At 30.0% G+C, this 57,671-nt stretch carries 50 protein-coding genes, 1 tRNA gene and 1 riboswitch (1 of these 52 running past the window's edge); of the genes, 23 read left to right on the top strand and 28 right to left on the bottom strand.

The annotated features are described in order from the left end of the window. The 3 genes from Q0049_RS03780 to Q0049_RS03770 all read left to right on the top strand — a co-directional run. Nucleotides 1-397, top strand: partial view of a reprolysin-like metallopeptidase gene (locus tag Q0049_RS03780; RefSeq protein ID WP_298116723.1) — the 3' end only. The gene continues 2,813 nt to the left of window position 1, outside the view; the window shows 397 of its 3,210 coding nt (coding positions 2,814-3,210); the start codon falls outside the window, past its left edge; the stop codon is at nt 395-397. 89 nt (nt 398-486) lie between these two features. After that, a complete protein-coding gene (locus Q0049_RS03775; protein WP_298116721.1) occupies nt 487-2,400 on the top strand; it encodes a S9 family peptidase in 1,914 nt (637 codons plus the stop codon). Between the two features lie 59 nt (nt 2,401-2,459). Further along, the gene (locus Q0049_RS03770) at nt 2,460-2,867 is read left to right on the top strand and encodes a hypothetical protein (protein WP_298116719.1); all 408 of its coding nucleotides are present in this window, start codon (nt 2,460-2,462) and stop codon (nt 2,865-2,867) included. 51 nt (nt 2,868-2,918) lie between these two features. Here the strand turns inward: Q0049_RS03770 and Q0049_RS03765 are convergent, their stop codons facing one another. The 4 genes from Q0049_RS03765 to ahcY form a co-directional block, all read right to left on the bottom strand. After that, on the bottom strand, nt 2,919-3,230 hold the full coding sequence (locus Q0049_RS03765) for a helix-turn-helix transcriptional regulator (protein ID WP_298116717.1): 312 nt from the start codon (nt 3,228-3,230) through the stop codon (nt 2,919-2,921). Between the two features lie 15 nt (nt 3,231-3,245). Further along, nucleotides 3,246-3,428: a hypothetical protein gene (locus Q0049_RS03760; protein WP_298116715.1), complete on the bottom strand. Its 183-nt coding sequence runs from the start codon at nt 3,426-3,428 to the stop codon at nt 3,246-3,248. A 47-nt stretch (nt 3,429-3,475) separates the two neighbouring features. Then, complete coding sequence (locus Q0049_RS03755; RefSeq protein WP_298116713.1) at nt 3,476-3,994, bottom strand: hypothetical protein; 519 nt, start codon at nt 3,992-3,994, stop codon at nt 3,476-3,478. Between the two features lie 175 nt (nt 3,995-4,169). Beyond that, a complete protein-coding gene (gene ahcY, locus Q0049_RS03750; protein ID WP_298116711.1) occupies nt 4,170-5,486 on the bottom strand; it encodes an adenosylhomocysteinase in 1,317 nt (438 codons plus the stop codon). A 128-nt stretch (nt 5,487-5,614) separates the two neighbouring features. On the opposite strand from ahcY, the gene Q0049_RS03745 reads away from it, so the two are divergent. From Q0049_RS03745 to Q0049_RS03720, 6 genes are all read left to right on the top strand, one after another. Continuing rightward, complete coding sequence (locus Q0049_RS03745) at nt 5,615-6,280, top strand: 4'-phosphopantetheinyl transferase superfamily protein (protein WP_298116709.1); 666 nt, start codon at nt 5,615-5,617, stop codon at nt 6,278-6,280. 46 nt (nt 6,281-6,326) lie between these two features. Further along, entirely contained in the window at nt 6,327-7,043 is a 717-nt protein-coding gene (locus tag Q0049_RS03740) for a geranylgeranylglyceryl/heptaprenylglyceryl phosphate synthase (RefSeq protein ID WP_298116707.1), read from the top strand. Nucleotides 7,044-7,079: 36 nt separating this feature from the next. Next, nucleotides 7,080-7,697 (top strand): nicotinamide riboside transporter PnuC, encoded by a 618-nt coding sequence (pnuC, locus tag Q0049_RS03735; RefSeq protein ID WP_298116705.1) that lies wholly within the window; start codon nt 7,080-7,082, stop codon nt 7,695-7,697. Further along, nucleotides 7,661-9,778 (top strand): DUF4301 family protein, encoded by a 2,118-nt coding sequence (locus Q0049_RS03730; protein WP_298116703.1) that lies wholly within the window; start codon nt 7,661-7,663, stop codon nt 9,776-9,778. The genes pnuC and Q0049_RS03730 overlap by 37 nt, the downstream gene beginning before the upstream one ends. 130 nt (nt 9,779-9,908) lie before the next feature. Beyond that, nucleotides 9,909-10,310, top strand: coding sequence for an alternative ribosome rescue aminoacyl-tRNA hydrolase ArfB (gene arfB, locus Q0049_RS03725; protein ID WP_298116701.1), 402 nt, complete (start codon nt 9,909-9,911; stop codon nt 10,308-10,310). 139 nt (nt 10,311-10,449) lie between these two features. Then, nucleotides 10,450-10,546: riboswitch (TPP riboswitch) on the top strand. Nucleotides 10,547-10,632: 86 nt separating this feature from the next. After that, nucleotides 10,633-12,864: a TonB-dependent receptor gene (locus Q0049_RS03720; protein ID WP_298116699.1), complete on the top strand. Its 2,232-nt coding sequence runs from the start codon at nt 10,633-10,635 to the stop codon at nt 12,862-12,864. A 43-nt stretch (nt 12,865-12,907) separates the two neighbouring features. Here the strand turns inward: Q0049_RS03720 and Q0049_RS03715 are convergent, their stop codons facing one another. Continuing rightward, nucleotides 12,908-13,327 (bottom strand): hypothetical protein, encoded by a 420-nt coding sequence (locus Q0049_RS03715; protein WP_298116697.1) that lies wholly within the window; start codon nt 13,325-13,327, stop codon nt 12,908-12,910. 234 nt (nt 13,328-13,561) lie between these two features. On the opposite strand from Q0049_RS03715, the gene greA reads away from it, so the two are divergent. The 3 genes from greA (at nt 13,562) to Q0049_RS03700 (ending at nt 15,719) form a co-directional block, all read left to right on the top strand. Beyond that, nucleotides 13,562-14,038, top strand: coding sequence for a transcription elongation factor GreA (greA, locus tag Q0049_RS03710; protein ID WP_298116695.1), 477 nt, complete (start codon nt 13,562-13,564; stop codon nt 14,036-14,038). A gap of 68 nt (nt 14,039-14,106) precedes the next feature. Next, nucleotides 14,107-14,496 (top strand): HIT family protein, encoded by a 390-nt coding sequence (locus Q0049_RS03705; protein WP_298116693.1) that lies wholly within the window; start codon nt 14,107-14,109, stop codon nt 14,494-14,496. A 71-nt stretch (nt 14,497-14,567) separates the two neighbouring features. Then, nucleotides 14,568-15,719 (top strand): transglutaminase domain-containing protein, encoded by a 1,152-nt coding sequence (locus Q0049_RS03700; protein ID WP_298116691.1) that lies wholly within the window; start codon nt 14,568-14,570, stop codon nt 15,717-15,719. On the opposite strand, the gene Q0049_RS03695 is transcribed toward Q0049_RS03700, so the two are convergent. Next, nucleotides 15,720-16,865, bottom strand: coding sequence for a HAMP domain-containing sensor histidine kinase (locus Q0049_RS03695; protein ID WP_298116689.1), 1,146 nt, complete (start codon nt 16,863-16,865; stop codon nt 15,720-15,722). Nucleotides 16,866-17,034: 169 nt separating this feature from the next. Between Q0049_RS03695 and Q0049_RS03690 the strand changes: the two genes are divergently transcribed. The 3 genes from Q0049_RS03690 (at nt 17,035) to aat (ending at nt 19,035) form a co-directional block, all read left to right on the top strand. Beyond that, nucleotides 17,035-17,910 (top strand): flavin reductase family protein, encoded by an 876-nt coding sequence (locus Q0049_RS03690; RefSeq protein WP_298116687.1) that lies wholly within the window; start codon nt 17,035-17,037, stop codon nt 17,908-17,910. Between the two features lie 11 nt (nt 17,911-17,921). Beyond that, nucleotides 17,922-18,299 carry a DUF3127 domain-containing protein gene (locus tag Q0049_RS03685; protein WP_298116686.1) on the top strand — a complete coding sequence of 126 codons (378 nt, stop codon included), beginning with the start codon at nt 17,922-17,924 and terminating at the stop codon, nt 18,297-18,299. 100 nt (nt 18,300-18,399) lie between these two features. Then, nucleotides 18,400-19,035 carry a leucyl/phenylalanyl-tRNA--protein transferase gene (gene aat, locus Q0049_RS03680; protein WP_298116684.1) on the top strand — a complete coding sequence of 212 codons (636 nt, stop codon included), beginning with the start codon at nt 18,400-18,402 and terminating at the stop codon, nt 19,033-19,035. Here the strand turns inward: aat and Q0049_RS03675 are convergent. From Q0049_RS03675 to Q0049_RS03640, 8 genes are all read right to left on the bottom strand, one after another. After that, nucleotides 19,032-19,763: a YoaK family protein gene (locus Q0049_RS03675; RefSeq protein ID WP_298116682.1), complete on the bottom strand. Its 732-nt coding sequence runs from the start codon at nt 19,761-19,763 to the stop codon at nt 19,032-19,034. The genes aat and Q0049_RS03675 overlap by 4 nt on opposite strands. A gap of 63 nt (nt 19,764-19,826) precedes the next feature. After that, a complete protein-coding gene (locus tag Q0049_RS03670; protein ID WP_298116680.1) occupies nt 19,827-20,387 on the bottom strand; it encodes a DNA-3-methyladenine glycosylase I in 561 nt (186 codons plus the stop codon). After that, nucleotides 20,377-21,027 (bottom strand): queuosine precursor transporter, encoded by a 651-nt coding sequence (locus Q0049_RS03665; RefSeq protein WP_298116678.1) that lies wholly within the window; start codon nt 21,025-21,027, stop codon nt 20,377-20,379. Before Q0049_RS03665 ends, Q0049_RS03670 begins: the two co-directional genes overlap by 11 nt. 6 nt (nt 21,028-21,033) lie before the next feature. Continuing rightward, complete coding sequence (locus Q0049_RS03660) at nt 21,034-24,720, bottom strand: TraB/GumN family protein (RefSeq protein WP_298116677.1); 3,687 nt, start codon at nt 24,718-24,720, stop codon at nt 21,034-21,036. 203 nt (nt 24,721-24,923) lie between these two features. Next, the gene (locus tag Q0049_RS03655; RefSeq protein ID WP_298116675.1) at nt 24,924-25,409 is read right to left on the bottom strand and encodes a hypothetical protein; all 486 of its coding nucleotides are present in this window, start codon (nt 25,407-25,409) and stop codon (nt 24,924-24,926) included. A gap of 145 nt (nt 25,410-25,554) precedes the next feature. Beyond that, on the bottom strand, nt 25,555-26,301 hold the full coding sequence (locus tag Q0049_RS03650; protein WP_298116673.1) for a hypothetical protein: 747 nt from the start codon (nt 26,299-26,301) through the stop codon (nt 25,555-25,557). Beyond that, the gene (locus Q0049_RS03645) at nt 26,294-26,884 is read right to left on the bottom strand and encodes a hypothetical protein (RefSeq protein ID WP_298116671.1); all 591 of its coding nucleotides are present in this window, start codon (nt 26,882-26,884) and stop codon (nt 26,294-26,296) included. Before Q0049_RS03645 ends, Q0049_RS03650 begins: the two co-directional genes overlap by 8 nt. 4 nt (nt 26,885-26,888) lie before the next feature. Continuing rightward, nucleotides 26,889-28,490 (bottom strand): hypothetical protein, encoded by a 1,602-nt coding sequence (locus Q0049_RS03640; protein ID WP_298116669.1) that lies wholly within the window; start codon nt 28,488-28,490, stop codon nt 26,889-26,891. Nucleotides 28,491-28,873: 383 nt separating this feature from the next. Between Q0049_RS03640 and Q0049_RS03635 the strand changes: the two genes are divergently transcribed. Next, nucleotides 28,874-29,611, top strand: a complete 738-nt coding sequence (locus tag Q0049_RS03635) for a hypothetical protein (RefSeq protein WP_298116667.1) — start codon at nt 28,874-28,876, stop codon at nt 29,609-29,611. Between the two features lie 308 nt (nt 29,612-29,919). Here the strand turns inward: Q0049_RS03635 and tsf are convergent, their stop codons facing one another. From tsf to rplM, 4 genes are all read right to left on the bottom strand, one after another. Next, complete coding sequence (gene tsf, locus Q0049_RS03630) at nt 29,920-30,744, bottom strand: translation elongation factor Ts (protein ID WP_298116665.1); 825 nt, start codon at nt 30,742-30,744, stop codon at nt 29,920-29,922. A 105-nt stretch (nt 30,745-30,849) separates the two neighbouring features. Next, nucleotides 30,850-31,665 carry a 30S ribosomal protein S2 gene (rpsB, locus tag Q0049_RS03625; RefSeq protein ID WP_298116663.1) on the bottom strand — a complete coding sequence of 272 codons (816 nt, stop codon included), beginning with the start codon at nt 31,663-31,665 and terminating at the stop codon, nt 30,850-30,852. A gap of 177 nt (nt 31,666-31,842) precedes the next feature. Continuing rightward, nucleotides 31,843-32,229 carry a 30S ribosomal protein S9 gene (rpsI, locus tag Q0049_RS03620; RefSeq protein ID WP_298116661.1) on the bottom strand — a complete coding sequence of 129 codons (387 nt, stop codon included), beginning with the start codon at nt 32,227-32,229 and terminating at the stop codon, nt 31,843-31,845. Then, nucleotides 32,229-32,684, bottom strand: a complete 456-nt coding sequence (gene rplM, locus Q0049_RS03615) for a 50S ribosomal protein L13 (protein WP_298116659.1) — start codon at nt 32,682-32,684, stop codon at nt 32,229-32,231. Before rplM ends, rpsI begins: the two co-directional genes overlap by 1 nt. A 340-nt stretch (nt 32,685-33,024) precedes the next feature. Here rplM and Q0049_RS03610 point away from each other — a divergent pair, with 340 nt between their 5' ends. Together Q0049_RS03610 and Q0049_RS03605 are read left to right on the top strand one after the other, a co-directional pair. Beyond that, nucleotides 33,025-34,047 carry a LacI family DNA-binding transcriptional regulator gene (locus Q0049_RS03610; RefSeq protein WP_298116657.1) on the top strand — a complete coding sequence of 341 codons (1,023 nt, stop codon included), beginning with the start codon at nt 33,025-33,027 and terminating at the stop codon, nt 34,045-34,047. Between the two features lie 138 nt (nt 34,048-34,185). Then, complete coding sequence (locus Q0049_RS03605) at nt 34,186-36,819, top strand: DUF5916 domain-containing protein (protein ID WP_298116655.1); 2,634 nt, start codon at nt 34,186-34,188, stop codon at nt 36,817-36,819. Here the strand turns inward: Q0049_RS03605 and Q0049_RS03600 are convergent. The 3 genes from Q0049_RS03600 to polA all read right to left on the bottom strand — a co-directional run bounded on the left by Q0049_RS03600 (nt 36,811) and on the right by polA (nt 42,185). Then, on the bottom strand, nt 36,811-37,542 hold the full coding sequence (locus Q0049_RS03600) for a nicotinamide mononucleotide transporter family protein (RefSeq protein WP_298116653.1): 732 nt from the start codon (nt 37,540-37,542) through the stop codon (nt 36,811-36,813). The two genes, Q0049_RS03605 and Q0049_RS03600, sit on opposite strands and share 9 nt — an antisense overlap. Beyond that, entirely contained in the window at nt 37,543-38,856 is a 1,314-nt protein-coding gene (locus tag Q0049_RS03595; RefSeq protein ID WP_298116651.1) for a serine hydrolase, read from the bottom strand. Nucleotides 38,857-39,314: 458 nt separating this feature from the next. Continuing rightward, the gene (polA, locus tag Q0049_RS03590; protein ID WP_298116649.1) at nt 39,315-42,185 is read right to left on the bottom strand and encodes a DNA polymerase I; all 2,871 of its coding nucleotides are present in this window, start codon (nt 42,183-42,185) and stop codon (nt 39,315-39,317) included. A 381-nt stretch (nt 42,186-42,566) separates the two neighbouring features. Here polA and Q0049_RS03585 point away from each other — a divergent pair, with 381 nt between their 5' ends. Both Q0049_RS03585 and Q0049_RS03580 read left to right on the top strand, forming a co-directional pair. After that, nucleotides 42,567-45,443 carry a histidine kinase gene (locus Q0049_RS03585; protein WP_298116647.1) on the top strand — a complete coding sequence of 959 codons (2,877 nt, stop codon included), beginning with the start codon at nt 42,567-42,569 and terminating at the stop codon, nt 45,441-45,443. A gap of 3 nt (nt 45,444-45,446) precedes the next feature. Continuing rightward, nucleotides 45,447-46,187, top strand: a complete 741-nt coding sequence (locus tag Q0049_RS03580) for a LytTR family DNA-binding domain-containing protein (RefSeq protein WP_298116645.1) — start codon at nt 45,447-45,449, stop codon at nt 46,185-46,187. Between the two features lie 60 nt (nt 46,188-46,247). Here the strand turns inward: Q0049_RS03580 and Q0049_RS03575 are convergent, their stop codons facing one another. The 3 genes from Q0049_RS03575 to Q0049_RS03565 all read right to left on the bottom strand — a co-directional run bounded on the left by Q0049_RS03575 (nt 46,248) and on the right by Q0049_RS03565 (nt 49,363). Further along, a complete protein-coding gene (locus Q0049_RS03575) occupies nt 46,248-46,568 on the bottom strand; it encodes a hypothetical protein (protein WP_298116643.1) in 321 nt (106 codons plus the stop codon). 2 nt (nt 46,569-46,570) lie between these two features. After that, nucleotides 46,571-48,196, bottom strand: a complete 1,626-nt coding sequence (locus Q0049_RS03570) for a LamG-like jellyroll fold domain-containing protein (RefSeq protein ID WP_298116641.1) — start codon at nt 48,194-48,196, stop codon at nt 46,571-46,573. A gap of 270 nt (nt 48,197-48,466) precedes the next feature. Beyond that, nucleotides 48,467-49,363, bottom strand: coding sequence for a T9SS type A sorting domain-containing protein (locus Q0049_RS03565; protein WP_298116639.1), 897 nt, complete (start codon nt 49,361-49,363; stop codon nt 48,467-48,469). Between the two features lie 189 nt (nt 49,364-49,552). Between Q0049_RS03565 and Q0049_RS03560 the strand changes: the two genes are divergently transcribed. Next, nucleotides 49,553-50,785, top strand: a complete 1,233-nt coding sequence (locus Q0049_RS03560; RefSeq protein WP_298116636.1) for a metallophosphoesterase — start codon at nt 49,553-49,555, stop codon at nt 50,783-50,785. Between the two features lie 73 nt (nt 50,786-50,858). Beyond that, the gene (locus Q0049_RS03555) at nt 50,859-51,155 is read left to right on the top strand and encodes a co-chaperone YbbN (protein ID WP_298116634.1); all 297 of its coding nucleotides are present in this window, start codon (nt 50,859-50,861) and stop codon (nt 51,153-51,155) included. Here Q0049_RS03555 and Q0049_RS03550 read toward each other — a convergent pair. From Q0049_RS03550 to Q0049_RS03535, 4 genes are all read right to left on the bottom strand, one after another. Further along, nucleotides 51,152-51,784: a polysaccharide deacetylase family protein gene (locus Q0049_RS03550; protein ID WP_298116632.1), complete on the bottom strand. Its 633-nt coding sequence runs from the start codon at nt 51,782-51,784 to the stop codon at nt 51,152-51,154. The two genes, Q0049_RS03555 and Q0049_RS03550, sit on opposite strands and share 4 nt — an antisense overlap. 69 nt (nt 51,785-51,853) lie before the next feature. After that, the gene (locus Q0049_RS03545) at nt 51,854-55,057 is read right to left on the bottom strand and encodes a DUF2723 domain-containing protein (protein ID WP_298116630.1); all 3,204 of its coding nucleotides are present in this window, start codon (nt 55,055-55,057) and stop codon (nt 51,854-51,856) included. A gap of 113 nt (nt 55,058-55,170) precedes the next feature. Continuing rightward, on the bottom strand, nt 55,171-55,854 hold the full coding sequence (locus Q0049_RS03540) for a response regulator transcription factor (protein WP_298116628.1): 684 nt from the start codon (nt 55,852-55,854) through the stop codon (nt 55,171-55,173). Nucleotides 55,855-55,858: 4 nt separating this feature from the next. Continuing rightward, nucleotides 55,859-57,214: a HAMP domain-containing sensor histidine kinase gene (locus Q0049_RS03535; RefSeq protein ID WP_298116627.1), complete on the bottom strand. Its 1,356-nt coding sequence runs from the start codon at nt 57,212-57,214 to the stop codon at nt 55,859-55,861. 237 nt (nt 57,215-57,451) lie between these two features. Here Q0049_RS03535 and Q0049_RS03530 point away from each other — a divergent pair. Beyond that, nucleotides 57,452-57,522, top strand: a tRNA-Gln gene (locus Q0049_RS03530). Nucleotides 57,523-57,671: the final 149 nt, after the last annotated feature.

The raw sequence follows: 57,671 nt of genomic DNA, 5'->3' as shown, positions 1-57,671 counted from the left end.
AGGATCATTTACTGTTCCTGCTACTGCAACACTTGGTTCAACTAGAATGAGAGTTAAGATGACCTATAACGCAACTCCAACATCTTCTTGCGGTTCATTTACTTATGGTCAAGTAGAAGATTATACGGTAAATATTACTTCAACAGCTAGAGAAGATGTTTCTAATAACCAAATTTCTTTTAGCTTATATCCAAATCCAGTAAAAGGAGATGTTTTAAACATTTCTAATCTTGAGGCAGATTCTAATTATAGAATTTTCAACATGATGGGACAAGAATTAGGAAGAGGAAAAATTGAAAATGAAAGTATTAATGTTGCTAATTTATCAGTTGGAGCTTATTTAATCGAAGTTTCAAATGAAAATGGTTCAACGTCAAAACGTTTTATTAAACAATAATTTTTAGTAAGTTAATTTTAAAAGCCGTTGCGTTTATCGTGACGGCTTTTTTTATTACTTTTAACGAATCATTAAAATCATTCATCAAAATGAAGAAAATATTTTTTATAATCGTTAGTACAATGAGTATAGCAGCATCAGCGCAACAAGTTTTATCTCCAGAATTACTTTGGAAATTGGGAAGAGTTACAGTTTTAGGAATCTCTAAAGATAAAAAATCAATTGTTTATAAAGTGGCAACACCTTCAGTGGAAGAAAATAAATCGAATTCTAAATTTTATACCATTCCAATAAATGGCGGCAATGCAACCGAAGTAAAAGATACCAAAGATTTAGTTGCAGACAAAAACATTTCTCCTGATGGGAAATACATTTTGTCTTCTCAAGAAGTGAAAGTAAACAAAGTTTTAGGTAAAGATATTTATCCAAACCTTGATAAATCTAATGCTCAAGTTTATAACGTATTGGATTATCGTCATTGGGATACATGGAACGACGGAACAGTAAATCACGTTTTCTATGGTGGAATTCCTGCCGATAATGTGAGACTTGCTCCACCAGTTGACATCATGCCAAATGAACCTTATGATTCACCACAAAAACCTTTTGGTGGAGACGAAGACTACATTTGGTCTCCAAAATGTGAGAGCATTATTTATGTTTGCAAGAAAAAATTTGGAACAGAATATGCTGTTTCTACCAACACCGATTTATATGAGTATAATTTAGAAACTAAAGAAACTAAAAATCTAACAGAAAGTAATTTAGGTTATGATACTAATCCGCAGTTTTCTCCAACAGGAAATCTAACTTGGTTGCAAATGAAACGCGACGGATATGAAGCTGATAAAAATGACATTATAGTTCGTTTTAAAGGAATGGACATGAATCTTACTGCTAATTGGGATGGAAGTGTTGACGGATTTATGTGGAGCGAAGATGGTAAAAAAGTATATTTTACAGCTGCTGTTGATGGAACTAAACAATTATTTGAAGTAAATTTCCCTGGATTGACTAGAATTGCTATCACAGTAAGACAAATTACAAATGGCGATTTTGATGTGTCAGATATTGTTGGTTTTACAAAAGACAATATTATCGTTACAAGAACCGATATGAATCATGCTGCTGAGGTTTATTCCTATAATTTTAAGAAAAAAACATGGTTACAATTGACTAAAATCAATGATGAAACTTACAGCAAACTAGCTTTACCAAAATACGAAAGAAGATACGTTACCACAACTGACGGAAAGAAAATGTTGGTTTGGGTAATTTTGCCTCCAAATTTTGATAAAACTAAAAAATACCCAACACTTTTGTATTGCCAAGGTGGACCACAATCGCCATTGACACAAAGTTATTCTTTCCGTTGGAATTTTTCTTTGATGGCTTCACAAGGTTATGTTGTTGTTGCTCCAAACCGTCGTGGAATGTACGGTCACGGACAAGAATGGAACGAACAAATATCTAAAGATTGGGGTGGACAAGTTATGGACGATTACCTTTCTGCAATTGATGATGTGGCTAAAGAAAGTTATGTTGATAAAGCAAGACTTGGTGCCGTTGGAGCAAGTTATGGTGGTTATTCAGTTTTTTACTTAGCAGGAATTCACAACAACCGATTTAAAACATTTATTTCACATTGTGGTGTTTTCAATTTAGAAAGTATGTACGGCACAACCGAAGAAGTATTCTTCAACAATTGGGATCATGGTGGCGCATATTGGGAAAAAGACAACGCTGTAGCACAAAAAACGTATTCTAAATTCAACCCAATCAATATGGTTGACAAATGGAACACACCAATTTTAATCATCCAAGGAGGAAAAGACTACCGTGTTCCAATAGGACAAGGACAAGAAGCATTCCAAGCAGCTCAATTACGCGGAATTAAAAGTAGATTTTTATTATTTCCAGACGAAAACCATTGGGTACTAAAACCTCAAAATGCTCAAGTGTGGCAAAGTGAGTTTTATAAATGGTTGAAAGAGACGTTATAAAATGAACTTCCTAGCTTATTTATAAATTAATGAGACTTTTTTTTAACATTTTTTCGATTTTGATATTTATTTGTTGTATTTCTTGTGATACACCTTATATTTTGTTTGTTGAAAACAATACAAATAATGATGTTGAAGTATTTGTAAAATCTAAAGTAAAAATCAACTTTGATTCATTACGTTACAGTGAAAATAAAATCTCAAAAAACGATGTTAGAATTTTTAATTTAAGAAGAACAGAATCCAATAATTTTATCTACAAAAGAAAAATTAATACAATCGATAGTCTTTCTTATTCTATTGTTATAAAATCTGGAACAACTTCATTTATTGGTCCAAATCCATTGGTATCACGATTTGAAACATTATTTTATAATAATTCAAAAAAGAAAATCTATTTTTCAAGTAGTAAAAGTGATTCAAGTGAAATTTTATATCCTAATAGAACGATATTAAAAATAAAGTAAGTTTCTACAAAAACAAAAACCCCGACTTCAATTTGAAATCGGGGTTTTGTTTTAGTTTATTAGTTCTTGTTGTTCAGTTCCAAAAACTTTTACTAAAAAATCTTTTATTGAAGGAGCAAGCATTTTATATAACTCAACTTTATCTTCGGGAACATCTTTTTCAGATATTGTTAAGAAATAAACAATTGCTTTAGGAACTTCTAATGCTTCACAAATTTTATCCAATGTTTCAGGATTTGGGTCGTAAACACCATTAATTATTTGTGATAAAGCTGTTGTACTTTTACCAATTTTTTTAGCAAGTTCTGTTTGAGTAATTCCTTTTTTCTTAATTATTGAATTAATTACTTCTCCTATTTTCATTTGTTTTAATTTTTACTAGAAGAAATCTGTGATAATTTTTATTAGTAAAGTGATAATTTTTAAAATTTCTAATTCAGATTTGTTTTCTGATTTAGCATTTAATAACTCTTCTTTTATCTCTAATAATAATTTTTTATTTTCTTCTGATGTTTTATCCGAAGCAACGGCTTCATCTATTTTTTTTAATATTTTTTCCATTTTGTAATTATATTTAATTTCTGTTGAAGCTCTCTGCCTCAACAATTCTAATTAAATATAATTGTAGCGTGAGTATCGTCTAAATTTTTAAAAAAGAAACAATAAATTTTTCTAAAAATATCTCTTTTGTTTTGGATTTTTATTTTACTATTATTATTCAATAACTTAAGCATTTTTTTAAGTTTTCGAATAATTTTTTCAAGCCATAAAGCAAACCTTTTTTTGTTGATTAAGGATAAAATCTTTCTAAACTCAATTTGACAACAACTATAAGTAGAAAGTTTAGCTAAAAGTTCATCAAAGTCCAAATCTTCAAGTTTTTTATTGTAAGAAGATTGTAAATTGAAGAAATCTTGATTCATATATGTCTGACTTCCAAGAATTGAAAAATCATCATTGACTTTGTTTAAAAAGTTTGAAGGATTTCCTATACTTCTTTTAAAAATATCTGAAGTAAGTCTGTCATTGATGTTTTCAGATTTTACTTCATCAAGAACAGATTCCAAAGATTTTAAATATTCTAGAATTCTTTTGTTGTTAATTTTAAAATGGTTTGTTTTTGACATTAGTTAATATTTAATTTGAAACAAATTTAAGTAAAACTTAAATATAAAAGAAATTATTTTAATAAAACTTTTATTTTGTCTGATTTTATCCTAGACAAAAAACCCCGACTTCAATTGAAATCGGGGTTTTATATTTTAAAACTTCGTACTTTTTATTTCGTACTTCGTACTTTGACTAGTATCTGTAATACTCTGGTTTGAATGGTCCAGTAACTTCAACACCAATATATTCTGCTTGGTCTTGACGTAACGTTTCTAATTCAACTCCTAATTTAGCTAAGTGTAAAGCAGCAACTTTTTCATCTAAATGTTTAGGTAACATATAAACTTCATTTTTGTATGCTGCGCTGTTAGTCCATAATTCAATTTGAGCTAACGTTTGGTTTGTGAATGAATTACTCATTACAAAACTTGGGTGACCAGTAGCACAACCTAAGTTCACTAAACGACCTTCAGCTAAGATAAGAATATCTTTTCCGTTGATAGTATATTTATCAACTTGTGGTTTGATTTCAACTTTAGACGCACCGTGGTTTTTGTTTAACCAAGCCATATCAATTTCGTTATCGAAGTGACCAATGTTACAAACGATAGTTTTGTCTTTCATTTGCTCAAAGTGCTCACCAAGAACGATATCTTTATTTCCAGTTGTTGTGATAACGATATCAGCATTAGCAATAACAGTGTTTAATTTTTTAACTTCAAATCCGTCCATTGCAGCTTGTAAAGCACAAATTGGATCAATTTCAGTTACTGTAACAATAGAACCAGCACCACGGAAAGAGGCCGCAGTTCCTTTTCCAACGTCACCATATCCACAAACAACAACTCTTTTTCCTGCTAACATAATATCTGTTGCTCTTCTTACAGCATCAACAGCCGATTCTTTACAACCGTATTTGTTATCAAATTTCGATTTAGTAACCGAATCATTTACATTAATTGCTGGCATGAATAAAGTTCCGTTTTTCATTCTTTCATACAAACGGTGAACACCAGTTGTAGTTTCTTCTGATAAACCTTTAATTCCAGGAATTAATTCTGGGTAACGGTCAAAAACCATGTTAGTTAAATCGCCACCATCATCAAGAATCATATTCAATGGTTTTCTATCTTCACCAAAGAATAAAGTTTGCTCAATACACCAGTCAAAAGACTCTTCGTCAAGACCTTTCCAAGCATAAACTTGAATTCCAGCAGCAGCAATCGCAGCAGCAGCTTGATCTTGAGTTGAGAAAATGTTACAAGATGACCAAGTAACTTCTGCACCAAGAGCAATTAAAGTTTCAATTAAAACAGCAGTTTGAATAGTCATGTGAAGACATCCTGCAATTCTTGCACCTTTTAAAGGTTGAGTTGCTCCATATTCAGCTCTCAAAGCCATTAATCCTGGCATTTCAGCTTCAGCCAATTCAATTTCTTTTCTTCCCCAAGCTGCAAGGTTAATGTCCTTAACTTTGTAAGCTACAAATGGTAATGTTTGTGTACTCATCTATTATGTATATTTGTATTTTTAAAATTTGGTGCAAAATTACAACATAGGTTTTGATTTTAATAATTTATTTTAAAATTTGTGAAATGTTTAAATGTTTAATCTTTTGAAAAACAACAAAATACTAAATGCCATTACATAAAGTAGTCTATTTGTCTAACAACACCAAACTGTATCTTTGGAAGATAACAGAAGATTTTGACACGCTTTTCAGTCAAGTAAAATTGAAAGATTCCTCTTTAGCACGATTGGAAACTATGAAATCTGAAAGTCATCAAAAAGGATTTTTGGCCGTTCGAATGTTGTTGCAACACAATGATTATTCAGATTTTGATTTGTTTTATGACGAATTTGGAAAACCGCATTTGAAACCTCAAGGTTGCAGTATTAAAGATGTTGAAGTATCGATTTCTCATTCAAATGATTTTTCTGCTATAGCAATTAGTGATTCAAAAGTGGGTTTAGATTTAGAACAACTGAAAGAAAAAACACTCCGAATTGCTCCAAGATTTATGAACGTTTCGCATTTAGAAAATTTATCCGAAGAAGAAAAAATTAAGAAAGCAACCGTCGTTTGGGGAATTAAAGAAAGTATTTTCAAAATCAAAAATGAAAAAGGAATCAGTTTTCCAAACCATATTTTTGAAGACGATTTTTCTTTTGATGATAAAAAAGCAACCGCAACATTAAAATTAAATGATAATCCCGAAGTTTCGGGAGAAAAGTTCCAAATTCAATTTGATTCCGTAGAAGATTATATATTTGTTTGCGCCTTTCAATCAATTAATAATTAAAAATCGGCGAATATCAGTTAAATCCGCGTCATCTGCGTTCAAAAAAATGTCAATATACCAACAAATATTAAATTCAAAAACCAAAGGTGAAAAACTTCTTGCCATTCTTCTCGATCCAGATAAGTTGGCTTTAGAAAATCTTTCTAATTTGATTCAGAAAATAAACCAATCACCAGCAACACATATTTTTGTTGGTGGAAGTTCCTTTAATGGAACACATTTAGATGAATTGATAACCGAACTAAAATCGAAAATCAATTTACCATTTCTATTGTTTCCAGGAAATCCATCTCAAATTTCTGCTAAAGCTGATGGAATTTTATTTTTAACTTTATTATCAGGCAGAAATCCAGATTATTTAATTGAACACCAAGTAAATGCTGTTCCAATTATAAAAAAGACCAATTTAGAAGTCATTTCAACTGGATATATTTTGATAGAAAGTGGCAATGAAACGGCTGTTGAAAGAGTAAGTCAAACTAAACCATTAGATAGAACTAACATCGAATATGCATTGCAAACCGCACAAGCAGGCGAATTCATCGGAAATAAATTAATTTATCTCGAAGCTGGAAGTGGAGCAAAATTATCCGTTCCCAAAGAAATGATTACATTAGTTTCACAAAATATAGGTATTCCATTAATTGTTGGCGGAGGAATTCGTTCTAAACAAGAAATCGAAAACGCATACAAAGCTGGAGCAGATTTAGTTGTAATCGGAACCGCATTTGAAAATAACACTGATTTTTTTAATATAACCTGACAGGTTTCCAAAACTTGTTAGGTATAACAATATGCTATGTTAGATTTTCTGATATCACAATACAAAAACGCCACAACACTTCAAATTATATTGGAGTTATTAGCATTTATTTTCGGAATTTTGAGTGTTTATTTTGCCAAAAAAGAAAATATTTGGGTTTATCCTACGGGATTAATCTCGACAATAATAACCGTTTATTTGTTGTATCAAGCAAAATATTTTGGCGATATGACCATGAATTTTTATTATTCAATAATGAGTATTTATGGTTGGTATAAGTGGACTTCAAGCTCCAATCAACCCGAATTAGAAATCACTAGAACTTCAAGAAAAGAGAAATTAATAGGTATAGGATTATTCATTTTAACAATGATAATTACTTATTTAGTATATCTTTTTTTCGATTATAAACTTGAAATTCCTAATTATATTGATATTTTTACATCAGGAATATTTTTTACAGCTATGTGGTACATGGCATTAAAAAAAATTGAGAATTGGACCTTGTGGATTATTGGTGATTTGATAGCCGTCCCTTTATTTGCCCATAGAGGTTTAGGAATGTTATCTTTGCAATATCTAATTTTCACAATTTTAGCCATTTTAGCCCTAATCGAATGGAAGAAAATCTTAAACAACAAGATACACAAATAATTAAAATTGCAATGTTTGGTCCTGAATCTACAGGAAAAACTACATTAGCAAGTCAATTAGCACAAGAATTCAATACTATTTGGATTCCTGAGTTTGCACGCAATTATTTACAAGATAAATGGGATTTAAAGCAAGAAATTTGTTCGCAAGATGATTTGATTCCTATTGCAATTGGGCAAACTAAACTTGAAAATGAGGCACTTTCAAAAGCAAATAAATTTCTCTTTTGTGATACTAATTCTCTAGTAACAAAAGTATTTTCAGATATTTATTATAATAATTGCGATCCAATTCTTGAAAAAGCAGCTAAGGAACATAATTATGATTTAATTTTTCTTACAGATGTTGACGTGGCATGGGAAGCAGATGATTTGAGAGATAAACCAGATGATAGAGAAATTACTTTTGCTACGTTTGAAAAATCTCTAATTGATTTCAAAAAGCCTTACATAAAACTTTCAGGAAATAAGGAAGAACGCCTTGCAAAAGCGACTAAAATCATCAATGATTTAGTCAAAGCAAGGCAATTAGGTTTTAACTCAATTGATTTTGTTGAAATTTATAAAAGAAAAATAAATTTAGAATCAGTTGAATTTCAGTTTGCTATCTTAAGAAATGGAATCCCAAAGATTAATCTTGATAGAACTGCAACAATAAACGATGGAATTATTTCTATTACAAAAGATGAAGCCACTTATTTTTCAAATTATTTTGATCAGAAAAAGGAAAATCTAAAACTTAAAAAATTTGTTCCAGCATCAGGTGCAGCCAGTAGAATGTTTAAATTTTTAAATGAGTTTTTAAATGAATTTAAGCACGGCGAAGAAACTATAAATGCATATATCAATAGAAAAAAAGATAAAAATCTTCCCATTTTTCTTGTTGCAAAAGAGAAGTTTCCTTTTTACAATCAGGTATTAGAAACTGCAAAAAAATCCATTCCCGAATTTAATTCTTTTGAAAAAGATACCCGTGATTATTGGTTTATAAAAACAATGTTGTCACCTTCATTTTATGATTTTGCCAATAAACCAAAAGGAATCTTACCTTTTCATCAGTATGAATCATACACCGCAACTGCCATTGAAGAACATTTGAACGAATGTCTTTTTTATGCATCAACTAAAAATAAATCAAATTTACATTTCACGGTTTCAGAGGAACACAAGAGTTGTTTTGAAGACATTATTAATGAAGTTAAACCTAAGTTGGAAAACAGTTCTAATGTTAAGATTGATGTCAAATATTCGTTTCAAAATAAATCTACCGATGTTATTGCTTTAAATATCGAAGGAAAACCTTTTAGAGACGAAAATAACGAAATTCTTTTTCGACCTGGTGGACATGGAGCTTTGATTGAAAATTTAAATAATTTGAATGCCGATATTATTTTCATTAAGAATATAGATAACGTGATTCAAAATCATATTGATACGATTGCTTTATATAAAAAAGCTTTGGCAGGAATTTTAATTCAATATCAAGAAGTGATTTATAAATTCATGAAAACATTGAATTCCGAAACTATTTCTAATGATGAAATTGCCGAAGTAGTAGATTATATCAAATCAAAACTAAATATTTCTATTAAACCCGATTTTGTAAAATATACTAAAGAAAGTAAAGTAGAACATCTCTTAACCATTTTAAACCGACCAATTAGAGTTTGCGGAATGGTAAAAAATGAAGGCGAACCTGGTGGTGGACCTTTTTGGGTAATCGATAAAAAAGGTAAAACTTTTTTGCAAATTATAGAGTCTTCTCAAATTGATACTAAAGATGAAAATCAGATAAAAATATTTGAAAGTGGTACCCATTTTAATCCTGTAGATTTGGTTTGTGGCATTAAAGATTACAACGGACAAAAATTTGATTTAACAAAATATATTGATGCCAATTCAGGTTTTGTTGTAGAAAAAAACAAAAACGGAAAACCATACAAAGCTTTTGAACTTCCTGGACTTTGGAATGGAGCAATGGCAAAATGGATGACAGTATTTGTTGAAGTTCCATTAATAACTTTCAACCCTGTAAAAACCGTAAATGATTTATTAAAACCTGCACACCAATCGTCAAAATAAAATTTCAATAGCAAAATCAATTGTCATTCTAAACTTGTGAATGTACAACTTCAAAAAATATAATTAAAAAGTAAATTAATTTTTTGCCTTAGTGACTTCGTGGCAAATAAAAATTGGAGTCTTACTGAATATGGATAAAGAAAAAATCATTTCCGAATTAAATTTCAAAGCAGTTAGAAGTTCTGGTGCTGGAGGACAAAATGTAAATAAAGTTTCGTCTAAAGTGGTTTTATCTTTTGATTTAGTCAATTCTCAATCACTTTCAGAGGAAGAAAAAGAAAGATCTCAAAGGAAATTAAAATCCAAATTAACACTTGATGGAATTTTAATTTTAAATTGTGATGAAGACCGAAGCCAACTTAAAAACAAAGAAATTGTAACTAAAAGATTTCTTGAAATGATCGAAAAGTCATTAGTTATTCCAAAAGAGAGAAAAGCTACAAGAATTCCTAAATCAGTCATCGAAAAAAGATTAAAGGACAAATCTTCAAATTCTGAAATAAAACAGAATCGTAAAAAACCAGAGTTGTAAATTACAATTTCAAAAATCAAATTCAATTTCAAGTTAATCTGTCATCCTAATCGCAGTCTAGGGAAAACTAAAACAAAACCATTTTTTTATTTTTGCCATTGATTTTTGGAATTGTCATTGCTATTGAACTATCTTTGCATTGTCTCAAAAGGGGTGCTCTAAATTACGAGCTGAGATTATACCCAATGAACCTAGAACAGGTAATGCTGTTTAGGGAAAAGTGACAAAACAGAGTGCACGCTGAACTTTGTCACAGGAAACAAACATTTTATTTTTAACCAAGAATAATTACCTCTTTTTATTCGTATAATTTATTTTACGAATGGAAATTTTATTCAAAACATTTTGCCACAAAGGCAAAAAAGCACAAAGCCAATTTTTATTTTATGTCACACTGAGCTTGTCGAAGTGTTTACTAAGGTGGACTAGGGTTAAACTTGCAACGTCAGTAAGTCTTTTCTCTATATTATTTTTTCTATTTTCTTCTCTATCTTACAGTCAGGAAAAAGACACAATTAAAGTTCATCAAATTGATGAGGTTTTAATTTCGGCAGTTCGTGTCAATAAAAAAACACCGGTTACCTTCAGTAATTTAGACAAAAAAGAAATTGCAACAAGAAACTTAGGTCAAGACATTCCTATTTTAATGAATTTTTTACCTTCAGTTGTTACCACTTCCGATGCTGGAAATGGTTTTGGTTACACCGGAATTCGTGTTCGAGGCAGTGATGCAACTCGAGTAAACGTTACCATCAATGGAATTCCATACAATGATTCTGAAAGCCACGGAACTTTTTGGGTAAACATGCCCGATTTTGCTTCGTCTGTAGAAAGTCTTCAATTACAACGTGGTGTTGGAACATCAACTAACGGTTCTGGAGCTTTTGGTGCAAGTTTAAACATGCTGACCGATTCTTATTCAAAAGAAAGTTCAGGCGAAATTTCTAATGCTTTTGGGAGTTTTAATTCAAGAAAACATACGGTGAAATTTAGTTCAGGATTGATGAATACTGAAATGAATGCAGCACAAGGATTTGAACTAGCAGGAAGATTGTCTAATTTAAAATCAGATGGTTATATTGACCGAGCTTCTTCCGATTTAAAATCGTATTTCCTTCAAGGAACATTTGTTGGAAAAACAACCTTAATCAAAGCATTAGCATTTGGTGGAACTGAAAAAACATATCAATCATGGAACGGAATTGATGCAGTTACTTTAAACGATGATAGAACGTTCAACTCGGCAGGAATTTTCACGGATGAATTTGGAGTTACACGTTTCTATGATAATGAAACAGATAATTATCAACAAGACCATTATCAATTGCATTGGAATGAAAAAATTGCTACTAATTGGAATACAAATTTTGCAATTCATTACACAAAAGGAAAAGGATATTATGAAAATTATAAAGAAGATGCTGATTTTTCTGATTATAATTTAACTCCTGTTGCAACCGAAACATCAACCGATTTAATTCGTCAAAAATGGTTGGATAATGATTTTTTTGGGACAACATTTTCTGCAAACTATAAAAAAGATAAACTAGATTTCATTTTTGGTGGAAGTTGGAACAAATATCAAGGTGATCATTTTGGAAAAGTAATTTGGGCACGATTTGCATCCACAAGTGAACTTGGCGATAGATATTATGATGATTATGCAAATAAAACGGATGCTACTTTTTTTGCAAAAGCAAATTATCAAGTTTCAAATAAAATTTCACTTTTTGGCGATTTACAATATCGAAATGTGAATTATGAAGCTAATGGAGTTCAACCTAATTTAGTGAATGATACGTTCAATTTTTTCAATCCAAAAGCTGGTTTGAATTATGATTTTGTAAAAAATAGTACACTTTATTTTTCAGTTGCGGTTGCAAATCGTGAACCAAACAGAACTGATTATGAAAGTGGAAATACAAAATCAGAACAGTTAACTGACTACGAATTAGGATGGAGATTTGAAAATGAAAAGGTAAAATTCAATTCAAATATTTACTACATGGCATACAAAAATCAATTGATTTTAACCGGAAATCTTGATGATGTTGGAAATCCAATTCGTTCTAATAGTGAAAAAAGTTACCGATTAGGATTAGAGATTGATGCTACTGTTGCACTTTCTAAAAAAGTTTTTCTTCGTCCAAACGTTACCCTAAGCGCAAACAAAAATGTTGATTTGAATGTTCTTGGAACAAATGTTGGCAACAAACAAATTGCTTATTCTCCAAGTTTTGTTGCAGGAAATATCCTTGTTTACAAGCCTTTAAAAGAGTTTACTATTTCGCTTTTGTCAAAATTTGTAGGCGAACAATACATGAATAATATTGAATCGAAGGAAGCAAAACTAAACGATTACTTTGTTAATGATTTAAACGTTTCTTACGAAATAAATCCAAAATCTGTATTTAAATCAATAGTTTTTAATGGATTAGTAAACAACATTTTAGATAAAAAATATATTTCTAACGGATACATGTATGATGTTTATCCTTATTATTATCCACAGGCAGGAATTAATTTTTTAATTGGGATGAATTTGAATTTCTAAACAAAAAAGCCAAGTTAATTTTTTAAAAACTTGGCTTTTTCATTTAATTATAAACTCTAATATTTTGTCCGTTAATTTCAACTCGATATTGTTTTAACGGATATTTTTTTCCTGCGGCTTGACCTGTAAATAAACTGTAGGATGCATCATCACATGGACAAGTAGCATTAATTCCGCTTAATGTAAGTATAGAACAAGAACTTAAATCTTGATTTGGGCAACCACCATCAAAAGCATTATAAGCACTTCCTGTGTTAAAAACAATTACACCGCTTGAAGGTCCATTTGAAGGATAAATTTTAATGTAGTTGCTGGCAAATTGTAAGTTGCTGTAAGCAGGCAAGTTGGTATTTATGTCAAAGGAAAAATTATAGTTTGGTAAATAAGGATTTCGGTTATTGAAACCACTATCATCACAACTAACAATCAAAGTAAAAACGAGTAAAAAAAGAAGCTTTCTCATAAAAATTTATTAATATATTCATCTAATCAAAATATATTTGACTAACTTTGTATAACATTATTAAGCAAAATTAGCGATTTAATAATCAAAAAATATATCTTTGGAAAAAGAAATCCCGTTCCGATGGGATTTTTTCTATTTTATAACAACGATAGAAAAGATTTTTTATTAGAATTTATGAAAAAAATAACAACTTTTAAGAAACGTAGAAGTTAAGAATAAAGAAAAGGAATTATGAGCACAGTATCGTATTACACAGCAGAAGGGCTAAAAAAATTAAAAGAAGAATTAGATCATTTAAAAAGTATAGAAAGACCAAAAGCTTCACAAGCAATTGCAGAAGCAAGAGATAAAGGCGATTTGTCTGAAAATGCAGAATATGACGCAGCAAAAGAAGCGCAAGGAATGCTAGAAATGCGTATTGCTAAATTAGAAGAAGTATATTCAAATGCGAGATTAATTGACGAAAGCAACCTTGATTTGTCTAAAGTTTTGGTTCTATCAAAAGTAAAAATCAAAAATCAGTCTAACGGAATGGAACTAAATTATACTTTAGTTGCAGAAAGTGAAGCCGATTTGAAAACTGGAAAAATCTCAGTAACTTCTCCAATTGGTAAAGGTTTGCTTGGTAAATCTGTTGGTGAAATTGCTGAAATTACGGTTCCAAATGGAACTTTAAAATTTGAAATTCTAGAAATTTCACGCGATTAAGTAACTAGGTTGTCACACTGTCACGAAACTTCGGGAGTTCGAAGTGTTTTAATTTAACAATTGTTATTATGAGTTCAATTTTTACCAAAATAATAAACGGAGAAATTCCTTGTTATAAAATTGCCGAAGATGATAATTTCTTAGCTTTTTTAGATGTAAATCCTAATGCAAAAGGACATACTTTGTGCATCCCTAAACAGGAAATCAATAAAATTTTTGATATTGAAGATGATTTGTATCTTGGGTTGATGGCTTTTTCAAAGAAAATTGCTGTTGCTTTAGAAAAAACAGTTCCTTGTAAAAGAATTGGAATGGCAGTCATTGGGCTTGAAGTTCCGCATGCTCATGTTCATTTAATTCCGTTGAATGAAATGTACGAAATGCGTTTTCAAAACAAAGTTACTTTGAATAAAGAAGAATTTGAAGATTTAGCCAGAGCTATTCAAAATAATTTATAAAATAAATTTTCATACTAAATAATTAACCTGTTACGTTTTTAACTAACAGGTTTTTTTTAATTTCCTTGATTATGAAGTTTTTATCTCAAATATTGTTGTTGTTTTTGTGTCAAATTTCTTTAGCACAGCAAGCAAATCCTTTTTTAGCTATTGATAAAAAAATGGATGAAATTCCATTAGAAAAAACAATTTCTACAACTGAAATTGCGAATTATATTACGTCTAATTTCAAATCTGAATCAGAAAAAGTTAGAGCCGTTTTCTATTGGACAGCATCAAATATTAGTTATGATGTAGTTAATATGAACGAACCAAATTTTGTGTATTCATCAGAAGAGAAAATTGCAAATGCATTAAAAAACAAAACAGGAGTTTGTATTCATTATGCTGAAGTTTTTAATGAAATTGCAAATAAAATTGGGTTAAAAACCTTTATAATTCATGGATATACAAAACAAAATGGAGTTATAGCTTCAACTTCTCATGCTTGGAATGCTTCTAGAATTGATGGAAAATGGTTTTTATTTGACCCAACTTGGGGTTCAGGTTATGTTCACAATGAAAAGTTTTATAAAAAATTAAATAATAATTACTTTAAAGTGTTACCTTCAAAAATGATTCAATCTCACATGCCTTTTGATTATTTATGGCAGTTTTTGAGTAATCCAATAACAAATGGCGAATTTTATAGCGGTAAAGTTTCTAATGAACGATGGATTTCTAATTATGATTTTGAAAAAGAAATGGCTATTTATGAAAAATTATCTACCGAAGAAAAAGCTTTTGAAACATCAAAAAGAATCGAGAAAATTGTCATTTTACCAGGTTTGATTAATGATTATTTTTTGCACAAAAAAGAAGAGTTTACCGTTTTAAGGCAAAATAGAAACGTTGAAAAGTTCAATAACATTGTAACAGAATATAATGAAGCAATTAGTGCAATGAATGATTTTATATTGTACAGAAATAAAAAATTCAAACCCGTTTTTTCAGATGACATTATAAGTGATATGATTAAAATTCCTTATGAGAAACTAAAAAAATGTAAAATGGAAATTAATAATTTAGGTTCTATGGGTAAAGAAAATCAATCAGGTTTAAATAAATTATTGATGGAAGTTTCACAAAATGTAAAAATAGCTGAAGAACACTACAAGTTTGTTGAAGATTATTTAGGCAAAAATAAAATTGGTAGAAAATTAATGTTTACAAATCTGAGGTAATTATTTTACGATTTTATAAATAATTTGCATTGTAGTTCCTTTATCAATCTCAGAATTGGCTACTTTTATTTTGCCGTTATGATATTCTTCAACGATTCTTTTTGTTAGCGATAGACCTAAACCCCAACCTCTTTTTTTGGTAGTAAAACCAGGTTCAAAAACACGTCTGTATTGGTTTTTTGGAATTCCTTTTCCCGAGTCAATGACGTTTATTTTTATATTTTGACCATCTTTTTCAATCATAATTTTCAACTTTCCGCGACCTTTCATGGCGTCGATAGCATTTTTCATCAAATTTTCTATGGTCCAACTATGTAAAGCAGGATTTATAGAAGCCATTAAAGGATTTTTTGGTGCAGCAAAACTAAACTCAACTTGTTTTGAAAAACGTGATTTTAAATAGTCAAATGAATTTCTAGTTTCTTCAACAATATCTTTAGTTTCCAATACCGGTTCGGAACCAATTTTAGAAAATCTTTCAGTAATAGTTTGCAATCTATTAATGTCTTTTTCAATTTCTGAAACCGTAGTTTCGTCAACATTATCAGCTTTCATGATTTCGAGCCAACCAATTAATGATGATAATGGAGTTCCTATTTGGTGCGCTGTTTCTTTTGCCATTCCTGCCCAAAGTTTATTTTGGGTTGCCATTTTAGTGCTTTTGTAAAAGTTGTAAACAACAGCTCCAAACAAGAAAATGATTAACAATAATGCAACAGGATAGTATTTTAATTTGTTAAGTAATGATGAATCTCCATAGTATAAATTATGAGTAATACCATCGGATATTTTCATAGTTATTGGTTCATTTTGATTTTTGAGTCGTTCAAGAACATCATTCAATTTTTTTTTATCTTTTGATATTTCGGGTTCAATGTTCAAATGATTTATTATCGAATCGTTTTGAGTTACAATAATTGGAATATTAGCCGTTTGAATAATTTGAAGTGGCAATTCTAAATCGGCATTTAAATCATCTGTATTAATTTTTTTTTGAGATAACGCCCAATGTTGCATTTTTACACGCTCTTCTTGCTTAAAAATTTGGAAAAAAGAATAAGTGTTCCACAAAATAAGAGAAACAATCACAAATGAGGTGATGATTATAATCCAACGAATCGTATTTCTTCTTTCTGAAAATTGCATCTATAAAATTTGTTTAAAAGTAATGATTTTTTTCAAATTGAAATTGATTTTTGTACTTTGCTTCGACAAACTCAGCACAAGCTAGCTCTGCGTGACAATTGACTTTTGAAGTTGAAATTTGCCATTGCCATTGCCATTGAATTCTTATCTTTGTAAAAATTCCAATTTTATGCTCACAATTGATCCAAAAGAACTTTCTCCAATGAAATTGCAAGGCTATTTGCAAAGTGCTATTGCGCCAAGACCAATTGCTTTTGCAAGTACCATTGACAAGAACGGAAAACCCAATTTATCACCGTTTAGTTTTTTCAATATTTTTAGTTCTAATCCTCCAATTTTAGTTTTTTCTCCAGCTCGAAGAGTTAGAAATAATACAACGAAGCATACTTTAATTAATTGTGAAGAAACACGACAAGTTGTAATAAATGTTGTAAATTTTGATATTGTACAACAAATGTCTTTATCCAGTACAGAATATCCTGATGGTGTCAATGAGTTTTTAAAATCGGGTTTAACACCAATTCCATCAGAAATAGTAAAACCATATCGTGTTGCCGAAAGTCCGGTGCAATTTGAATGTAAAGTCAATCAAATTATTCCTCTTGGAACTGAAGGTGGCGCTGGAAATATGATTATTTGTGAAGTGGTTAAGATGCATATTAATGAAGCTGTTTTAGATGCAGAAGGTCAAATTGATCCAATGAAAATTGACTTGGTTTCAAGATTAGGTGGCAATTGGTATTCACGAGCTAATCAAGGACTTTTTGAAGTAGAAAAGCCATTGGCAACTTTAGGAATAGGAGTAGATGTAATTCCAGAATTTGTAAAAGAAAGTCCTGTTTTTAATGGAAATGATTTAGGTAAATTAGGAAATGTAGAAGCATTGCCAACCGAAGAAGAAATTACTATATTTGTAAAACAAAATTTTGAGGTTAAAGGAGTTTTAAGTGCTGATGATGAGGTTAAAAAACACCAATTAGCCAAAGAATATTTAGATAAAAACGAAGTACTAACCGCTTGGAAAGTGCTTTTAGCAAAACAATAAACAATAATATTATGGAAGTTTCAGGAAAAGTAAAAGTAGTTAGCGCAGAAATTCAAGTTAGTGCTACTTTCAGAAAAAGAGAATTAGTGGTAACAACTGATGAGCAGTATCCACAACACATTATGATTGAATTTACTCAAGATAAAAGTGATTTATTAAATAATGTTGCTGTTGGTGATGCGGTAAAAGTTTCTATTAATTTAGGCGGAAGAGAATGGGTGAATCCACAAGGAGAAACTAAATATTTTAACTCAATAAGAGGTTGGAGAATTGAAAAAACGCAAACTGAAGCTCCAGCAGCACAACAAATGCCTCCAATGCCAGCAGCAGAAGCATTTGCTCCAGCAACAGATTTTAAAGAAGAAGAACACGACGATTTACCTTTTTAAAAAGTTAGAAGTCAGAAGATGGAAGTCAGAAGTTTAAGTAATACTTGAATTTCTGACTTTTTCATTGAAATTGTTATTGATTTTTGAAATTGCTATTGAAATGTATTTCCTAACCAAAGAACTTTATTTTCCTCCAGTTGAAGAAGCATCCTATGAAGGCATTCTTGCCGTTGGAGGTGATTTGTCTATTGAGCGATTAATGTTGGCTTACAAAAATGGAATTTTTCCATGGTTTGATGCCGATGAACCCATTCTTTGGTGGGCACCAAGTGAGCGAATGGTTGTAAATCCAAATGATTATAAAGTTTCTAAAAGCATGCGAAATATTCTAAATAGGAATATTTTTGAAGTTACTATCAATAAAGATTTTGAATCGGTTATAAAAAGTTGTCAACAAATTGAAAGAAGAGATCAAGATGGAACTTGGATTTCAGATGCAATTATTAAATCGTACACCGAATTACATCAGTTAGGCAAAGCAAAATCATTTGAAGTTTGGCAAAATAATGAACTTGTAGGCGGATTGTATGGTGTCGATTTAGGGCATGTTTTTTGCGGTGAAAGTATGTTTTCAAAAGTGCCAAATGCGAGTAAAGTAGCTTTCATAAAATTGATAGAGTATTTGAAACAAAACAACTACAAACTTTTAGATTGCCAAGTTCACAACGACCATTTAGAAAAATTAGGCGCTTTTGAAATTTCAAGAGATTTATTTATGATGATTTTGAAGAGTTAGTTCTCTTCATCGTGAAAACTAGATTTTATTTTTCTTTTTGTAAGATGATAATATATTACAATATTGTCGAATATTAGCGCAATTATTAGTGAGAGTGCCGCAAAAAGAAGAATTTTCAATTTATATTTTTCGTAGAAAATTCCTCCAAGAACACCTCCAAGAAAAAAACATAAAATAATTGAAAGTCTAAGAAAAATACTTCTTCGTAATCGCGATTTTTCAACAGGTTTTCTGTAAAATAAAATTTGTGACAATTCAATTCCTAAGTCAGTAAATAATCCTGTAAGGTGTGTAGTTCTTACTACAGATTGTGATATTTGAGTAACTAAAGCATTTTGAATTCCCATTGAAAAAAGCAATAGATAAGCAATATATTCTTGATGTTTTACAAATCCTAATCCGATGATTACCAAAATAATAATTTCAATTATCATTGGAAACGCATGGGCAATTCTAGGTTTCTTTAATGAGGTAATTTCGATTAATGAGCTACAAGTAAAAGCTCCAACTAAAAATGATAAAATAAATAGGAGGAAAGTAATTGCTTTTGAATAGTTTTTCAGAGAAATTTCTTCTGCAAAAAAAGCAAAATGACCGGTTACATTAGTTGTTAAAGTGGCCACAGAAAGTACACCTGCAATATTTACAATTCCAGCAATAAATGATAAATTTGAAGCAAGTCGTAAATTGTGTAAAAACGTCCTTCTACTTCCTTTATGGCGAAACATGATTATTTTGTTTTACTAAAGGTAGTGATTTTAATTTTTAAAAAACTAAAATTGTAAAGCAAACTATATTTGTGTCCAACAATCAACAACATGATCGTTCACCATTCCTGTAGCTTGCATGTGCGCATAAACAACGGTTGAACCTACAAATTTAAATCCTCGTTTTTTCAAGTCTTTGCTAATTTTATCAGAAAGAGGTGTAGTAGCTGGCACTTCTTTTAAAGATTTTCTGTTGTTTTCAATAGGTTTTTCGTCTGTGAAATTCCAAATGTATTTTGAAAAACTTCCAAATTCCTTTTGCACTTCCATAAAAGCAATAGCATTAGAAATGGTTCCTCTTACTTTTAATTTGTTTCTAATAATTCCAGCATCTTGAAGTAATTCTTGCACTTTTTCTTCATCATAATTTGCTACTTTTTTGTAATCAAAATTATCAAATGCTTTTCTGAAATTATCTCTTTTTTTCAAAATGGTATACCAACTCAATCCTGCTTGAAAAGTTTCTAAAACAAGAAATTCAAATAATTTATCGTCATCATAAACAGGTTTTCCCCATTCGTTATCATGATAATCTCTATATAAATCGTCTTTTTCGCACCAAGCGCAACGAAATTTATTCTCCATCTTTTGCTAAATATTTTTCAATTAAATAATGTCCTAAATAAATCATTGGAGTCATCAAAATGGCAATTACTAATTTTACAGAATATCCAGTGAATCCTGAAACAATATAGGTTTTTCCATCCATAATTCCAGGTAAATAAAAAGCAATTCCAAGCACAATAAAGCTGTCAAATAATTGTGAAATCATCGTAGAACCAGTACTTCGCAACCAAATCATTTTGTTACCTGTTCTGTTTTTTACAAAATGAAAAATGGTAACATCAATTAATTGTGAAACTAAAAATGCAGCAATACTTCCAATAATTATCAATTGGCTTTGACCAAAAACGGCTTTAAATTGATCTGTCGAAACGGAACTAATTCCTGTTGACGGAATTTTGATTGCAAATGACAAAATAATAAAAGTATACACTATCAATCCAGCAGTGATTAACGAAAGTTTTTTTACACCTTTTTCACCAAAATATTCATTGATTAAATCAGTAGTGATGAAAACTATAGGCCATGGTAAAATTCCAATACTCATTGGAACACCAAAAACATCTATTAATTTTCCGCCAGTTAATTCTGCAACAATGGCATTTGTAATAAAAATACCTGCTAGAATTACATAAACAATATCTTTTCTTCTTTGAAACATGTTGTGTTAATATTGGTCAAAAAACAAAGGGTTTTCAAATGGTTTTTCCTTTTCAAAGCTTGCTCTAAAATGCTTTTCGTTTAATGCTTTTTGAATAATTGTATCAATCTTTTTAGTTATATCATCTTCTTCTTCAAGAATTTCAGCACTGTAATTTTTATATGCTAATGGATTTATTTTGCTGTTTTCTATTACAAAAGCAATAGGGTAGATTTTCTTTTCAGCAACTTCCTCTTCTTTTACATCTTCTTCAACTTGATAAAAATAAATTACCGTTTGCTTTTTACTTTGTTCAACAATTCTTTTTTCAATTAAATTAATACTGTCTTTTTCATCAAAATCATTAAAATTTATTAAAGCAGATTTTGCTATTTCATCATCGGATAATTTTATTAATTCGCCTTTATTTTTATTTAAAAGTAAATTGATAGTAAAAAATTGATTTTTTGAATCTTGTAAAGCTTCCTGAATTTCTTCATTGCTTAATTTATTATTCACAATTCCAAGTCGAAGCAACTCCAAGTTTAATTCAGGAATATCTAATTGCTTTGATTTTTCGAATAACTCTGTAATTGAATTGTCTTTTGGGAAGTTATATAGTAAACCAATATAGTTGGCTAAATCTTGTGTTGGTGCAACATTATAATCTTCATAATCAACAACTTCTTCAGCTTCTTCATCTTCTTCATCAACATTATTTTTTTCTTTCCAACTTGCTACTCTTTTATATTCAAGTTTTGCATTAGTTAAAATCATTTTCTTAAAAGAACTTATTTTCTTAACAGAAATTAAATCATTGTCTAATAATGAATTACAAAAATCTATAACGGGTTTATTGTATTCAGGAATACTATAAAACTGAAATATTTTAGGGAAAAGTTCTTTACTATGTTCTAAATCTCTTTCGAAGAAATTGAACATTCCCGTTATATCATAATCATTATCAGTTATAGGCAAATCATACTCTAACAATTCAATGATTTTTTTATAAGCATTTTTTGATTCTTGATATGCAAGTGCTTTAATAACACTTAGTTGAACATCTGTTTTAGTACCTTCCTTTTTATAGTAACCTTCTAAAAAAGGAATAATTTTTTCATTATTAAGTTCACCAAGTTTCAATAATAATGAATTAATTGCATCAGTTTCACTATCTTTAAACTCAAAGGTTTCAAGGAAATTTTTAACAGCATCAATATCCTTTTCTTCAAGATTTATTTCATACAAAGAATTCATTGCAGAATATCTAATTGTATCACTTTCGCTTTTAGCATCTTCAGTAAATAATCTAAATTTATCATCAAAATCCGATTGATTATCTTTTATAATTCTTTCAAACGGTTCAATAGATTTAAATGATTTTTCTACAAAAGCATCGTCGTTTTTATAGTTTCTATCTACTAAAGTTTTGAGCATATAATAGCCATCATCTTTAAAAACTGCTTTATATTTTATTGCTTGACTTGACTGTGGTCTTGAAACTAGCGCATTAAAAGTGTAATCATTTTTGCCATTACTATTTTCTACAGATTCAGAAATCATTTCATAAGTATCTTTTTCTTCTTTGATAAACTCACTCCACAACGATTTTGAAATTCCCTTTTTTTTGTTTGAAGCATAACTTATAACTGAATTCAAATTTGAATATTCATAATCAACATCAATGTAGTCATCTTTTTCCTCTTCTTCTTGTCTCAAAAAGTATTTTTTAAAGCTTACTTTCATTGAATCAAGATCTTTTATACTTTCATATTTTGAATATTTATAGTATAGCATATTAATTGTTCTTCCTGTTTCAGACAAAAAATTATAATATTTAGTTTTGCTTTCAAACATGTTTTTTGATTCTTCATCATTTTTCTCAATGTTTAAAAACAATTTTTCGTTTAATTTTTCTGGGATATCAATTTTAAATTTAGCAATGGTGTCTTTATACACAGCTGTTTTTGAAATATAGTTAGGAGCATTTAAAGAAAATGAATTGAAAAAACGTAACGAATTCTTGTCAGATGCATTTACAGTTCCTAAAAGGTAATATTTATTTCCATTGATAAATGATTTCAAATGAATGTTTTTTTCTCCAATTTTAGAAGTTGATTCATATGATTTTTTGGCTTTATCATAGTTAGAAGTTGCAACTACTGAATCATGTTGTAGGTAAAATTCATAGTGAATTTGCTTTTGTTCATATTCAGAATCTTCTAACGTTTCAAACTCGTTTAATGTTTTTTCAGTTAGAAAATAATATCCTTTTTCAGAACTATCGTAAGCCTGAATTTCTATGTTTGACAATTCTTCTGAAGCGTCTCCATGGCTTGTATAAAATGAAGGTGTTTCAACTGTAAAACCACCTTTTTTTGGTGTTATTTTTTCCCAATTTGAATCGAATGATTTGATTTTGATGTTGTCAAAGATTTCATTTTCAAATTGGCGCACATAGTTTCCAACACCTGTCATGGAAATCCCAATGATTTCTAATGGTGTAATGTAGAATTTATATCGTTGATTGTTTCCAGTTTTTGTGGTATTTTTTATGTCATAACCAACAATATTATCATTTTCAAAATATTTTTTATCAATAATATTTCCAGGAATTTTTTCAAAAAACAAGCTATCGAGCGATTTCGGATTATAGTTTTCCGATTCTTTTTTTATGAAATAATTGAGAGGTATTCGCTTGATATTGATTACACCACCATTAGTAAAATCTGGCGAACCAAGATTCTTATTTTCTTCAATTATATTTTTTGTAAGTGGCATTTGAACCATCATGTCATTCGTACTCGCCATTTTAAAACCAGGATTTGGGAAAAAATCCTCAATAGTTTTTTTCTGTGTTTGACCATTTTCAGAAAAAGTATCAAATATTGGAGTAACAGTATATCCTTTTTTTCTTAAAAGCTCTATGATTCCTGCTTTTCCTGCTAAATGTGCTGCGCCAACTGCAGAAAACAGACTTCCTTTTTTTGCTAATGAGTCAATACTGTTCGCCATAGTTTCATTTCTGACAGAGATTAAGGCATCATGTGCCTTTTTTGAAAGCATTAACTTATAGATAGAATCAAGCATAACCACATCTTTTTCACGATAGTATTGCTTTAAAACTTCATTGAAATTTCTATTTTTCAATAACTTTATAAGAAGTAATTTATTTTCTTCCTTTGGTTTTACATCTTCTTCTTTCAGTTTTAAAAGCGGAATTATAGAACCTTTTGCTTCTTCAAGCCCAACAATTTGTTTTTTGTATTTTCTTCCTGTTTGATAAATAAACATATCTAAAACAGTGTTTTCTTGAAAGTCAGATGTGTCACCACCAATGGCAGATAACATATTATTGAAATAACTATTATTGGTATCAAAAACGGTTTTGATTTCGTCTTTTTTAGCAGGATTTTTATAAAACTCTGAATAAAATTTATAAGAAGATGTTATTTCATTTTGTTTTACTAAATCAGCAATATCAATCCACGTTTCAGGATCACTTTCATTACCAACCATGTCAGAAGCAAGAAGGTTTTTAAAAAAAGCATCAGATAAATGATAGGAAACTTTATCATTAACGTGCATTGTTCCATATAAATAGGATTTTTTTGTTAATCCATTTCCAGAAATTTCCCAAAATAATGTTTTATCATTTTGTGCAAAACAAGTAAAACAAAAAAGTAAAAGTGTGGTATAAAGAATATTTTTCAAGACAGCAATTTTTATGTGAGTAACAAATATATACAGAAAAACGGCATTTCTTTTAGGAAATGCCGTTTTTAGATGAAAAATATTTTTATTGAAGAGTTAATTTTTAGTGTATAAATCTTTGTCATAGAATTTTTCTTCTTTGATAAAAGCAATAGTTCCAGAGGCTGGAACTATTACTTTGTTTTGAGAAAAAGTAATATTTTTTATTCATATTTAACAAAAAATTCACAACCCTTATCAATCCAACTTTCACCTTCTTTTATTGGAATCATTTCAACATCAACATCTTTGCCTTTATAACCAAAACCCATTAAATATTCGTTGCCCAAAAATGTGTCTAATTCTTCATCAATATTAGGTTCAAATTTGTTTTTAACAATGAATGCAGCTAAAAGAACATTGGATTTCAAATTTTCAGAATTTTTATCGGCAAATATAATTTTCCCTAATGCTTCATACATTGATATTTGATCAAATAAATGAAAATCATCTACTTGTATTGTGTCTCTCGTTTCAATATTACATGGATATTTTGGTAAACTATAATGTTCAGAAATCTTATGAAATGCTATTAAAGCTTTTTCTTTTTCAGATTTTGCTATAATTTCAATTTCATCAAGAATTTGTAATAATTCAATATCTTCATTTATCCATTTTTGCAAAGGATTATTTTCATTATATTTTGCCATAAATCTTTTCTCTTTCACGATTAAGTTTACTCCACTCGTTATAACATAATGCAATAGGTTGAAATTCTATATATCCGCAACAAACATCTTTAATTTCTTTTAAATGGTAGGATAGAATTAATCAGCAAATATTTTTATTGAAGAGTTATTTTTTTAGTGAATAAATTGTTTTCATTCCTTTTATTTCCTCTGAATATTCAATGATTTCAAGGGGATAATATTTATCAAGAATCTCGGGTATTTGAATTATTGGATGCATAGGAACTCTTATCTTTTCAGTTACCCATAATTCCTTATGCTGATTTAGATCATTTTTAAAACTGTCAAAATCATTATCGTCAAAAATTTCTTTATATTTAAAATCAACCTTGTAGCATAAATAACCTTCAATTAATTTGGTTTCATTTTTAAACTCTCTTACTTCCAAAATCTTTAATACTGGGAATTGGAAAACATTATTTTCTTTCAAATGTTTATCAAGAAAAGTAATATCATAAGTTATTGTATCAGATTGCAATTCATTATTTAATGTGTAATAATAGTCTACTTTATCTTTATGAAAGGTATTATAAAATCTATAAGTTCCATAATCATCACCGTACAATTCCAAATATAAGTTTCCTTTAGTCTCTCTTTTAATTTCTGAAATAATTTCATTAATAGCAATGCTATCAACTTCAGTATTTTGTTTTATTTCATTTTCTTTTATTGAATTTCGAAGTGAATTAAATATTTTTTCTGATAATTGTTCAGTAGATTTTTTAAAGGCAACGGTATCTGTAATTACCTGATCTTTCCTAAAAGCAATAGTTCCAGATTTTGGAACTATTGCTATTTCTTGACTAAAACAATTAATATTAAGAATTAAAAAAAATGCAAATAATTTATTCATATAGACTGAAGTTTTCTCCTCTAAAAAAAGCATTAAAAAAAGTAAAGTCTCCTTCTCTAATATCACTGTGACTTACATTAGGAATAACAAATTTGAGATATTTCTCTTGAAATAAATCATATTGAAATACTTTTTTTACAATATTAGCGATTAATTCAATTTCTTGGACAAATTTTATAGACTCAAGTTCTCTTTTCCTTACGGGTAATGTTAATTGCTTGTATGGTTTAAGTTGAACCTTGCTTTGTAATGCATATATAAAAAAATAAGGTATTAAAATGCTAATTACAAGCCTAATCTTAAAAGCTACTTTTGTCGATTCATCAAGAATATCTAATTCAAAAGTTAAGCATCTGTCAAAATCTAATGCCGATAAATCTTGAATATTCTTGGTTAATGGATGTAGCCTAAACTCATCATTTAATAAATTTATTTTTTTTTCATTGACCTTATAAAACTGATTGACAGCAAATAGTAGCTTTTTAAATTCTTTCGAATTATTATATTCTTCTCTTTGCTTTATACTATCAATTCCTATTGGATAATATTCGTATGCTGTATATTTTAATTCTGTTTCATTCATAATATTACTGGCAATCACCTATACCAGATGCATTTGTTTGATACTGAGTTGGTGTAGGATAACTTTGAGGATGAAGATTAAGTCTAGCTCCTGGTATTCCTATTTCAAAATTATGTTTTAACCTACTTTCAAAATATCGTTCAACGATCATATAAGAAACATTTTTATTTCCATATTTGTTTACTGTTTCTTTTATAGCTTTGTTTAATGCCGCAGCACTCAGAGTCGCAGCTAGACCTGGTGATATATTGGTGTTTCCTACAGCAAGATTTTTTGGCATACCAAACAAAATAGGAGTTGGATATTCAATAACATGATTGACAAAAACGCCACTTGGAGTTCCCACCAAAACTGTGAAATGAATATTTACTACGGCAGATTGTTGCCAATTTATCGTTGAACTCGGAGATGTAAAATTAAAACTTGCACAATCTGGTGGAAGAGTTGTACCATCATCATTAGAGTCAGCATTATCATCATTATTTAAAACACTATCAATAAAATCGTCTATTAAATTTTGATTTTCAACTGTATTTCCATATTCCAAAATAAAATTAATACTTGCGTCTATACAATCTTCTACATACTCTTGGCTTTCCTCAGAAAAATCATTTTGAGTTAAATATTCAATAACACTATCAGCAGTTGAATTATCATTTTGTGATAAATTGTTTAAATCAATATCTGGAAATAAAAAATCACGTTGCTCGTCAGTTAGTGACTTTATAAATGCTTTAACTTGTGAATCTTCAAGACTTACTGTTGGTGCGCTAACAAAAACGTTGCTTGAGTTGGTTCCGCCACCAGGTTGATTTGAACCATTAGGATTGTTACCTGTAGGGAAACTTCCAACACCACCATTACCTTCATTGAAATTAGGAGTGTATCCTGATGGATTGTAACCTGTACCTGTATTTCCTTGATTTGTGTCAGTACTTCCTTCACCACCACCACCGCATGCTCCAGGAGGACATGTTGCTCCTTCTGTACCACAAGGAACGGGAACAATAGCATAATAACTCTCGGTTACTTGACCTAAATTATTAAAAGAAAATGGATTAGAGACAACTAGATTACATGGACCGTCATTAAATTGAGCTATTTTTGATTCGTCTAGTGCTTCAATTTCTAAACCGTCAGTAACATCTACATAACCATTATTTGATAAAATTTGTTTTTCTAGTTCAGTTACATTGTATTTAGTAATATAAGTTTTGTAGGTTGTGTTGTTTTTAGAGTTTATAACAAGGTTTTCTAATTTTGCATTTTCTTCTGGGCGATGAATTTGAAATGTGTAGGATTTAAAATCATCAATTTCAATAACAACAATTTTATCTGTATCTATAAAAAAGTCATATTCTTTATTATATAAAATTCTTTGCTGTTCATTTCCTTTTTTTGCTTCTCTATTAGTTTTTTGCTTTTCTTTTACCTTTTCAAAAGTAAATCTTGCCTGTTGGTCATTATTAAATTCTTTAACACTGATTTCATATTTTTTATAGTTTTTTGAACTCGATACAACTTCCTCTTGCGTTTCACAACCTAAAAAAAGTAATGAAATAAAGATAAATAGGGCTTTAAATAAATAATTGAATTTGTTTTTCATGTGTGTATATTTTAAATGAATAATTTAAAAAATAAAAAAGCGTGGTACTTAAATTTACCGGAGTTGAGGCACTGACAATGCCTAAGACAAGATAAACCAAGCCCACGCCAAGCGCGGGCATTAGCTCATTCTTCTCGTCTTTATGGTTTTAAATGTCAGTTTTCAACTCCGAGAAAAGCAAATGCTTTTATATTTTTCGTTAATGTAAGAACGTATTAGTTATAACTATCACGAATGTAAACAAAAAATGATTAGTTGCAAATATTTTCCATTCATTTTTTTTTCATTGATCATTTAATATTAACAAAAGTTTAGTTTTTTGATTTATACTATAGTAAATATTAATCCGTTAAAATTTTAATTAACAATTAAAAAAATATATTATGAGTGCAAGCATTTCAGAAACAGGTCATGCAAAAAACATTGCAAATTTTCAGGACTTAATTTCTTTTTGTCAAGGTTATGGTACAATTTACAATCCTACAAAAGAACTTTTAAAAATTCCTCAACTTCAACTGCTTTATCAAACTTCTCTAAACAGTTTAAATACAGCAAAAACAGGTAAAACAAATTTTGATAACGCTACAAATGAAAGAAGAAATTCTTTCTCAAATTTAAAACCACTATCAACAAAAGTTATAAACTCTTTTGCGGTTTCTGGAGTAGATAACTTAACGTTGTTAGATGCTAAAACGATTAATAAAAAACTTCAAGGTACGAGAAAGAAGAGTGATGAAGAAGCAACTTCAACTAATGCTACTCCTACTACAAGAATTTCAACATCACAACAATCTTACGATAGATTAATAGATCATTTCTCTAGTCTAATTTTTTTATTAGAGCAAAATTTGGTTTATAATCCAAATGAGGAAGATTTAAAGGTTACTTCTTTACAGGCAAAATTAAATGATTTGCAATCAAAAAACACAAACTTGATTAACGCTTACACATCATATAGTAATTCTTTAATCAATAGAAATTTTGAGTTGTACAATTCTCCTGCAAGTTTAGTAAAAGTTAGCAAGGAAGTTAAACAATACGTTAAAAGTATTTTTGGAGCTAAAAGCCCACAATATAAACAAGTAAGTAGTTTAGAATTTAAAGTTATAAAAGCAGAATAATTTTTTATAACGTCAAATTATTTTTTAAGGACTTTGGTAATGATTTAAGCAATTTCTTTCTTAATATGCTAATAGGTAATTGAATTGTTTGTTACTTAATATTTAATTCTAGTTACTGCATATTATATTTTCATTATTGCTTTTTATTTTTTTAGAGGTACGGTTTATATTTTAGCTACTTAATTTGTACTTTTTTATACTGCGTTCTATAATGTAGCGTATTCAATAAAGTTTAAATAAAAAACCTCGATTCAATTAAGAACCGAGGTTTGATATTTAAAATCTAATATCTAAAATTTGATATTGAATTATCCTAAAGCTACTCTTCTAAATCCTGTAACAGTTAAACCACCATCAACAGATTTAATATAAGAAGCAACGCTCATAGAACCATCTTTGATATAATCTTGATTTACTAAAGTGTTGTCTTTGTAGAAACGTTGGATTTTTCCTTTAGCAATATTGTCTAACATAGCTTCTGGTTTTCCTTCTTGACGTAATTGATCTTTAGCGATTTCAATTTCTTTTTCGATGATTGATGCATCAACACCAGCTTCATCTAAAGCAATTGGGTTCATTGCAGCAGCTTGCATAGCAACGTTTCTTGCAGCTTCATCAGCACCTTCAACATTAGCAGATAATGCAGTTAAAACAGCAATTTTGTTTCCAGCATGAATGTAAGAACCAACGAAAGCTCCGCTTAATCTTTCGAAAGAAGCGATTTCAATTTTTTCTCCAATTACACCAGTTTGCTCAATTAATTTGTCAGCAACTGTAATACCGTTAAAATCTGAAGCTAAAAACGCTTCTTTAGTATCATAGTTTAATGCTTGGTTAGCTAAATCAGTAGCTAATTTTACGAAACCTTCATTTTTTCCAACGAAGTCAGTTTCGCAATTTAATGTGATCACAACACCAGATGTTTTGTCAGCATTAACAACTGCAATAGCAGCACCTTCAGTAGATTCTCTGTCTGATCTGTTAGCAGCAACTTTTTGACCTTTTTTTCTAAGGTTTTCGATTGCTAAATCAAAATCTCCATCAGCTTCTACTAATGCTTTTTTGCAGTCCATCATACCTGCACCTGTGATTGTTCTTAATTTATTTACGTCTGCAGCAGTAATTGTTGCCATAATATTTTAAAATTAAAAGTTTTTAAAAAGTAAATTACGAATTACGAATTAGAAATTACGCTAAAACAACGTAATTCGAAATTCATAATTCGTAATTATTTTGTTTTATTCTTCAGTACTAGTTTCAGTAGTTTCTACTTCTGGAGCAGCAGTTTCAACAACAGCAGCTTCTGGAGCAGCAACAGCTTCTACAGTTTCTACTTCAGTAGCATCATCAGCTTCTTTATCAGAAGTTCTGTTTGCTAATCCGTCTTTAACTGCATCAGTTACTAAAGTTAAAATTTTATCAATTGATTTAGAAGCATCATCATTTGCAGGGATAACATAATCTACCTCACGTGGGTCAGAGTTTGTATCAACCATTGCGAAAACTGGAATGTTTAATTTTTGTGCTTCTTTTATTGCGATGTGTTCAGCTTTGATATCTACTACGAAAAGTGCAGCAGGTAATCTAGACATATCAGCGATAGAACCTAAGTTCTTCTCTAATTTTGCACGAAGACGATCAACTTGAAGTCTTTCTTTTTTAGAAAGTGTCATGAATGTTCCGTCTTTTTTCATTCTATCGATAGAAGCCATTTTTTTAACAGCTTTACGAATAGTAACGAAATTTGTTAACATACCTCCAGGCCATCTTTCAGTGATGTAAGGCATGTTACAAGCTGCTGCTTTATCAGCAACGATGTCTTTAGCTTGTTTTTTGGTAGCTACGAAAAGTATTTTTCTACCTGATGCTGCAATTTTTTTCATAGCTTCGTTAGCTTCTTCAATTTTTGCAGCAGTTTTATATAGGTTAATGATGTGAATACCATTACGCTCCATATAAATGTAAGGAGCCATGTTTGGATCCCATTTACGAGTCATGTGTCCGAAATGTACACCTGCTTCTAATAATTCTTTAACGTCAATTTTGTTTGCCATTGTGTAATAGTTTACGTTCCGTGATTAGCAATTTTCAAGTAGTCACTTTCGATATGTCTTGAAAATTTAGATGCTAAACTAATTCCTTTTTTAATGAGGAATATCGACAACTTTGTTTTAAATTCAATTTTAATAGTAAAAATGTATCTGAAAAAATATTCTGATAAATATCGAATATTAACGTTTCGAGAATTGGAATCTCTTACGTGCTTTTTTCTGACCGAATTTTTTACGTTCTACCATTCTTGGATCTCTTGTTAATAATCCTTCTGGTTTTAGGATAGATCTGTTTTCATCTCCAACCTCACACATTGCTCTAGCAATAGCCATTCTTACAGCTTCTGCTTGACCAGTTGAACCACCACCATATACATTTACTTTTACATCAAAGTTGTTTACATTTTCTGTCAATGACATTGGTTGTAATACTTTGTACTGTAAAGTAGCTGTTGGGAAGTAAGTTGCAAATTCTTTTTTGTTTACAGTGATTTTTCCTGTACCTTCGGTAACATAAACACGTGCAACAGCACATTTTCTTCTACCGATTTTGTGAATAACTCCCATTACTTTAAATCGTTAAGGTTTACGGTTTTTGGTTGTTGAGCAGTATGTTTGTGCTCAGAACCAACATTTACATTCAAATTGCGGAATAACTCAGCACCTAATTTATTTTTAGGTAGCATTCCTTTTACAGCTTTTTCTACTAATAATGCAGGATTTTTTTGTTGCATTACTTTAGCAGTTAAACTTCTTTGTCCTCCTGGATAACCTGTGTGTCTGATGTACGTTTTGTCATCTAACTTGTTTCCAGTAAGGTTGATTTTTTCTGCGTTGATAACAATTACGTTATCTCCACAATCAACGTGCGGTGTATAACTTGGTTTGTATTTACCTCTTAAAAGCATCGCAACTTTAGAAGCAAAACGACCTAAGTTATGACCTTCAGCATCTACAACAATCCACTGCTTATCTGCTGTGGCTTTGTTTGCTGAAACTGTCTTGTAGCTTAATGTGTTCACAATAATTTATTTTAATTAAACATTCCATTCCCTCCCGAAGCTTCGGGATAAGGGAGTGCAAAAGTACAATTATTTATTATATATGCAAAAATGATTTTCAATTTTAATTATTATTTTGAATTATAACGATTTACAGAAGCTATAAAGATTGCTAGTTAGCCCTGATTAACTCACAAAATATTTATCAAAATATGGAGTTCGGTGAAACATGTTTGAAGTAAAAATCTCTGTCTTTTTTGACAAGATTGGAATATAAAGCATGAAAATGATATACAAAAATGCGCAAACCATTCGCTTCTATGCATAATTTTCATAAATTTACACCTTATATATAGGTAATATGAAATCAAAAGCCACTTTAAAGCAAATAGCAAAAGAACTTGGTGTATCTGTTTCGACAGTTTCTAAGGCATTGAACGATAGTCCGGAAATTAGTGAACCAACCAAAATTCGTGTTCAAGAATACGCAAAGTTGAAAAATTATAAGCCAAATGTTATTGGGTTGAACCTTAAAAATCGTTCTACCAAAACAATAGGTGTAATCATACCAAACATTTTAAATCAGTTTTTTGCCAAAGTTTTTACGGGAATTGAAAAAGTTGCCGATGAAAAAGGTTATAAAGTGATTACATGTATTTCTAACGAATCGATTGAAAAAGAAATTAGTGCTCTAGAAATGTTAAGTAATGGAACGATTGATGGATTTATTTTGTCTATATCGGAAGAAGCTCAAAAATTGCAACAATTTGGTCATTTCAAATCGATTATAAATGAAGGTACACCAATAGTAATGTTTGACAGAATTGCTGATGAAGTAAATTGTGATAAGGTTATTGTTGACGATTTAGATTCTGCCGTTAATGCTACGGAGCATTTAATAAATACGGGATGCAAAAAGATTGCATTATTCTCGTCAATTGATAATTTAAGTGTCGGAAAATTACGTGCTCAAGGATTTTATAAGGCATTAGAAAATAATGGTATTAAAATTGATGAAAGTTTAGTTGTTTTAACTGAAACTTCTGAAGATTTTGATGTTAAATCAGCAAATTTCTTTGATACTCATAAAGTAGATGCAGTATTCGCTTTAGACGAACATGCTTCTGTCATGGCCATGAAAATGGGAATTAAAAAAGGATTAAAAATTCCAGATGAACTTTCTGTTATTGGTTTTGCTGATGGTGTATGGTCAAGAAGATTAACACCAAGTTTATCAACTGTAAGTCAGCATGGTCCAGAAATAGGTGAAGTGGCTACTAAAATGCTGATAGAAAAATTAGAAAGCAAAGAGGAAGTTTACAGTCATAAAACTACAATTGTAAAAACGGAATTACGTCAAAGAGAATCGACCAAAAAATTATAGTTTTTTAAAGAGTATAAATAAGACCATCATTTGAAGTGATGGTTTTTTTATGTCTAATTGTTAAAGTTTTAAATAAGTGTAACAATTGTTAAAACTTGATGTCTATTTATATAATCATCAATCAAAAAACGAACAATCATGCACTTACGCAAACTATTACCAATACTTTTTGGTGCTTTATTCTTTTGTAGTTCTTATGCTCAAGAGAAGGAAAGTATCACTAAAAAAAGTTATACAACAAAATTCCTAAACGAAAATGATGCTCCAACCATTGATGGATTGATAGATGAAAAAAGTTGGGATATTGTAGATTGGACCGGTGATTATATTGAAAATGAACCAGATGAAAATACACCACCATCAGAGCAAACGAAATTTAAAGTTGTTTATGATAAAAACTACTTGTATTTTGCTTTCAAATGCTACGATAAAGATCCAAAAGGAATTGTAAAACGATTGTCTCGACGTGATGGTTTTGAAGGTGACTGGGTTGAAATAAACATTGATAGTTATAACGACAAACGAACTGGTTTTTCGTTTACAATTTCAGCATCTGGTGTGAAAGGTGACGAATTTATTTCTGACAACGGAGACAATTGGGATGGAAGTTGGAACCCAATTTGGTATGTAAAAACAAATGTTGATGATGAAGGTTGGACTGCCGAAGTAAAAATACCTTTTAGCCAATTAAAATTTGGAAATAATAAAGAACAAGTTTGGGGTTTACAATCTACTAGACGTTATTTTCGAGCGGAAGAGCGTTCGGTTTGGCAACGAGTAAAACGAGACGCACCTGGTTGGGTTAGTGAATTTGGCGAATTGAGAGGTTTGGTAGATATTCAACCGCAAAAGCAACTTGAAATTCAACCATTTCTTGTAACGCAATTGGAAACTTACAAGAAAGAACCGGGAAATCCTTTTCGCGATGGTTCAGATGCTAAAATTAATGGAGGTTTAGATGCCAAAATTGGAATAACTAATGATTTAACTTTAGATTTAACCATTAATCCTGATTTTGGTCAAGTTGATGCTGATCCTGCTGCAATTGCATTAGATGGTTTTCAAATATTTTTTCAAGAAAGACGACCATTTTTTGTTGAAAATAAAAATATTTTTAACTATCAATTTGCAGATGGACAAGACAATCTATTTTATTCAAGAAGAATTGGTAGAAGTCCGCAAGGTTATCCAAATACTTCAAATGGAGAATATGTAGATATTCCTAATAACAGTACGATTCTTGGTGCGGCAAAGTTTAGTGGAAAAACTAAAAATGGCTGGTCTATTGGAATCTTAGAAAGTTTAACTGACAGAGAATTTGCAAAAATTGATGACAATACCAATAAAAGAGAAGCACTTGTTGAACCACTTACTAATTATATTGTAACACGTGCTCAAAAAGATTTCAATAAAAGAAATAGTTTTATTGGTGGAATTTTCACAGCAACCAACAGAAATCTTCAAGGTGAGGAATTAAATTATCTCAGAAAATCTGCTTATACGGCAGGTTTTGATTTTATGCACAATTGGAAAAACAGAAAATATTATTTTAGTGGAAATGTTGTAACAAGTCATGTAAAAGGAAGTAAAGAAGCAATTGCGAATACACAGCAAGAGTTAACACATTTATTTCAAAGAGTAGATGCTAGTCATGTGGAAGTTGACCCTAACAGAACTTCATTAACAGGAACAGGAGGAAAGTTTGAATTAGGAAAAAACAGCGTTGGAAATTGGCGTTACTACGGAATATTCACATGGCGTTCACCCGAATTAGAGTTGAATGACGTTGGGTTTTTAAGACAAGCAGATGATTTGAGACAAATTGGAATTTTGAGTTATCAAACCCTGAAGCCAATTGGAAGTTTTAGAAGAATCAACGCTCGTTTTGAACAATTTACGTCTTACGATTTTGATGGAAATCACAACAGGACGCAATATTCTATAAGTTCAAACGCTAATTTTAAGAGCAATTGGTCTATTTATTATCAGTTTACGCACAAGCCCAAAATTTTTACCAATACTATTTTGCAAGGCGGACCAAGATTTAGATATTCTGAAGAGGTGATAAATGTTTTAAATTTTTCAACTGATTCTAGAAAAAAATTACGTTTTGATTCAGGAATTGTAGCTTCTCAAGGGAAAGACAATTCGTTTTCTTACACCGAGTTTACTACAGGAATTACGTATCAACCCATAAATGCTTTTACCGTTTCTTTATATCCAGGTTATACTATCAATAAAAGTAAAACACAATATGTAACCGAAACAAGTTTTGGTTCAACTCCTAGATATATTATGGCAAATATTGATCAAAGGACTTTAAGTGCTTCTATTAGAATGGATTTTAATATTAATCCAAATTTGACCATTCAATATTATGGAGAACCTTATATTTCTAGAGGAAAATATAAAGATTTCAATAGAGTAACCAATCCAATTGCTAAATATTATGGAGATAGAATTGCAGTTTTTAATAGTAATCAAATAGCATTTGATGCTTCAAATGATACTTATACTATTGATGAAGATGTCAATGGTTCAGTAGATTATAGTATTGGAAATCCAGATTTTGCTTATGTTCAATTTCGTTCTAATTTAGTTGTTCGATGGGAATATATTCCAGGTTCAGAAATTTTCTTAGTTTGGTCACAAGGAACTACTGGTTTAGGAAACCCAAAAGATGATTTGTTTAGAAGTTTAGATTCGCAAATATTGGGCAGAAAACCCGAAAACATCTTTTTGATTAAAGCTACCTATAGATTTTTATTTTAAGGCATTTTTCTTATCATCATTCCAAGTGATGTAACCAATAATAGCGTTGAAAAAGTAGAAAGAATATTTGGCACTATTTGCAATATTCATTAAAAGTAGGTTTTGAATTAGTTTTGTGATGTTGTAAAACTGCCACATAAACCAATTGTCTGGATACATTCTTGCTGTGTTGAACGTTCCGCCAAAAGTAATTCCAGCTGGAATTGCTATAGCAAAAAATAATTTCCAATCGATTTCAGTTTGCGCAATGTATTTAAAAGCGATGTAGTTTAGAACAATCGAAAAGAAAAAACCAAGGACAATATTTCTGTAAAAAATAAAGTCAATAGAACGAAGAACTTTACTTTTTTTCCAAGTGTTAAATACCAAATAATTGGCTACAAAAGACACAGGATAAGTCAATACTGCTCCTTTATTTCCTAATAAATAATCGATTGAACCACTTAAAAAAGTATTGCAAGTTGTAATAAGATTTCCAATGTTATTTTTTTTAGTAACCAATCGATTACCAATCATTGACAATCCTGTATTGATTATTGAAACATAGCCCAATAAGAAAACATAATTTTTGCCTTGTAAAGTAAACTTATATTCGGTGTTATGGTAACCTAAAACAATCGAAGCAGTGATTACGATTATCAATCCGATAATATCTAAATAGGTACTATTTGTTATTGATTTTATGATTTTTAAATTCGCCTCCGAAAGTTTTATTAAACTCATTTATTCTTTTTTAAGGACATTTTCGCCTCCACCTTGTATTAAGGTAAATTGGTTTTCGGCAAAAATCATTTTAATTCCTGCTGCCAAAAATACGAATTCAGTTTCACTTTTTGCACTTAATGGGAACGAACTTTGTCCTGTTGCTTGCGCAAATAATACTCCGTTTTCTTCTGTAATAGTTACTTTCATTGGAAAAGTTGGTGAAGAATAAGTTCCAATATATTTTGCTAAAACTTCTTTGCTAACTGCAAAATCTTTCACATTTGGGAAATTATAAGTCATTTGATAATATAAACTCAAAACTCCAATCATAATATCGTTTCTGTTGAAGTTATCTCCGTTTACTATTAAGGAAATTCCAAATTGCTCTTCTTGATTATATCCAACAACTGCTCTAAAATTTTCAATTCCACCGGTATGGCTGTAGAATTTTCTTTCTTTAAATGGTGCAATAATCATTCCTTTGCCATAACCTTCTTCCATGGTTTTCATTTGTTCTAATGCTTCTTTAGAAACTAATTTTCCACTAAACAAGCCATTCATAAAAGCAGTCAAATCAGAAGGTGTTGAACACATTGCGCCAGCAGAATAAGCTAATGAACTACTCCATTCTGGTGATTTTTCCCAAGTTTTTCCATCAAATACAAATGAGAAACTTTCGTTTTTAGCTAAATCAGTTTTCAATGGGAAATAGGTGTTTTTCAAACCTAATTTTTTTACAATTCTATCATTTAAATTATCAGAAAAGCTTTTTTTGGTAATATCTTCAATGATATAACCCAATAAATTATAATTTGAATTACTGTATTTGAATTTAGAATTAGGTTCAAATGCCGATTCGTAAGACGCAATTCTACTAATGATATCTTCTTTTTTATTTTCAATAAAGATGTAATCTGCCGAACTTGGATCGTCATTTAAAAAATCGGGAATTCCAGTTCTGTGGTGTAATAAATGATGAATAGTAATCTTTTCAGCATTTGGAATTTGAGGATAAAATATAGAAAGTTTAGTATCTAATGTCAATTTCTTTTCATCAATTAATTGCATGATGATCGTTGCTGTGAAGGTTTTAGTAATCGAACCAATTTTCAGTTTGGTGTCGGTTCCCAATTTTTTATTGGTTTCCACATCGGCATAACCATAGGCTTTTGCAAAAACAATTTTGTCGTTTTCACGAAGTGCTATTGAACCCATAAATTTATTATTGGCATTCAAAAAAGTCAACAAACTATCAATTTTTTGAAATTTCGTTTGTTGTGAAAATCCTGTAAAAGAAATAAATAAAACGGAAAGTAATATAATTTTTCTCATGATTATGTTTTTCTTTATTAGAATGTTGGAATTGGAAAATGTTACAAGTTATTTCTTAAATTTCAAATAAATAGAATAGATACAATTTGATAAAAATAGAAGTATGCTACTCAAAAATGAAATAAGAAAAAAACTATTCATTTTAAAGCAAACTACAAGAAATACTATGCTTAAAATTGAAAAAATTAAATTCGTTTTTACTTTTAGAAAATATAAAGTTAAGTAAGTTGAAATTTGAATAATTAATAGCGGAATAATGAATCCTGATAAATCCCAAGCCCAACCAACAGTTTTATTAATTCCAATTATTCCAGTTGCATTCATGAAAATTGTTCCAATTATATAAATTGTAATTAAAAGTATCAAAGAGAATTTTATAGAAAAAATGAAATACTTCATGTGATTAATTGATGACAAAGTTACTCAACTGCCAACTGCGACTGAACACTGCCAACTTTCTAATGTGCTTCCAACCAATTTTTTCCAACTCCAATTTCAACATCCAACGGAACATCCATTTTAAAGGCATTTTCCATTTCGTGTTTTATCATTGGTTTGATTTTTTCTAATTCAGAGTTGTGAACGTCAAATACAAGCTCATCATGAACCTGAAGTAACATTTTTGATTTCCAATTCTCAGAAGTTAGTTTCTTATGAATATTAATCATCGCAATTTTGATAATATCAGCTGCTGAACCTTGAATCGGTGCGTTTACAGCATTTCGTTCGGCGCCACTTTTTACAATCATGTTGGCCGAATTGATGTCTTTTAAATAACGTCTTCTTCCTAAAACCGTTTGAACATAACCGTTTTCTCTTGCAAAATCAACTTGATTCGACATATAAGATTTCAGCTTTGGATACGTTGCATAATAGGCATCAATCAACTCGGCACTTTCTTTTCGCGAAAGCGATGTTTGATTAGAAAGTCCGAATGCAGAAACACCATAAATAATTCCGAAATTCACGGTTTTAGCATTGCTACGTTGTTCTTTTGTAACTTCTTCTAACGGAACATTGAATACTTTTGCAGCGGTACTTCTGTGAATATCTTCATTATTTTGAAATGCTTTTATCATGTTTTCCTCACCAGATAAGGCAGCGATAATTCGAAGTTCTATTTGCGAATAATCGGCAGAAACTAAGGTGTAATTTTCATCACGAGCGATAAACGCTTTTCTAATTAATCGTCCTCTTTCGGTACGAATTGGAATATTCTGTAAGTTTGGATTATTCGAACTCAAACGACCAGTTGCAGCAACGGTTTGCATATAATCGGTATGAACGCGACCAGTTTTTTTATCAACCTGATTTGGTAACGCATCAATGTAAGTACTTTGCAATTTCACCATTTGACGCCATTCGAGAATATCTTTTACAATTTGATGCTCGTTGGCTAAATAACTCAAAACTTCTTCGCCAGTCGCATATTGACCTGTTTTGGTTTTCTTTTGTTTTGCTCCGCCAATTTTCATTTTGTCGAATAAAACGTCACCCAATTGTTTTGGTGAAGCCAAATTAAATTTCTCACCTGCAGTTTCGTATATTTTTTGTTCCAATTCGGAGCTTTCTTTAGCCATTTCAACAGACATTTCTTTCAGGAAAGGTACATCGAGATTGATGCCTTCCAATTCCATTGCTGCCAAAACTGGTATTAATGGAATTTCGATTTCATCAAATAACTTTTTGGTTTCGGCTTTGTCTAAAATTGGACTGAAATTTTGCTTTAATTGATAAGTTACATCTGCATCTTCGGCAGCGTATTCTTTGATTTCTTCTAAAGCAACATCACGCATCGATTTTTGATTTTTACCTTTTTTACCAATTAAATCTTCAATTGATTTGGGTGAATATTTTAAATAGGTTTCACTCAAAACATCCATATTGTGACGCATATCAGGATTTATTAGATAATGCGCAATCATCGTATCGAATAATTTTCCTTTGATTTGAATTCCGTAATGCGACAGAATTTTCAAGTCATATTTTATATTCTGACCTATTTTTTCGATGTTTTCATTTTCAAAAAACGGCTTGAATTTATCTACTAAAACCTGAGCTTCTTCTTGATTTTCAGGAAATGGAACATAAAAAGCTTCGCCTTTTTGCCAAGAAAATGACATTCCAACCAATTCCGCATTCAAAGCATCAATTCCAGTAGTTTCGGTATCAAAACATACTGAAGTTTGATTCAATAAATTTTGTAAAAACAATTTCGTACCCAATTCACCTTGAATTATCGTATAATTATGATTGGTGTTTTCTAAAGTTGCATAATTCGAATTGGTTTTGACTTCACCACTCTCTTCATCAGAAAATCCAAACAAATCAAATTGATCTTCATTAGATTTTTTAGCTACTGTTTTCTTTTGTCCCGACGTTTCGGGATGATTTTTGTCATTGCTATTGTCATTTCCATTTGTGTCAATTTCGTCGTATTCTTTTCCAGTTCCAAAATATTTGTCAAACTGCGCTTTCATTTGACGGAATTCTAATTCTTGAAACAAAGCATCGGTTTTTTCTACATCAGGTTTAGAAAGTTCGAAATCATCGGCATTGAAAGTCACAGGACAATCGAGTAAGATAGTAGCCAATTTTTTTGACAACAATCCCAATTCAGCATTGGCTTCAATTTTATCTTTAATCGCGCCTTTCAGTTCATGCGTATTTGCTAAAAGATTTTCCATGGAACCATATTCTTTTAGGAATTTCTTTGCGGTTTTTTCACCAACGCCAGGTAATCCCGGAATGTTATCGGCTGCATCGCCCATCATTCCTAAGAAATCAATCACTTGTTCTGGACGTTCGATTTCAAATTTTTCTAACACTTCTGGAATTCCCCAAATTTCAATATCGTTACCCATTCTTGCTGGTTTGTACATGAAAATATTTTCAGAAACCAATTGTGCAAAATCTTTATCGGGCGTAACCATATATACTTTAAAACCTTCTTTTTCGGCTTGTTTTGCCAAAGTTCCAATTAAATCATCGGCTTCAAAACCAGCTTTTTCCATAATAGGAATGTGCATCGCTTTCAATAATTCTTGAATATACGGAACGGCAATTTTAATCGCTTCAGGTGTTTCATCACGATGCGCTTTATATTCCTGATACATTTCGTAACGGTAATCGCTTCCGCCTTTGTCAAATGCTACGGCTAAATGATCTGGTTTTTCACGTTTGATAACATCCATCAAAGCATTCATAAATCCCATAATTGCGGAAGTATCCATTCCTTTAGAATTGATTCTAGGATTTTTTATAAAGGCAAAATAACCGCGAAATATTAGTGCATAGGCATCAAGAAGGTAAAGACGTTTTTGTGACATTTTATTATAATTAGATTGTAAAAATAATAAACAAATCTTCATTTCATAAATTCAAAACCTCTTTTCGTGAAAAACTTCACTAAGTAGTGATAATTTATATTTTTTTTGAATAAAATTCAGGAGTATGGTAGTCATTTTAAAACATCTAGATTTTAAATTTATCTCATTAGCGCTTTTTATTTTTGTTGTAATAGGTTTGTGTTTATATCATATCTTTTTTCTTTAATATTGATTTTAGTGAATTATTTTGTTTGGTTCATGAAAAAAAGTGTTTGAACAAAACAATTTTATCTATTTTTATATTCTTAATGTAAACCACAAGTGCCAATTTTATCTATTTTTTCTTTGAATAAATTTCTGTCAAAAAGTATTTTATTTTTTGTGCTTTTTTATGCTTTTACTTTAAGTGCTCAAGAACCTTTTCTGCGAAAAATTTCTTTTCTTGAAGGAATGCCTTCTGATGTTATTTATGACATGTATGTTAGCAAAAAAGGATTACTTTATCTTGGAACCGATAAAGGTTTGGTTTCCTATGATGGCGTTCATTTTATCTTATATCCATTTGATGAAAATTTGAGTAATTCAGTTAATTCTATTCAGGAAGATGAAAACGGAGTGATTTATTGCAAGAATTTTTCAAATCAAATTTATTTCTTGTCCAATGATCGACTTAACTTGGATAAGACTTTCAATGATTTGATTTCAAAAAGAGAATTATCAGTTGTAGAATTTAGTGTTTTGAATAAACAAAAAGTACTGCTCACACCAAATGAATTTTATACTTTCAATAAAAATAAACCAGCATTACTCTTTGAATCAAAACGTCAAATTGATAAAAATGATTTCTTTCATTTGGCTTACAATTCATTAAAAAATGAGTATTATATATCTTCATTACAAAGTATTTTAGTTTTTAAAAAATATAGTTTAATTAAGGAAATTGAAACGGAGCAAAATCAAAAAATCTTAGAAACGCATCACGGTAAAGTATGTTTTGTTTCTAAATCTGACATAAACGCAATAAATGTTTTTGGAAAAAATATTAACACTAATAATTTAAAAACTACTAATTTAAACAGGTTAAGTAGCTGTGGTTCTGAATTATGGATTTGTACAAATGACGGAATTCTGGAGGTAAATACAAATAAAGGAATTGTTGAGAATCCATTTTTGAGCGGTAAAAGAATATCAGATATTGTTATAGATAAAGAAGGAAACCATTGGATAAGTTCATTAGATAATGGTTTGTTTTTTATGCCGAGTTTAAAGCTTAAAAATCTTTCAATAAAAGGTGTTGATGAGCAAAAAAAACCAAATTTTTCGAGAGTTAGAATTGCAAAAAACGGACACTTTTTTGTGGCTACATCTACAGGCTGTGTTTTTGAATTTGATGAAAACGGAAAGCAATTGTTAAAATACCAATCGGAAAATAAAACGGAAATTGAGTTTATAACGTTTCATAATGATATGATAATTACCTCAGCTGGTGTTTTTAAGATTGGAAATCCTAATCCAATTTCTGATATAAGAATGTATCTTGGAAAGGAAGTTGTAATTGATCGTTATGGTAATTTTGTTATGGCATCATCTACGTATGCAGGATTGCTTGCAAGCGATTTTAAAACAAAGATTATCATTCCTGAGAATTTTGAAAAATATGAAATAAAAAAATTTGGGTTATCAGCGAATTTTTTGTGTTTAAGAGAGCGAAGAGCAAGAACTGTTTTTTATGACAAAAATACAAATATTTATTATGTTGCTTACAATGATGATTTGTATTATTATGACAAAAACGGTGATGAAAACATTATTAAACTTCCTAATGATGACGAAATAATTGTTTCAGAAATGCTTCAACACAATGATGGTTCCATTTGGATTGCTACTACACAAAAAGGGATTGTGCAAATAAAAAATCAAAAAGTAGTAAAACACTTAACCATTAAAAACAAATTGTCAAGTAACAATTGTAGAAGAATTGAAATTGATGATGAAACCTTATGGATTTTAAATGATAAAGGAATTGAAACTTATAACTTTAAAACATCAGAAGTAAAGAATGCAAGTGCAAATTTGTGCATGAAAGGAATTACTATTAATGATTTTATTATTAAAAATGATACGATTGCTTTTATTACTAATGAGGGTATTTTTTATACTAATAAAAACTTTTTAGATGTCAATTATGTTCCTCAATTTGAGTTTACAGGTATTTGGATAAATAGAAAAAAAGCAGCTTTTAAAAATGATTTAGCTCTTGATTATACACAAAACAATATTCAAATTGATTTTAGGACAATTCATTACAAAAGTTTAGGTGATTATACTTATGAATATCGATTTAAAAACATTGATAATAAATGGAATACAATAACATCTGACGCTTCTAATGTGAAATTTTCTTCTTTGAAATCAGGTAATTATGTGTTTCAAATTAGAGTAAAGTATGGCGATATTACCAGTGAAATTAAAGAACTACATTTTGAAATCAAAAAACCATTTTGGTTGCAATGGTGGTTTATTATATTAGAGATTTTGGGAGTTGTATTTTTAGTTTATTTGGTGAATAAACGAGCCGTTTTACGAACTAAAAGAAGACAAGAAGTCAAAGAACAACTGGCTTTATCTCAATTAACTGCGTTGCGATCACAGATGAATCCGCATTTTATGTTTAATGTATTGAATTCGGTTCAAGGGTTAATTTATTCCAATCAAAAGAGTAAAGCGAGTGAATACTTAGGGAAATTCTCGGATTTGATGCGAAAGATATTAGAAGCATCTGATAAGAAAGAAATCACAGTTGAAAAAGAATTTGAAATGTTAGATATGTATATTTCATTAGAAAAATCGCGTTTTGATACTGATTTTGAATATAAAATAAATCTTCCAACATCAATTGATTTAAGTCAATACGTTATTCCTTCAATGATCATACAACCTTTTGTAGAGAATGCCATTAAGCATGGATTAATGCATAAAATAGGGTTGAAAGAACTTAAAATTAATGGCGAAATTATAAATGAATATTGGCAATTTGTAATTGATGATAACGGTGTGGGAAGAGCTAAAGCAGAGAAGATAAATAAAAGTTTTAAAAATCATAAATCTTTTGCTACTAACGCCATTGGAAGCAGAATCAGTTTAATAAATAAAGTTTCTTCATCAAAAATTGAAATAATGGTTGAAGATAAATTTTCAAATACAAATGAACCACTTGGAACAAAAATCACGATTTTGATTCCTGTGAAAACACTATAGAATATGAGAGCAATTATTGTAGATGATGAGTTAAATGCCAGATTAGCTTTAAGAGGAATTATTGAGGAAAATTTTCCTGAAATAGAAATTGTTGCTGAGAATGCTGATGTACCAAATGCTGTAAAATCGATACATTCGTTTCAACCCGAATTGGTGTTTTTAGATATAGCTATGCCAGGATATTCTGGTTTAGAATTATTGAAGTTTTTTGATGAGAAGAACATTAATTTCAAAATAATTTTTGTTACAGCTTATACAGAATACGCCATAAATGCTTTTGAATTGTCAGCGGTTGATTATATTTTAAAACCTGTTAGAATTGATGCACTGCAACGTGCTTTATCAAAGGTAAATGATTCAAAATCATCAGAATCATTAAAGGTATTGCAAAGCAATTTAGATGTGCCACAAAATAAAAAAATTGCACTGAATACTGGAGATGGAATTACGTTTATTGAACTACAAGATATTTTATATTTAAAAGCTGACGGATCGTATACGCATTTCTTTATTTCAAATAAAAATAAGATCACGGTAAGTAAAAAAATTGCAGAGTTTGAACGTTTAGAACAAGTGAGTAATTTTATGCGAATTCACAGAAGTCACATCATCAATTTAGAACGCATTCAGAAAATTTTAAAGCAAGATGGAGGAACTGTTATAATGGACAATGGTGATGAATTGTCTATTTCTGCTGATAGAAAAGCAGCATTGTTAGAAAAATTCGAATCGTTTAGATTCTAAAAAAAAACCGCTTCAGAAACTAATCTGAAACGGTTTTCAAAAAAACTACTTACTTAACTTTTATAACTTACTCAATAATTGCACTTTCCCATGCATTTCTTTTGTTGCTGTAAGAATTAGATTTCCTTTTTTCCCTTTTTCATAATAGTGTAATTTATCGCCTTCTTCCATTTTAATAGTTGTTGTGGCATTTTTAGTTAAACTATAGCTTCCGCCACTTCCAGCATTGATAACCTTTACTTCATTATCGGTGTCATTTTTAATTTTGATGTCGAATTTTTCAGTGATTGTAATTTCTTCATTCAGACTCAAATGGTTTGAATTTGTGTTCATTGACATTAAGCTTAATGCCATGAATAATAGGATTATTGCTTTCTTCATAATTATTTAATGATTAATTTTTGTGTTGAAATAGCATTGTTCACATCTTCGATTCTAACCAAATATATTCCATTTGATAAATTAGAAACATTTATATCTTTTGTAGTAGAAGTCATAATTTTTTGACCTTGTAAAGAATATATTTCAACTGATTTTACTTCGTTTTCCATTTCAATTGAGAAGTTATCTGATGTAGGATTCGGGTAGATAGATGCTTTTAAGTTTTTAGATTGAAAATTTTGAGAACTTAATGTGTTTTGAGAATTATATAATGATAAAACTTCAATCGAATTAAAAAATGTATTATAAACTTCAAAATCATCTATTTTAAAGTTACCAGTCCAATTGCTACCATTATTATAATCAGGTGAGCTACCGAATATAATTATGTTACCCAATGTATCCCAGTTTGGCTTCGTTCCTGAGCCTATCAAAGAACCATTTTTATACATTGCAACATTAAGTCCATCATATGTAAGTATGTAATGTTCCCAAACGCCGCTAGTTCCTGTGTCGGTAGTTGTTAGACTATTTCCAGGTCCAAAAGCATCATTACTTAAAATACTTGTAATTGATGCGTTAAAACCGTAAGCTCTGTTATTGGAGGGATTTCCCCAAGTCCAAAAATTACCGTTTAAATTTGTTCTGTTTAGCCAAAAAGAAACTGTTCTTTGGTTTTTACCTTGGGGTAAGGTAAACGCACTTTGCATGTAACACTTGTTTAGCATACTTAGAGCGTTATTAGCATTACCATTTCGGTCGTTTACATAAACAACACCCGTTGGAGATGTACCCGTTAAAGGATCTATTAATGATACTGTGTTTCCTACATTACTTAAAGAATTATTGAATTCAAATTTTAATACAGGTGTTGCAACTGAAGGACTTGCTAATGCAATACTGTTTTTAACAGTAACTATTTCAGCAGCAGATAATGCTCTTTGATATATATATAATTCATCCAAAGTTCCTGTTATACATCTTGCTGGATCTACAGATCCATTAGAGTAAGCATCAGATCCAAAAACAAAATTTCCTTGATTAGAATTCATCGGACTATTATCTTGATTCATTCCTGTAGAAGGTGTCCAAGCGAGAACACCATCTAAATAATACTTCACTATTGTACCTTCTTTAGTAATTGCATGATGATGCCAAGCTCCACTTTGACCTCCAATGTGTGTATTTAATGTTTGACAAAAACTATTTGTTGTTGTAGAATATTCAAGTCTATATCTATCATAATAGATAGTTCCTCCATCACAATTAGAAGTGCCAACATATCCATACTTTAATCCATTTCTTAAATTAAATGACATTGAATACAATAATGGGTTAACTCCACCTCTAAATTCCCACCATGCAATGGTACAGTTAGTGTTTAAGTTCGCAGAAGTAACCATTGAAGAGTTTGTTAGTGCAGATGCTCCTGCAAATGAAACCCCTTGCCCAACTTTTCCTCCAGTAAAACTAACATTTGTTGCAGTGCCATTAGTAAAACTGTGCGTTGGTTCATTACTAATTAAAGTGTTTTCAAAATTATAATAAGCTACCAAACCACTTGTTGGTGCCTGAGCAAAAGATTGATTTACTAGAATCAAAGTAAATAAAAGTAATATTTTTTTCATAATAAATAGTTTAAATTCAGTAGCAAAAGTCTATAAATCAGTTGTGTTAAATTTTAACATTTCATGAAACAGTGGTTTTTTTTCATGAAATGCATTTTTTTATTAGTTAGAATGATTTTTATGTTAAAAAAAACCGCAACTTCAAGAGTAAAGTTGCGGTTAGCCAATGATTTAGATTGGAATTAAAAACTAAAAACTATCATAATTAAAATTAGGGTGTACAGTGTGGTAAGTGTAATTTCGAGACGGTATTTTTCTATAATTCTCATACTATTTAACAATTAATTTTTGAGTACTTCTGTTATTGTTTTCATCTTCAATTTGAACTAAATAAATGCCTTTAGATAAATTAGAAATATCTATATTTTTAGAAGTAGAAGTCATTACTTTGTGACCTTGCAAAGAATAAATTTCGACTGATTTTATATTTGAATCTATTTCAATTGTGAAATTATCTGACGTTGGATTTGGATATATATTAAATTTAACTTTCTGTTCATTATCAGCTAAGCCCAACGCAGAAGTTGTGAAACTTCCTAATATTCTATTTCCATTAAGTGTTGGCGAATATCCTCCAACACTATAATAGTAAGTTGTATTTGGAGTTAAACTCGTGAAATTGAAAGTAAATGGTGTTGGTGTATTTGTAGTAGTATTTGCAATTCCATTGTAAGAATAAAAAGTGGTTGGACTTAATCCATAATCAACAGCTATTGTGCTTTGAATTCCAAATGTATTCACCTGAAAATCAATTTGCGCAGATGTTGTAGTAATGTTAGAAACAACTGCATTTGTTGTACTTGGTGGAGTTCCTCCTGAGGTAAAACTACCAGTAATTGTTACAGCTGCTTGATTTGAAGCATCGTAAGCATCAATTGCATAATAGTATAATGTGTTTGGAGTTAAGCTGGTGATATCATAAAACAGAGGTGTAGGTGTATTTCCATTAATTGGCCCAACTTGGTTAAAACCTGTCATCGTTGGCGTAGTATTGTACTGAACAAATGCATTGGTAGTACTATTTTGTGCATTAACAGAAAAATTAATTCTTGCTGAAGTTGCAGTAATGTTTGAAACTGAAACATTTGAAATAATTGGTGCAGAAAATCCCTGTATACAGAATGTTAGAAATAATGTAAAATAGAATAAGTGTAATTTTGTTTTCATAAATTTAGTTTTAAAAGTTATGATGCAAAAATGTTGTAACTTTTTTGTTTTAATTCTGAACTTTTATGAAACGATGCTTATTTTTCATGAAATGTACAATTAATTACATAATGTTAACTGTAGTTAAAATTTTTATAATGAATTGATTTCGTCTTTACTTTCTTTGTTAATTTGCAAAAAAAATATAGAATGTCTGCACGTTGGATTATCCTTTTTGTGATTATTGCAATCATTGAAATTTATGCTTTTCAAGCTGTAAAAACATTTACTAAAGTTAGATGGGTTCAGCTTTCCTATATAGTAATTTCTGTAGCTGCTGTTGCTTTTATCTTTTATGGGTTTTCTAAATTTGATAGAAGTGTAGGACAAACACCTTTGTTCATGATGACAATTGGTGTTTTGTTGTTGGTTTTAGTTCCTAAGCTGTTAATCACTTTTATAATGTTGCTTGAAGACATTTTACGATTGATGATTGGAACAAAAAATTATTTCGCAAATTATGATAATGATACTTTTTTACCAGAAAGAAGAAAGTTTGTAAGCCAAGTTGCGCTCGGAATTGCCGCAGTTCCATTTTTATCATTGATATATGGAATGACTATAGGTAAATATAATTATAAAGTATTAAGACAAACTTTGTTTTTTGATGATTTACCTGATGCTTTTGATGGTTTTAAAATCACTCAAATATCAGATATACACAGCGGTAGTTTTGACAACCCAGAAAAAATAAGTTATGCAGTTGATTTAATTAATCAGCAAGAATCTGATTTATTATTATTTACAGGAGATATTGTGAATACTCATGCAACTGAAATGCATCCATGGATTGATACTTTCAAAAAGATTAAGAATCATGAATTTGGGAAATATTCTATTTTAGGAAATCATGACTATGGCGAATATGTAGAATGGAAATCGGAAGAAGCAAAAAATAAAAATTTTGAAGATATTAAAGATTTACATCAACAAATAGATTTCAAATTGATGTTGAATGAAAACACAAAAATCAAAAAAGGGAATGACGAAATTGCTTTGGTTGGTGTTGAAAATTGGGGTGTAAAATTTAAAAAAGTTGGTGATTTGAATAAAGCTTCTGAAAATTTGAGTAAAGAAGATTTTAAAATTTTAATGAGCCATGATCCAAGTCATTGGGATGCTGAGGTTAAAGAACATCCAAAACATTTTCATTTGACGCTTTCTGGTCATACACACGGATTTCAGTTTGGAATAGAAATTCCGGGAATTATAAAATGGAGTCCAGTAGAATATGTTTACAAACAATGGGCTGGTTTATATGAAAACGTAGGTAAATATATTTATGTAAATAGAGGTTTTGGCTTTCATGCATATCCTGGAAGAGTAGGAATTATGCCAGAAATTACAGTTATTGAACTAAAAAAAGGTAAAAATGTAGTATAATTAGTTAAAAATGCTACATTTGTATTACTAATACTTTCTTTTTTAGAAAAGAATATATAAATATTTAGGTTTTATGTCAAAATTTGGCGAACTTATAAATGCTCAAGTTCCTGTGTTAATTGACTTTTACACAGAGTGGAACGAATCGTCAGTGTCAATGCATCCTGTTATTAGAGATGTTGCGGCTGCACTTGGTGATAGAGCAAAAGTGATTAAAATTGATGTGGATAAAAACCAAGAATTAGCCGAAGCACTTCGAATTAAAGGTTTACCAACGCTTATGATTTACAAAGAAGGTCAAATGGTGTGGAGACAATCTGGTGAATTAGATGCTAATACTATAATTGGCTTGGTTCAGGAACAGGTTTAATCAATTTTTTCAAAAATAAATCCTTTTTCTTTTAAGAATTTCAACGTTCTTGGTAATGTGTATTCCAAGTTCGAAAATGCTTTTTTGCTATCGTGAAAAACGATAATACTTCCTGATTTTACATTTTTTAAAACATTTTCTAAACACTGTTCTTTAGAAATTGTAGCATCAAAATCGTAAGAAATGATGTCCCACATAATTATTTTGTATCCAAGCTTTCTAAGGATTTTTGATTGTGATGGTTTTATTTTGCCGTAAGGCGGACGAAATAGGTTTCGAGTTTCGAGTTTCGAGTTTTGAGTTTCTTTATCACAACGATTTGCGTTTTCAATGTATTCTGAAGTAGAAGTTTTCCAGCCGTTTAAATGATTGAAAGTGTGATTTCCTATGGAATGTTTTTCGTTGACTACTTTCTCAAAAATTTCTGGATATTTTCTAACGTTATCACCAATGCAAAAAAAGGTTGCTTTGGCGTTATATTCTTTTAGTTGATTTAGTGTCCATTCTGTAATATCTGGCGTTGGACCATCGTCAAAAGTAAGATAAACTTTATTTTCATTGTTAGGAATTTCCCAAACATAGTTTGAAAATAGTTTTTTAATAATCCAATGTGCTTTTACCCAAATCATATTTCAAATGTAAATAAAAAGTGCCGATAAATTACTCTATCGACACTTTGTTATTTTATACTATCTCAACTATTCCATATCACGTTCAAATTGCTGGAATCGTTGATTGAAACTGTTGAATTCTACTTTACATTTATTATAAAAAGCAACATCATTGTTCTTTTTCATTACTTCTAACAAACTTCTATAACGTTCAATATCCGTAACGATATCTGTACCAATATCGCTTTGTTCAACGGCTTTTAAAGTGCTGTAATATTTTAGATTTTCTTTATATTTATTTATCAATTTAGTTAGTAAATCTCTAGCTTTTTGAGTTTCTCCAACTTTGTAATATCCATCAGCAAAAGGCTCAACAGTTGAATAATATCCATAATAATCTAATGGAAATTTAGTTACACCCATTTCAATTATATTTTTTGCTTTTGCAATTTTTCCTTCTTTGATTAATTCATACATTAATCTAGAAAGGTTTGTTCGTGTGGAAATACTGTTTTTTCTAGTTTCTGGATCATGATAAATAGTTGTCTTGTCACCATTACCCCAAGTCCATTTTTGAACTAAATTATACATTTTATCCGCATCAATTTGTCCCATATCAGGATAATTTTCTTCTAAAGTCTTTGTTTTTATTGGAACTAATTTATAAACCATTCCATCTAATTGAAGATAATCTTTCATCCATAAATAGTCATCATCTGCAAAACTTCCAGGACTAAAATAGATAGGTCGTTTCCAATTGTTGTTGTTTAGGATATCAAGCATTATCAATCGGTTTTTATACAAAGCACTTCCTTTAATTTCGATATCGATATAAGGAACAATAGAATCATAATATTTAGAATTCACCACTTTGTTCTTAATAACAGCATTTTTATCAACAGGAATTCTAACTTTATTTGTTGGGAAGAAATGTACTTTTTGCCCACTTTGCATTTCTACTAAAGTTCTTTCGTCTTCACTTTTTGCAAACTCAACAAAATCTTTTAAATTCCATCTTGAATCTTTTGCTTGTTCACTAAATACTATATAATCTCTGGTTCCGTCAACATATTGATTGTGATTAAAAGATATTGGAAGTCCTTTTGAAGTATATGTTTTCATTTTCATTTGATCAATATACCAATCAGTCATCAACAAACTTGTACAACAAATTTTAATATCAGGACGAACTCCTTCAATTTCTTGAGCATACCATAATGGGAAAGTATCATTGTCACCTATAGTATATAAAATGGCATTTGGTTCACATGATTCTAAGTAAGCTTTTGCCATTGCAATTGCTGTATATTTATTAGAACGATCATGGTCATCCCAATTTTGAGTTGCCATTAAAACCGGCGCTGCTAAAAGTGTAGCTGCAATAGTTAAAGGCGCGGCAATCTTTGAAGCTAATTTTTCTTTTATGATTTCGTAAATTGCATAAACTCCAAATCCAATCCATATTGCAAAAACGTAAAACGATCCTACCAAAGCATAATCTCTTTCGCGTGGTTCAAATGGACGTTCGTTTAGATAAATTTTTAATGCTAATCCTGTAAATAAAAATAAGGCAAGAAGAACATAAAAACTTTTTCTATCTCTTTGAGCATGATACATCAAACCTATTAATCCAATGATGAATGGTAAAAAATAATATACATTTCTACCTTTGTTATTTACAACATCTGACGGTAAATCTTTTTGTGAACCTAAATGCAATTCATCAATAAAATTAATTCCACTTAACCAATTTCCATCTAGATTATCATATTTTCCTTGATTATCGCTTTGTCTTCCTACGAAATTCCACAGCAAATATCTTCCGTACATGTATCCAAATTGATATTCAACCATATAACGGATGTTATCAAAAGTTGATGGTTTTTCAATGATTAAATAATCACCATATGCTTTCAAGAACGCAACATAACCATCAGTATCAATTTTATTTGAGGCATAAGCATTTCTAAATTCAGCAACAATATCAACTAATTCTTTTTCTTCAGAATAGTCAGGATTTATAGTAAATTTTGGCGGGCTAGAAAAATGAATGTAGTTTTCAACGTGCTCAGTACTCCACATCCTTGGTAAAATTGCTTTGTGAGCATCATCTGTATTTTGCTCGGCATTTTTGTAGTTGTTTACAATTTCATATTTGCCTGTTTGATAGTTTCTTTCATAGTTAGGCGCTTTATCTAAATAAGGATTATCTGGATCTAAACCTGCGAAAGTGTCTGTATATTGTGGGCCGTAAAATAAAGGATTTACGCCATATTGTTCTCTATTATAATAAGCTAAAACTTCGGCAGCATCAGACGGTTTGTTTTCATTAATTGGCGTGTTTGCATTGGCACGAATTGGTAACATCATCCAAGTTGAGAAACCAATTAAAACGAATAATACACACAACAAAATAGTATTGTAAAAAGATTGCTCTTTTTTCTTTGTATATTTTAATCCAAAATAGAAAACCGCAATGATTAATAATAATGCAAAAATACTTCCTGAATCGAATGGTAATCCAAGTGAATTAACCATGAAAATTTCAGTTTTTCCAAAGAATGCTAAGGTATAAGGAAGTAATAATTTGAATATAAATAATAGAACTGCAACAATTATAATATTAGCAAAAATGAAGTTTTTAACAGTAACTTTTTGATAATTCTTGAAGAAATATAAAAATCCAATGGACGGAATGGTAAGCAATGCCATAAAGTGAACACCAAATGATAAACCTACAACTAGAGAAATTAAAACCAACCAACGGTTTCCTCGTGGCGTATTCATATCTTGTTCCCATCGTAAACCAAGCCAAAATAGTAATGCAATCAATAAAGTTGCCATAGCATAAACTTCGGCTTCAACAGCGTTGTACCAAAAACTATCCGAAAAAGTAAAAGCCAAAGCGCCAACAAACGAACTTCCTAAAATTACTACATAGTTGTTTTTGTCTAACTCAGTATATGAAGAAATTATTTTTTTTAATAAAATCGTTGACGACCAAAACATAAATAATATGGTGAAAGCACTAGAAAAAACAGACATCATATTAACCATGAAAGCCACATTTTCATTATTACTTGCAAACATTGCAAAAAAGGCTCCCATCATTTGATACAACGGCGCACCTGGTGGATGTCCAACCATTAATTTAGCAGATGTTGCAATATATTCTCCACAATCCCAAAAACTCATTGTTGGTTCTACCGTTAAAGTAAAAGTTACTAAAGCTACAGTAAAAGCAACCCATCCTAGGATTGTATTCCACTTATTAAAATTAAATGTTGTCATAAAAAGGTATGAAATTATTTCAGTTGCAAAGAAACTATTTTTTTATCGAATCCACATAAACAGAACTTGATAAAATTTTTATAAATTATTGCTTACTAAAAGTTTGATGTTAATTATTCTTTTATTTTAAATTCTAATCCTATAAAACGAGTGCTTTCAATGGATATGTTGGCATCATCATTAAAATATTTTCTAATTTTTGTGATAAAAACATCCATGCTTCTTCCCGAAAAATAATCATCTGTTTTCCAAACGGCTTTTAAAATAGTTTCTCGTTTAACAATTTGATTTTTATGTTGATATAAGAATTGAATTAATGATGCTTCTTTTTCAGTCAATTGCTGGGTTTTATCGTCTATTTTTAAACACAATCTTTTAGTGTCAAAAAGATATTTTCCAATAGTAATTTCTTGAAAAGATACTTTTAAATTAGATTCGCTTCTTTTTAAAATATTGTTCAAACGTAATATTAGTTCCTCAACTTCAAATGGTTTTACAATATAATCGTCGGCTCCAAGTTGTAATCCTTTAATTTTATCCTCTTTTAATTGTTTTGCGGTTAAAAAAATGAATGGTGTTTCTGGATTTATTTTTAAAAGTTCTTCAGCTAAGGTAAACCCATCCATTTCTGGCATCATTACATCTAAAATACAAATATCAAAGGTGTTTTTTTGAAATAATTCTAATGCTTTTCTGCCATTTTCTGCCCAAATTACTTCAAAATTATGCAATTGCAAGTATTGAATTAAAACATTAGAAAGATCGAAATCGTCTTCAGCTAAAAGTAGTTTTTTCATAAACTCAAGATGGAATAGATAAAATAAATTGCGTTCCTTTTCCTAAATCACTCACTAATTTAATAGTGCCTTTGTGAGCTTTTATAATTTGGTCAACATAATAAAGTCCTAATCCTAATCCTTTTGCATTGTGAATATTTCCTTGTTCTACTCTATAAAATTTGTCAAAAAGTAATGATTGTTTGTTTTTTGCAATTCCAATGCCATCATCTTTAATACTAATTTTAAATTCGTTGTCTTGTAAATGTGTACTTATAAAAATTGTTTTAGCTCCATATTTTACAGCGTTTTCCAATACATTAGTAATGGCAGTTGTAAGATGAAATGCATCTAAATTTAACTGTGTTTCTTGATGAAAATCAATTTGAATTCCAATGGATGGATGTGCCACTTTAAAATCGGCAATTATGGTTTTTATAAATTCATTAGCTTTGATTTTTTCCTTATTCAATTCAATTTCTTCAAATCCTAAAGAATTATTCATTACCTGGTCAATTAAACTTTGTAAACGTTCGTTTTGACGATTTATAGTTTGAATTAATTGATTGTAAAGTATCTCATTTTCTTTAACTTCTTTGCGCTCCAATATTTTTGTTGAAACGGATAATGTAGTTAAAGGAGTTTTTAATTCGTGGGTGATATTGTTAATGAAATCGGTTTTGATGTCACTTATTTTCTTTTGTTTGATGAGTGATTTAATCGTTATTACAAATATAATTATTAACGTTAGAATGGAGGCAAATGCTAAAATCAAAATTAATGACATTCGTTTTAAAACAATTAACTCCCAATTTTTTACAGATACATACAAACTGTCCTCGGTTAGTAACTTGTAATTAGATTTTAGTCCGTTTGAACTTGTTGTTCCAACATAGTTTCTAATTAAAAAGGCATCATCTAATGAAGCTAAATTGCCATACATTTTGTTTTCTATAAATGGTTTTTCAGCAAAAAGCGTATCTACTTTTTTTACATTATTATAAATGACAAATTTATTTAAGATAATCGCAAAATCTATTTCATGATTAGGGAATTCCTTGTCAAATTCTTTTTGCAATTTTTCAGTTAATTGTTTTCTAAAATGATTTTCTAATAATTGTTTTTTTACTTGCGAACGATAATTCTTGTCAATCAGATAATTTTCTGCTAATTCTTTGTATAAAAAATCTTTTTTGTGAAACAAAGTGCTGTCAACATCACTGTAATCGTTAGTTATTTTGCTTAATTTTTCTTTAACTTCAATTCTAAATTGAGCTACTTTATAATCGTAAGTTGTTTTTACCAAATACAATTGCATAACAAACAGTACAACTAAAACTAAAGCTGATAAAGAAATTAGGATGTTAATTCGTTGTTTCATATAAGATGTAAAACCGAAGTTCAAAAATAAGAGGATTTATTCATTAAATAACCTAAAAATGATGCTTTAACCTACGATTAACTTTCGAAGGTATTTTTTTCTTGAATTGTAAGTAGAATGTAATTAATGAATTAGAGGTTTATAATCAAGTATTGTGTTGTTTTTCCGCAAAAAATCAATAAAATATTTGCTTTAAATAAAATTTGTATTAAATTTGCACCCGCATTCAGCACTTATTGGTCTATGGTGTAATGGTAACACAACTGTTTTTGGTGCAGTCTTTCTAGGTTCGAGTCCTAGTAGACCAACAAATAAATCTCAACTTTTTCAGTTGGGATTTTTTGTTTAAGCTAGGCGAGAAGTTTATCCCGATACTTCGGGAAGTCCTAGTAGACCAACAAATAAATCTCAACTTTTTCAGTTGGGATTTTTTGTTTAAGCTAGGCGAGAAGTTTAT

The sequence above is a fragment of the Flavobacterium sp. genome, assembly GCF_027484205.1.
Classification (GTDB): Bacteria; Bacteroidota; Bacteroidia; order Flavobacteriales; family Flavobacteriaceae; genus Flavobacterium.
This window is presented reverse-complemented; position numbering and strand designations above follow the sequence as displayed.

What these genes read in the sequence shown, in the direction of transcription:
- Q0049_RS03775 (WP_298116721.1), top strand. Translation starts at nt 487, where the DNA reads ATGAAGAAAATATTTTTTATAATCGTTAGTACAATGAGTATAGCAGCA.
- Q0049_RS03765 (WP_298116717.1), bottom strand. Translation starts at nt 3,230, where the DNA reads ATGAAAATAGGAGAAGTAATTAATTCAATAATTAAGAAAAAAGGAATT.
- Q0049_RS03760 (WP_298116715.1), bottom strand. Translation starts at nt 3,428, where the DNA reads ATGGAAAAAATATTAAAAAAAATAGATGAAGCCGTTGCTTCGGATAAA.
- Q0049_RS03755 (WP_298116713.1), bottom strand. Translation starts at nt 3,994, where the DNA reads ATGTCAAAAACAAACCATTTTAAAATTAACAACAAAAGAATTCTAGAA.
- ahcY (WP_298116711.1), bottom strand. Translation starts at nt 5,486, where the DNA reads ATGAGTACACAAACATTACCATTTGTAGCTTACAAAGTTAAGGACATT.
- Q0049_RS03745 (WP_298116709.1), top strand. Translation starts at nt 5,615, where the DNA reads ATGCCATTACATAAAGTAGTCTATTTGTCTAACAACACCAAACTGTAT.
- Q0049_RS03740 (WP_298116707.1), top strand. Translation starts at nt 6,327, where the DNA reads ATGTCAATATACCAACAAATATTAAATTCAAAAACCAAAGGTGAAAAA.
- pnuC (WP_298116705.1), top strand. Translation starts at nt 7,080, where the DNA reads ATGTTAGATTTTCTGATATCACAATACAAAAACGCCACAACACTTCAA.
- Q0049_RS03730 (WP_298116703.1), top strand. Translation starts at nt 7,661, where the DNA reads ATGGAAGAAAATCTTAAACAACAAGATACACAAATAATTAAAATTGCA.
- arfB (WP_298116701.1), top strand. Translation starts at nt 9,909, where the DNA reads ATGGATAAAGAAAAAATCATTTCCGAATTAAATTTCAAAGCAGTTAGA.
- Q0049_RS03720 (WP_298116699.1), top strand. Translation starts at nt 10,633, where the DNA reads ATGGAAATTTTATTCAAAACATTTTGCCACAAAGGCAAAAAAGCACAA.
- Q0049_RS03715 (WP_298116697.1), bottom strand. Translation starts at nt 13,327, where the DNA reads ATGAGAAAGCTTCTTTTTTTACTCGTTTTTACTTTGATTGTTAGTTGT.
- greA (WP_298116695.1), top strand. Translation starts at nt 13,562, where the DNA reads ATGAGCACAGTATCGTATTACACAGCAGAAGGGCTAAAAAAATTAAAA.
- Q0049_RS03705 (WP_298116693.1), top strand. Translation starts at nt 14,107, where the DNA reads ATGAGTTCAATTTTTACCAAAATAATAAACGGAGAAATTCCTTGTTAT.
- Q0049_RS03700 (WP_298116691.1), top strand. Translation starts at nt 14,568, where the DNA reads ATGAAGTTTTTATCTCAAATATTGTTGTTGTTTTTGTGTCAAATTTCT.
- Q0049_RS03695 (WP_298116689.1), bottom strand. Translation starts at nt 16,865, where the DNA reads ATGCAATTTTCAGAAAGAAGAAATACGATTCGTTGGATTATAATCATC.
- Q0049_RS03690 (WP_298116687.1), top strand. Translation starts at nt 17,035, where the DNA reads ATGCTCACAATTGATCCAAAAGAACTTTCTCCAATGAAATTGCAAGGC.
- Q0049_RS03685 (WP_298116686.1), top strand. Translation starts at nt 17,922, where the DNA reads ATGGAAGTTTCAGGAAAAGTAAAAGTAGTTAGCGCAGAAATTCAAGTT.
- aat (WP_298116684.1), top strand. Translation starts at nt 18,400, where the DNA reads ATGTATTTCCTAACCAAAGAACTTTATTTTCCTCCAGTTGAAGAAGCA.
- Q0049_RS03675 (WP_298116682.1), bottom strand. Translation starts at nt 19,763, where the DNA reads ATGTTTCGCCATAAAGGAAGTAGAAGGACGTTTTTACACAATTTACGA.
- Q0049_RS03670 (WP_298116680.1), bottom strand. Translation starts at nt 20,387, where the DNA reads ATGGAGAATAAATTTCGTTGCGCTTGGTGCGAAAAAGACGATTTATAT.
- Q0049_RS03665 (WP_298116678.1), bottom strand. Translation starts at nt 21,027, where the DNA reads ATGTTTCAAAGAAGAAAAGATATTGTTTATGTAATTCTAGCAGGTATT.
- Q0049_RS03655 (WP_298116675.1), bottom strand. Translation starts at nt 25,409, where the DNA reads ATGGCAAAATATAATGAAAATAATCCTTTGCAAAAATGGATAAATGAA.
- Q0049_RS03650 (WP_298116673.1), bottom strand. Translation starts at nt 26,301, where the DNA reads ATGAATAAATTATTTGCATTTTTTTTAATTCTTAATATTAATTGTTTT.
- Q0049_RS03645 (WP_298116671.1), bottom strand. Translation starts at nt 26,884, where the DNA reads ATGAATGAAACAGAATTAAAATATACAGCATACGAATATTATCCAATA.
- Q0049_RS03640 (WP_298116669.1), bottom strand. Translation starts at nt 28,490, where the DNA reads ATGAAAAACAAATTCAATTATTTATTTAAAGCCCTATTTATCTTTATT.
- Q0049_RS03635 (WP_298116667.1), top strand. Translation starts at nt 28,874, where the DNA reads ATGAGTGCAAGCATTTCAGAAACAGGTCATGCAAAAAACATTGCAAAT.
- tsf (WP_298116665.1), bottom strand. Translation starts at nt 30,744, where the DNA reads ATGGCAACAATTACTGCTGCAGACGTAAATAAATTAAGAACAATCACA.
- rpsB (WP_298116663.1), bottom strand. Translation starts at nt 31,665, where the DNA reads ATGGCAAACAAAATTGACGTTAAAGAATTATTAGAAGCAGGTGTACAT.
- rpsI (WP_298116661.1), bottom strand. Translation starts at nt 32,229, where the DNA reads ATGGGAGTTATTCACAAAATCGGTAGAAGAAAATGTGCTGTTGCACGT.
- Q0049_RS03610 (WP_298116657.1), top strand. Translation starts at nt 33,025, where the DNA reads ATGAAATCAAAAGCCACTTTAAAGCAAATAGCAAAAGAACTTGGTGTA.
- Q0049_RS03605 (WP_298116655.1), top strand. Translation starts at nt 34,186, where the DNA reads ATGCACTTACGCAAACTATTACCAATACTTTTTGGTGCTTTATTCTTT.
- Q0049_RS03600 (WP_298116653.1), bottom strand. Translation starts at nt 37,542, where the DNA reads ATGAGTTTAATAAAACTTTCGGAGGCGAATTTAAAAATCATAAAATCA.
- Q0049_RS03595 (WP_298116651.1), bottom strand. Translation starts at nt 38,856, where the DNA reads ATGAGAAAAATTATATTACTTTCCGTTTTATTTATTTCTTTTACAGGA.
- polA (WP_298116649.1), bottom strand. Translation starts at nt 42,185, where the DNA reads ATGTCACAAAAACGTCTTTACCTTCTTGATGCCTATGCACTAATATTT.
- Q0049_RS03580 (WP_298116645.1), top strand. Translation starts at nt 45,447, where the DNA reads ATGAGAGCAATTATTGTAGATGATGAGTTAAATGCCAGATTAGCTTTA.
- Q0049_RS03575 (WP_298116643.1), bottom strand. Translation starts at nt 46,568, where the DNA reads ATGAAGAAAGCAATAATCCTATTATTCATGGCATTAAGCTTAATGTCA.
- Q0049_RS03570 (WP_298116641.1), bottom strand. Translation starts at nt 48,196, where the DNA reads ATGAAAAAAATATTACTTTTATTTACTTTGATTCTAGTAAATCAATCT.
- Q0049_RS03565 (WP_298116639.1), bottom strand. Translation starts at nt 49,363, where the DNA reads ATGAAAACAAAATTACACTTATTCTATTTTACATTATTTCTAACATTC.
- Q0049_RS03560 (WP_298116636.1), top strand. Translation starts at nt 49,553, where the DNA reads ATGTCTGCACGTTGGATTATCCTTTTTGTGATTATTGCAATCATTGAA.
- Q0049_RS03555 (WP_298116634.1), top strand. Translation starts at nt 50,859, where the DNA reads ATGTCAAAATTTGGCGAACTTATAAATGCTCAAGTTCCTGTGTTAATT.
- Q0049_RS03550 (WP_298116632.1), bottom strand. Translation starts at nt 51,784, where the DNA reads ATGATTTGGGTAAAAGCACATTGGATTATTAAAAAACTATTTTCAAAC.
- Q0049_RS03545 (WP_298116630.1), bottom strand. Translation starts at nt 55,057, where the DNA reads ATGACAACATTTAATTTTAATAAGTGGAATACAATCCTAGGATGGGTT.
- Q0049_RS03540 (WP_298116628.1), bottom strand. Translation starts at nt 55,854, where the DNA reads ATGAAAAAACTACTTTTAGCTGAAGACGATTTCGATCTTTCTAATGTT.
- Q0049_RS03535 (WP_298116627.1), bottom strand. Translation starts at nt 57,214, where the DNA reads ATGAAACAACGAATTAACATCCTAATTTCTTTATCAGCTTTAGTTTTA.